The organism is Terracoccus sp. 273MFTsu3.1 (assembly GCF_000383675.1).
Classification (GTDB): Bacteria; Actinomycetota; Actinomycetes; order Actinomycetales; family Dermatophilaceae; genus Terrabacter.
This window is the reverse complement of record NZ_KB911825.1, coordinates 57547-115217: the sequence shown is the minus strand read 5'-3', so window position 1 is coordinate 115217 and position 57671 is coordinate 57547. Positions and strand designations below refer to the sequence as shown.

49 protein-coding genes (2 of these 49 only partly in view) are annotated in these 57671 nt (G+C 70.4%); 25 read left to right on the top strand and 24 right to left on the bottom strand.

What is annotated here, in order from left to right:
* Positions 1 to 1539: the 5' portion of a hydantoinase/oxoprolinase family protein gene (locus H283_RS0117395; protein ID WP_020144807.1), read on the bottom strand. The gene continues 597 nt to the left of window position 1, outside the view; only the first 1539 of its 2136 coding nucleotides appear in the window; the start codon lies at positions 1537 to 1539; the stop codon falls past the left edge of the window.
* A gap of 187 nt (positions 1540 to 1726) precedes the next feature.
* Here H283_RS0117395 and H283_RS0117390 point away from each other — a divergent pair, with 187 nt between their 5' ends.
* The 4 genes from H283_RS0117390 to H283_RS25595 all read left to right on the top strand — a co-directional run bounded on the left by H283_RS0117390 (position 1727) and on the right by H283_RS25595 (position 5121).
* Positions 1727 to 2167, top strand: a complete 441-nt coding sequence (locus H283_RS0117390) for a YciI family protein (protein ID WP_020144806.1) — start codon at positions 1727 to 1729, stop codon at positions 2165 to 2167.
* Positions 2164 to 3384, top strand: a complete 1221-nt coding sequence (locus H283_RS0117385) for an RNA polymerase sigma factor (RefSeq protein WP_043650051.1) — start codon at positions 2164 to 2166, stop codon at positions 3382 to 3384. The genes H283_RS0117390 and H283_RS0117385 overlap by 4 nt, the downstream gene beginning before the upstream one ends.
* A gap of 146 nt (positions 3385 to 3530) precedes the next feature.
* Positions 3531 to 4550, top strand: a complete 1020-nt coding sequence (locus H283_RS26850) for a hypothetical protein (RefSeq protein WP_020144804.1) — start codon at positions 3531 to 3533, stop codon at positions 4548 to 4550.
* A 13-nt stretch (positions 4551 to 4563) separates the two neighbouring features.
* The gene (locus tag H283_RS25595) at positions 4564 to 5121 is read left to right on the top strand and encodes an RDD family protein (RefSeq protein ID WP_020144803.1); all 558 of its coding nucleotides are present in this window, start codon (positions 4564 to 4566) and stop codon (positions 5119 to 5121) included.
* 59 nt (positions 5122 to 5180) lie between these two features.
* Here H283_RS25595 and H283_RS25590 read toward each other — a convergent pair whose 3' ends face one another.
* From H283_RS25590 to H283_RS0117340, 7 genes are all read right to left on the bottom strand, one after another.
* Positions 5181 to 6104 (bottom strand): carbon-nitrogen hydrolase family protein, encoded by a 924-nt coding sequence (locus tag H283_RS25590; protein WP_020144802.1) that lies wholly within the window; start codon positions 6102 to 6104, stop codon positions 5181 to 5183.
* A gap of 2 nt (positions 6105 to 6106) precedes the next feature.
* Positions 6107 to 6766, bottom strand: coding sequence for a carbon monoxide dehydrogenase subunit G (locus H283_RS0117365; protein ID WP_020144801.1), 660 nt, complete (start codon positions 6764 to 6766; stop codon positions 6107 to 6109).
* The gene (gene cutA, locus H283_RS0117360) at positions 6763 to 9213 is read right to left on the bottom strand and encodes an aerobic carbon-monoxide dehydrogenase large subunit (protein WP_020144800.1); all 2451 of its coding nucleotides are present in this window, start codon (positions 9211 to 9213) and stop codon (positions 6763 to 6765) included. Before cutA ends, H283_RS0117365 begins: the two co-directional genes overlap by 4 nt.
* Complete coding sequence (locus tag H283_RS0117355) at positions 9210 to 9752, bottom strand: (2Fe-2S)-binding protein (RefSeq protein ID WP_020144799.1); 543 nt, start codon at positions 9750 to 9752, stop codon at positions 9210 to 9212. The genes cutA and H283_RS0117355 overlap by 4 nt, the downstream gene beginning before the upstream one ends.
* Positions 9745 to 10716 (bottom strand): xanthine dehydrogenase family protein subunit M, encoded by a 972-nt coding sequence (locus H283_RS0117350; protein ID WP_020144798.1) that lies wholly within the window; start codon positions 10714 to 10716, stop codon positions 9745 to 9747. Before H283_RS0117350 ends, H283_RS0117355 begins: the two co-directional genes overlap by 8 nt.
* A 178-nt stretch (positions 10717 to 10894) precedes the next feature.
* Positions 10895 to 12379 carry a uracil-xanthine permease family protein gene (locus H283_RS25585; protein WP_081633925.1) on the bottom strand — a complete coding sequence of 495 codons (1485 nt, stop codon included), beginning with the start codon at positions 12377 to 12379 and terminating at the stop codon, positions 10895 to 10897.
* 255 nt (positions 12380 to 12634) lie between these two features.
* Complete coding sequence (locus tag H283_RS0117340) at positions 12635 to 14359, bottom strand: helix-turn-helix domain-containing protein (protein ID WP_231372316.1); 1725 nt, start codon at positions 14357 to 14359, stop codon at positions 12635 to 12637.
* Positions 14360 to 14483: 124 nt separating this feature from the next.
* Here H283_RS0117340 and H283_RS0117335 point away from each other — a divergent pair, with 124 nt between their 5' ends.
* The 9 genes from H283_RS0117335 (at position 14484) to H283_RS0117295 (ending at position 27364) form a co-directional block, all read left to right on the top strand.
* Entirely contained in the window at positions 14484 to 15437 is a 954-nt protein-coding gene (locus H283_RS0117335) for a DUF2877 domain-containing protein (protein ID WP_020144795.1), read from the top strand.
* Positions 15430 to 18408 (top strand): DUF1116 domain-containing protein, encoded by a 2979-nt coding sequence (locus H283_RS0117330; protein ID WP_020144794.1) that lies wholly within the window; start codon positions 15430 to 15432, stop codon positions 18406 to 18408. The genes H283_RS0117335 and H283_RS0117330 overlap by 8 nt, the downstream gene beginning before the upstream one ends.
* A 139-nt stretch (positions 18409 to 18547) precedes the next feature.
* Complete coding sequence (locus H283_RS0117325) at positions 18548 to 20446, top strand: ABC transporter ATP-binding protein (protein WP_020144793.1); 1899 nt, start codon at positions 18548 to 18550, stop codon at positions 20444 to 20446.
* On the top strand, positions 20443 to 22500 hold the full coding sequence (locus H283_RS0117320; protein ID WP_020144792.1) for an ABC transporter ATP-binding protein: 2058 nt from the start codon (positions 20443 to 20445) through the stop codon (positions 22498 to 22500). The genes H283_RS0117325 and H283_RS0117320 overlap by 4 nt, the downstream gene beginning before the upstream one ends.
* A 96-nt stretch (positions 22501 to 22596) precedes the next feature.
* Complete coding sequence (locus H283_RS0117315) at positions 22597 to 23856, top strand: NAD(P)/FAD-dependent oxidoreductase (RefSeq protein WP_020144791.1); 1260 nt, start codon at positions 22597 to 22599, stop codon at positions 23854 to 23856.
* Positions 23857 to 23990: 134 nt separating this feature from the next.
* On the top strand, positions 23991 to 25193 hold the full coding sequence (locus H283_RS0117310) for a glycosyltransferase family 4 protein (protein ID WP_020144790.1): 1203 nt from the start codon (positions 23991 to 23993) through the stop codon (positions 25191 to 25193).
* Positions 25194 to 25236: 43 nt separating this feature from the next.
* A complete protein-coding gene (locus tag H283_RS0117305) occupies positions 25237 to 26091 on the top strand; it encodes a bifunctional methylenetetrahydrofolate dehydrogenase/methenyltetrahydrofolate cyclohydrolase (RefSeq protein ID WP_028785690.1) in 855 nt (284 codons plus the stop codon).
* A 9-nt stretch (positions 26092 to 26100) separates the two neighbouring features.
* On the top strand, positions 26101 to 26421 hold the full coding sequence (locus tag H283_RS0117300; RefSeq protein WP_020144788.1) for a DUF3017 domain-containing protein: 321 nt from the start codon (positions 26101 to 26103) through the stop codon (positions 26419 to 26421).
* Positions 26422 to 26431: 10 nt separating this feature from the next.
* Positions 26432 to 27364, top strand: coding sequence for a glycosyltransferase (locus H283_RS0117295; protein ID WP_196806015.1), 933 nt, complete (start codon positions 26432 to 26434; stop codon positions 27362 to 27364).
* 74 nt (positions 27365 to 27438) lie between these two features.
* On the opposite strand, the gene H283_RS0117290 is transcribed toward H283_RS0117295, so the two are convergent.
* The 4 genes from H283_RS0117290 to aqpZ form a co-directional block, all read right to left on the bottom strand.
* Positions 27439 to 28428 carry a malate dehydrogenase gene (locus H283_RS0117290; RefSeq protein WP_020144786.1) on the bottom strand — a complete coding sequence of 330 codons (990 nt, stop codon included), beginning with the start codon at positions 28426 to 28428 and terminating at the stop codon, positions 27439 to 27441.
* Positions 28429 to 28582: 154 nt separating this feature from the next.
* A complete protein-coding gene (locus H283_RS0117285) occupies positions 28583 to 29425 on the bottom strand; it encodes a hypothetical protein (RefSeq protein WP_020144785.1) in 843 nt (280 codons plus the stop codon).
* On the bottom strand, positions 29422 to 30072 hold the full coding sequence (locus H283_RS0117280; protein ID WP_043649987.1) for a SatD family protein: 651 nt from the start codon (positions 30070 to 30072) through the stop codon (positions 29422 to 29424). The genes H283_RS0117285 and H283_RS0117280 overlap by 4 nt, the downstream gene beginning before the upstream one ends.
* Positions 30073 to 30093: 21 nt before the next feature.
* Entirely contained in the window at positions 30094 to 30936 is an 843-nt protein-coding gene (gene aqpZ / locus H283_RS0117275) for an aquaporin Z (RefSeq protein ID WP_020144783.1), read from the bottom strand.
* A 396-nt stretch (positions 30937 to 31332) separates the two neighbouring features.
* Here aqpZ and H283_RS0117270 point away from each other — a divergent pair, with 396 nt between their 5' ends.
* From H283_RS0117270 to H283_RS25580, 4 genes are read left to right on the top strand one after another with little or no spacing between them, the layout of a single operon-like run.
* Positions 31333 to 33081 (top strand): nucleoside-diphosphate sugar epimerase/dehydratase, encoded by a 1749-nt coding sequence (locus H283_RS0117270; RefSeq protein WP_156023303.1) that lies wholly within the window; start codon positions 31333 to 31335, stop codon positions 33079 to 33081.
* A complete protein-coding gene (locus H283_RS0117265) occupies positions 33078 to 34211 on the top strand; it encodes a DegT/DnrJ/EryC1/StrS aminotransferase family protein (protein ID WP_020144781.1) in 1134 nt (377 codons plus the stop codon). Before H283_RS0117270 ends, H283_RS0117265 begins: the two co-directional genes overlap by 4 nt.
* 2 nt (positions 34212 to 34213) lie before the next feature.
* Positions 34214 to 34837, top strand: a complete 624-nt coding sequence (locus H283_RS0117260) for a sugar transferase (RefSeq protein ID WP_043649985.1) — start codon at positions 34214 to 34216, stop codon at positions 34835 to 34837.
* A 58-nt stretch (positions 34838 to 34895) separates the two neighbouring features.
* The gene (locus tag H283_RS25580) at positions 34896 to 36308 is read left to right on the top strand and encodes a lipopolysaccharide biosynthesis protein (protein ID WP_020144779.1); all 1413 of its coding nucleotides are present in this window, start codon (positions 34896 to 34898) and stop codon (positions 36306 to 36308) included.
* On the opposite strand, the gene H283_RS27315 is transcribed toward H283_RS25580, so the two are convergent.
* From H283_RS27315 to rfbB, 9 genes are all read right to left on the bottom strand, one after another.
* A complete protein-coding gene (locus H283_RS27315; protein WP_081633921.1) occupies positions 36305 to 38419 on the bottom strand; it encodes a glycosyltransferase in 2115 nt (704 codons plus the stop codon). The two genes, H283_RS25580 and H283_RS27315, sit on opposite strands and share 4 nt — an antisense overlap.
* Positions 38416 to 39747 (bottom strand): O-antigen ligase family protein, encoded by a 1332-nt coding sequence (locus H283_RS27840; RefSeq protein ID WP_156023281.1) that lies wholly within the window; start codon positions 39745 to 39747, stop codon positions 38416 to 38418. Before H283_RS27840 ends, H283_RS27315 begins: the two co-directional genes overlap by 4 nt.
* A 3-nt stretch (positions 39748 to 39750) precedes the next feature.
* Entirely contained in the window at positions 39751 to 40881 is a 1131-nt protein-coding gene (locus H283_RS27310) for a glycosyltransferase family 4 protein (RefSeq protein WP_196806014.1), read from the bottom strand.
* A 37-nt stretch (positions 40882 to 40918) separates the two neighbouring features.
* Positions 40919 to 41923: a Gfo/Idh/MocA family protein gene (locus tag H283_RS25575; RefSeq protein WP_043650037.1), complete on the bottom strand. Its 1005-nt coding sequence runs from the start codon at positions 41921 to 41923 to the stop codon at positions 40919 to 40921.
* A complete protein-coding gene (locus tag H283_RS0117235) occupies positions 41923 to 43008 on the bottom strand; it encodes a DegT/DnrJ/EryC1/StrS aminotransferase family protein (protein ID WP_020144775.1) in 1086 nt (361 codons plus the stop codon). The genes H283_RS25575 and H283_RS0117235 overlap by 1 nt, the downstream gene beginning before the upstream one ends.
* 23 nt (positions 43009 to 43031) lie before the next feature.
* Positions 43032 to 44321 (bottom strand): nucleotide sugar dehydrogenase, encoded by a 1290-nt coding sequence (locus H283_RS0117230; protein WP_020144774.1) that lies wholly within the window; start codon positions 44319 to 44321, stop codon positions 43032 to 43034.
* Positions 44322 to 44352: 31 nt separating this feature from the next.
* Positions 44353 to 44940: an acyltransferase gene (locus tag H283_RS0117225; protein ID WP_020144773.1), complete on the bottom strand. Its 588-nt coding sequence runs from the start codon at positions 44938 to 44940 to the stop codon at positions 44353 to 44355.
* A gap of 66 nt (positions 44941 to 45006) precedes the next feature.
* Positions 45007 to 45861: a dTDP-4-dehydrorhamnose reductase gene (rfbD, locus tag H283_RS0117220; RefSeq protein ID WP_020144772.1), complete on the bottom strand. Its 855-nt coding sequence runs from the start codon at positions 45859 to 45861 to the stop codon at positions 45007 to 45009.
* Positions 45858 to 46871: a dTDP-glucose 4,6-dehydratase gene (gene rfbB, locus H283_RS0117215; RefSeq protein WP_020144771.1), complete on the bottom strand. Its 1014-nt coding sequence runs from the start codon at positions 46869 to 46871 to the stop codon at positions 45858 to 45860. The genes rfbD and rfbB overlap by 4 nt, the downstream gene beginning before the upstream one ends.
* Positions 46872 to 46945: 74 nt before the next feature.
* Between rfbB and H283_RS0117210 the strand changes: the two genes are divergently transcribed.
* Complete coding sequence (locus H283_RS0117210) at positions 46946 to 48289, top strand: UDP-glucose/GDP-mannose dehydrogenase family protein (protein ID WP_028785689.1); 1344 nt, start codon at positions 46946 to 46948, stop codon at positions 48287 to 48289.
* 139 nt (positions 48290 to 48428) lie between these two features.
* The gene (locus H283_RS26845) at positions 48429 to 49040 is read left to right on the top strand and encodes a hypothetical protein (RefSeq protein ID WP_081633919.1); all 612 of its coding nucleotides are present in this window, start codon (positions 48429 to 48431) and stop codon (positions 49038 to 49040) included.
* A 76-nt stretch (positions 49041 to 49116) separates the two neighbouring features.
* On the opposite strand, the gene H283_RS0117200 is transcribed toward H283_RS26845, so the two are convergent.
* Positions 49117 to 50745 carry a polysaccharide biosynthesis tyrosine autokinase gene (locus H283_RS0117200; RefSeq protein WP_020144768.1) on the bottom strand — a complete coding sequence of 543 codons (1629 nt, stop codon included), beginning with the start codon at positions 50743 to 50745 and terminating at the stop codon, positions 49117 to 49119.
* A gap of 150 nt (positions 50746 to 50895) precedes the next feature.
* Between H283_RS0117200 and H283_RS0117195 the strand changes: the two genes are divergently transcribed.
* The 5 genes from H283_RS0117195 (at position 50896) to H283_RS0117175 (ending at position 54996) form a co-directional block, all read left to right on the top strand.
* Complete coding sequence (locus H283_RS0117195) at positions 50896 to 51819, top strand: hypothetical protein (RefSeq protein WP_156023279.1); 924 nt, start codon at positions 50896 to 50898, stop codon at positions 51817 to 51819.
* A 46-nt stretch (positions 51820 to 51865) separates the two neighbouring features.
* Positions 51866 to 52744 carry a glucose-1-phosphate thymidylyltransferase RfbA gene (gene rfbA / locus H283_RS0117190; RefSeq protein ID WP_020144766.1) on the top strand — a complete coding sequence of 293 codons (879 nt, stop codon included), beginning with the start codon at positions 51866 to 51868 and terminating at the stop codon, positions 52742 to 52744.
* Positions 52745 to 52757: 13 nt separating this feature from the next.
* Complete coding sequence (locus tag H283_RS0117185; protein WP_020144765.1) at positions 52758 to 53363, top strand: dTDP-4-dehydrorhamnose 3,5-epimerase family protein; 606 nt, start codon at positions 52758 to 52760, stop codon at positions 53361 to 53363.
* The gene (locus H283_RS25565) at positions 53360 to 53953 is read left to right on the top strand and encodes a hypothetical protein (RefSeq protein WP_081633918.1); all 594 of its coding nucleotides are present in this window, start codon (positions 53360 to 53362) and stop codon (positions 53951 to 53953) included. The genes H283_RS0117185 and H283_RS25565 overlap by 4 nt, the downstream gene beginning before the upstream one ends.
* A gap of 107 nt (positions 53954 to 54060) precedes the next feature.
* The gene (locus H283_RS0117175) at positions 54061 to 54996 is read left to right on the top strand and encodes a hypothetical protein (protein ID WP_020144763.1); all 936 of its coding nucleotides are present in this window, start codon (positions 54061 to 54063) and stop codon (positions 54994 to 54996) included.
* A 39-nt stretch (positions 54997 to 55035) separates the two neighbouring features.
* On the opposite strand, the gene H283_RS0117170 is transcribed toward H283_RS0117175, so the two are convergent.
* Positions 55036 to 56139, bottom strand: coding sequence for an LCP family protein (locus tag H283_RS0117170; protein WP_020144762.1), 1104 nt, complete (start codon positions 56137 to 56139; stop codon positions 55036 to 55038).
* Positions 56140 to 56192: 53 nt separating this feature from the next.
* Between H283_RS0117170 and H283_RS0117165 the strand changes: the two genes are divergently transcribed.
* The gene (locus H283_RS0117165) at positions 56193 to 56786 is read left to right on the top strand and encodes a hypothetical protein (protein ID WP_081633917.1); all 594 of its coding nucleotides are present in this window, start codon (positions 56193 to 56195) and stop codon (positions 56784 to 56786) included.
* Here the strand turns inward: H283_RS0117165 and H283_RS0117160 are convergent.
* A protein-coding gene (locus H283_RS0117160; protein ID WP_020144760.1) for an acyltransferase crosses the window boundary here: on the bottom strand, positions 56779 to 57671 show its 3' portion. The gene runs 364 nt beyond the window's last position; 893 of the gene's 1257 nt are visible here — the last part of the coding sequence; its start codon lies off the right edge, out of view; it ends in the stop codon at positions 56779 to 56781. The genes H283_RS0117165 and H283_RS0117160 overlap by 8 nt on opposite strands.

Genomic DNA, 57671 nt, shown 5'->3' with positions numbered 1-57671 from the left:
GAGCGCGTGGTGGCGCGCCACGGACGTCTGGACGTAGTCGTTCTTGACGTCGACGGTGAGCAGGCCGAAGGCGGAGACGTTGCCGGGGTTCTGCGGCACGACGACGCCGGCGAGGCCGAGGATGTCGACGAGCCGGCATGCGAGCAGCGAGCCCGATCCGCCGAACGTGGCGAGCATGAAGTCGCGCACGTCGAGGCCCCGCTTGACCGAGACCTGGCGCAGGGCATTGGCCTGGTTCCACGCGGAGATCTCGAGGATCCCGGTCGCGCAGCGCTCGAAGTCGAGCCCGAGGCGGTCCGCGAGCGCGGCGACGCCCGTGCGGGCCGCCTCGACGTCGAGGGGGATCTCGCCGCCGAGCAGGTGCGGGGGGATGCGTCCGAGCGTCACGTGGGCGTCGGTGATCGTCGGCTCGGTGCCCCCCTTGGCGTAGCAGAGGGGACCGGGGTCGGCGCCCGCGGACTGAGGGCCGACCTTGAGCGAGCCCTCGGGGGAGATCCACGCGATGGAGCCACCGCCCGCCCCGACGGTGACGACGTCGATCATCGGGATCTTGCTCGGGTAGGCGCCGACGGTACCCTCGGTCGTCAGGGTCGGCTCGCCCGCGAGGACGACGGACACGTCGGTCGACGTGCCGCCGCCGTCGCACGTCAGGACCTTGTCGAAGCCGGCACGGCCGGCGATGAGGCCGGCACCGAGCGCTCCCGCGGCCGGGCCCGAGAGGACCGTCGTGATCGGCTGGTGCACGACCTCGTCGGCCGAGAGCACGCCGCCGTTGGACTTCATGATGTAGAAGGGCAGCTTCTCGGTGCTGCCGACGAACTCGTCGAGCCGGTGGTGGATGTTCGCGACGTAGCGGGACACGTTGGGCTTGACCGCGGCGTCGACGAGGGTCGTCATGGATCGTTCGTACTCGCGGTACTCGCGCAGCACCTCCGAGCTGATCGAGACGACGGCGTCCGGGTGCTCGCGACGGAGCACCTCACGCATCGCGAGCTCGTGGCTGTCGTCGGCGTAGGAGTGCAGGAAGCAGACGCCGATCGTCGTGATGCCACGGTCCTTGAACCAGCGGGCGACCGTGACGGCGCGCTCCTCGTCGAACGGGCGGATCTCGTTGCCCTCGAAGTCGAACCGGCCGCCGACCGTCTTGACGTGGTCGGCCGGCACGATGCGGGCGGGCTTGACCCAGAAGTAGGAGTTGCCGTAGCCGTCGGGGACCGCCTGGCGGGCGATCTCGAGGATGAACTCGTAGCCCTCCGTCGTGATGAAGCCGAGCGCCTCGACCTTGCCCTCGAGGAGCTTGTTCGTCGCGACGGTCGTGCCGTGCGAGACGGCGCTGATGTCGTCACCGCTCGCGTCCATGAGGTCGAGGACCTTGCGGACGCCGGCGAGGAAGCCGTCGGCGGGGTTGCTCGGCGTCGAGGGCGTCTTCGTCGTGACGAGCTCGCCCGAGTCCTCGTCGAGCGCGACGACGTCGGTGAACGTGCCACCGGTGTCGATGCCGATGCGGATCCGGCGGCGTGCGGAGGTGCCTGCTGTCATGGTGAGGATTCAACCGGCGGGACGCCTCCCGGGGCGTTGGCACATGCTGCCAACACGTGCCGCGTTCCGTGCCAACCCTCGCCAGAACCGGCCGACCGGCCGCGCCGATGTCGAGGGCGAGCCCTCCGCTCCGTCCCCCGGGTGAGCGTGCCACGCTGGCACGACACGACGAAGGAGCGAGTGAGACATGGCGAAGTACCTCATCGGCGTGGACTTCCAGGCCGGCGACGACCCGGCCCCGATGTCCGACTGGACCCCGGAGGAGGTCCAGGCCCACCTCGACTACTACGAGAGGCTCGTCGGCGAGCTCGAGGCCAACGGCGAGCTGGTCTCGTCCACGATCCTCACGGGCCCCGACCTCGCCAAGATCGTCCGGTCCGACGGTGCCGCGCCGGTCGTCACCGACGGACCGTTCCAGGAGTTCAAGGAGTGGCTCGCCGGCTTCCAGGTCGTCGAGGTCGACTCGGAGGAGCGCGCCCTCGAGATCGCCTCGCTCATGTCAGCCGTACCGGGCCGCGGCGGCGTGCCCACCCGGCAGCCGATCCACGTGCGCCAGGTCATGGAGCAGGCACCCGCGAACACCGACGAGATGGACGCCTTCCTGCGCACCGCGGGCGGCACCCGCTGACCTCGGCACCCGCCGTCGACGACCTGCTGCGCACGCTCGCGCCGCAGGTCGTCGGCATCGTCAGCCGCCGTTTCGGCGACTTCGACTCCGCCGAGGACGCCGTCCAGGAGGCCCTGCTCGTGGCAGCCCGGCGCTGGCCCGTCGACGGGCTTCCCGACGAGCCGCGGGCGTGGCTCGTCACGACCGCCTCGCGGCGACTCGTCGACCTGTGGCGCAGTGACGCGGCCCGGCGCGAGCGCGAGGCACGCGTCATCGCCTGGGAGGTCCCGGCACGCGACCCCCTCGACCACGACGACAGCCTCACGGTCCTCTTCCTCTGCTGCCACCCGTCACTGACCCCGGCCTCGGCGATCGCCCTGACGCTGCGCGCCGTCGGCGGTCTGACGACCGCGGAGATCGCCCAGGCCTTCCTCGTGCCGGAGGCGACGATGGCGCAGCGGATCAGCCGCGCCAAGGCGACGATCCGTGCCTCCGGCGCAGACTTTCGTATGCCGTCCGGTGCCGACCGCGAGGAGCGTGCCCGCTCCGTGCTCCACGTGCTCTACCTCGTCTTCAACGAGGGCTATGCGAGCACGCACGGTGACACGGTGCAGCGGACCTCGCTGTCCCGCGAGGCGATCCGCCTGACCCGGATGCTCGTCGAGGGGTCTCCCGACCACCCCGAGGCCCTGGGCCTGCTCTCGCTCATGCTGCTGCTCGAGGCGCGCGCTCCGGCGCGCAGCGACGCCTCGGGTGCGCTCGTGCCGTTGCCCGACCAGGACCGCTCGAGGTGGGACGTCTCGCTCGTGGCCGAGGGGCTCGACCTGCTCGGCCGGGCCATGGCGCTCGGGGCCGTGGGGGAGTACCAGCTGCAGGCCGCCATCGCCGCGGTCCACGATCGGGCGCCCACCGCCTCGGCCACCGACTGGGACGAGATCCTCTCGCTCTACGGGCTGCTCGAGCAGGTCACCGGCAACCCGGTGGTCACGCTCAACCGGGCCGTGGCGGTGGCCATGGCGCGGGGCCCGGAGGCTGCCCTCGAGCTCGTCGACGAGGTCGAGGACCGGCTCGGCACGACGCACCGCTGGCTCGGGGTGCGCGGACAGCTGCTCGAGATGGCGGGCGACGCAGCCGGGGCGGCCGACCTCCTCGACCGGGCTGCCGCGACCGCGACGAACGAGGCGGAGCGTCGGCACCTCGCCGCCCGCGCCGCTCGACTGCGCTCACCCGACCCCTGAGCGACCGGGGCCGGGGACCGTGCCGACGGGCCTTCACTCGTCGGGGGTGATGCCTCGGGCGTGCGTGCGGACGCATGCTGGACACGGAAACGAGTCAGCGGCGCCGGCCGCGTGGGTCACGGCGCACCGAGGCGTGAGGACGAGGCATGGACGAGACCACGGCAGCCGGGACGGACGAGACCGTCGCGCGCTACGAGCCTCTGTCGGCCTCGGACCTCGCCGAGCTGGTGCTCGGTCTGGCCGCGGTCGGGGTCGAGACCGCCGGCCGCGTCGTCGAGCGGATCCGCCCACCGACGCTGGTCACGGCCGTCGTGACGGCTCCGCTGAGGGCGGCCGTGACCGACCTGGGCTCGCGGCTTCGACGGGCGGACTGGTCGCAGGAGCTGCTCCGTCGTGGGCACTCGCGACGGGGCGAGCTCGGTCGACGCGTCGAGGTGACGGCCCAACGGGTGGCCGCGGCCGTCGTCGAGGCCGTGCTCGACGTCGTGGACCTCACCGACATCGTCGTCGACCACGTCGACCTCGATGCGGTCGTCGGCACGGTGGACCTCGACCGCGCCGTCGCCCGGGTCGACATCGACGCGATCGTCGCCCGGGTCGACATCGACGCGATCGTCTCCCGGGTCGACGTCGACGCCATCGTCGAGCGGCTCGACATCGACGGGATCGTCGCCCGGGTGGACCTCGACCGGGCGGTGTCCAGGGTCGACATCGGGGCGGTCATCGAGCGGCTCGACATCGACGGGATCGTCGCCCGGGTGGACCTCGACCGTGCCGTCTCGGGGGTCGACATCGACGCGATCGTCGGCCGGGTCGACATCGACGCCATCGCCGCCCGCATCGACCTCGACGCGATCCTGGACCGGGTCGACGTCAACGCCGTCGCGCAGCGGCTGGACCTCGACGCCGTCGTCGGCAGGCTCGACCTCATCGGCCTCGCCGAGTACGTCGTCGAGGAGATCGACCTGCCCGGCATCATCCAGAGCTCGTCCGGTGCCATGGCGTCCGAGGGGATGCGTGAGGTGCGCTGGCAGGGCGTCGGCGCCGACGAGCGCGTCGCGCACGTCGTCGACCGGATGCTCCGGCGTCGTCCGCGCACACCCGGCCCTGCCCTCCCGGCCACCGAGATCGCGCCCGGTCCTGTGATCCCGGGGTCGGCCGGATGAGCGGCGGGGCGTCATGACGTCACCGTCGCGGCCCGGCCGGGACCCGGTCTCCCGGATCGTCCTGCCCGGCCCGGCGCGCTCGGTCCAGGGCCATCGAGCGGGCATCGTCACGCGGGTGGCCGCCGGGGCCGTCGACCTCGTCGTCGCGCTCCTCGGCGTCGCCCTCATGTATGCCGCGTGGTCGGGAACGATCTTCCTGCTCGGTCCGCAGTCCTTCCACTTCCCGGATCCCGGCGGCCTGCGGCTGCTCCTGCTCGTGCTCGGGCTGCTCACGGCATACCTCACGGTGGCGTGGGCCACGACGGGCCGCACCTTCGGCAACCGCCTGCTCGGCCTACGGGTCGTCGACGACGGCGGGCGCACGATCGGCCTCACGCGGGCGTTCCTGCGCGCCGCCGCGTGCGTCATGTTCCCGATCGTGCTCTTCTGGGTCGTCGTCAGCCGGGAGAATCGCTCGCTGCCCGACCTGCTGCTCCGCACCTCCGTCGTCTACGACTGGACGTCGAAGGGGGGTCGCGGCGACGAGCCGACGTCGACGCCGCGGGCGATCGTGCTCCCGCCGGAGGACTGAGCCTTCGACGGCAGCGAACGGCGGTCGTCGGGCGGTGGCCGCCGGCCCGACGCCGGAGGTCAGCCGGCGTCGCCGCGGTGGATCGGGGCGTGCGGGAACGACGTCTCGGCGGCACCCTCGAGCTCGGCCCGGTGGTTGCGGATGAGGTCGAGGTTGCGGTCGCGCAGGTGGTCGAAGGACTGCCCGACGTTGGACCCCGGGGTGAGCGACGCGAGCGCGTCGGCCGGGTCGAGCCGCGCCGAGACCCAGCCCGGGTGCGTCGCGGCCTTGGCCACGACGTGGCCGATCGGCGTCACGATGTGCGAGTTGCCGAAGTAGAGCACGCCGGCGGGGTCGGCACCGACGGCGTTGGCCCCGATGACGTAGACGTGGTTGTCGTAGGCACGCGCGCGCGACGTGAGGTCCCAGATGTCGGCCGAGCGCAGCAGCGCCGACGGCCGGCAGATGACCTCGGCCCCCTGCACCGCCTGGATGCGCGAGAGCTCCGGGTAGTCGCCGTCGAAGCAGATGATCATGCCGATGCGGCCGAGCTCGGTGTCGCACACCGTCACGGTGTCGCCCGGGGTGACCCAGCCGCCGCCGCTGACGATCTCGGAGCAGAACGGGTGCGTCTTGCGGTAGATCCCGAGCACGTCACCCGACGGGCCGACGAGCACCGACGAGTTGTAGACGACGCCGCGTTCCGGTCCCCGCTCGTAGGTGCCGACGCAGACGTGCACGCCGAGCTCGCGGGCCACGTCCCGGATCGGCTCGACCATCGGTCCGGGCAGCTCGGTGACGAGGTCCCAGAGCTCCTCCTTGGAGCAGCCCGGGGTGAACCCGGTCGTCGCGGTCTCGGGGAGCACGACGAGCTCGGCCCCGGTGGCTGCGACACACCTCCGTGTCATGTCGACGCACGTGTCGAGGTTGGTGCGGATCGTCTCGGCGCTGAGCGGGGCCGGGACGGGGGCCACCTGGACGGCCGCGGCGGTGAAGGCGCGCATCGTCAGCTCCTCCGACCGATCGCCCAGCCGACGAGGACACCGACGAGCGCGACGGCACCGCCGGTGACGACGCCGAGGGCGTACTCGCGCCCGGCGAACGACCCCGTGGCAGCCGGCCGACCGGCATACGACACTGGCGTGCCGGGCGCAGCAGCACCGGCAGGTGTGCCGGGTGCTGCGGACGGTGTGAGGGCCGTGGGGGCGCTGGGGGTGGCCGGGCGGACGCCCGAGATGTCGGCGTCGACGGCCGAGAAGAACTGTCCCGCCATCTTCTTCGTGACACCGGCGAGCATGCGCTGGCCGACGCCGCCGATGACACCACCCACGGAGGCGTCCGCGTCGTAAGTCAGGTCGGTGCCACCGGCGCTCGACGGTGCGAGCCGCACGACGACGTCGGCGTCGACGGTGCCCGGGGCTCCCGCCCCCGAGGCCTTCATCGTGAAGGAGCCGGGGTGCTGCGGGTCGCGCAGCGACACCTCGCCGTCGTAGGTGCCCTTGATGGCGGCAACACCCGCGGTCACGGTCATGGCGTAGTGGTCGGGGCCGAGCTCGGTGAGGCGCTCGCAGCCCGGCAGGCAGCGCGCGAGCACGGCCGGGTCGTGGAAGGCGTCCCACACCTGCTGCGGGTCGGCCGCGAGGGTGGCGGATCCGGTGATCTTCATGCGGTCGGCTCCTTCGATGACGTGCTCGGCGTGCTGGTCGTTCGGCTCGTGCGGTGCAGGGACGGGATCTCGCCGTCCGCGTGGCGGCGGCGCAGCTCCCAGAGGTCGTAGGGCGAGATCGGCATCCGGGTGATCGGGAAGCCCTCGGCGTCCTCGATGGCCGACGCGATGACGGCCGACACGGGGATGCAGCCCGCCTCGCCGGCGCCCTTGATGCCCAAGGGGTTCAGCGGCGACGGGGTCTCGAGGTGGTCGGCCTCGATGGTCGGCACCTCGGACGCGTAGGGCATGAGGAAGTCCATGAAGCTCGCGTTGAGCAGCTGGCCCGACTCGTCGTAGGCCATCCGCTCGTAGAGTGCGCCTCCGACGCCCTGCGCGACGCCGCCGTGGACCTGGCCCTCGACGATCATCGGGTTGATCATCGTGCCGCAGTCGTGGATGACGCAGTAGCGCAGGATCTTGATCTCGGCCGTGACGGGATCGGTCTCGACGATCGCCGCGTGCATGCCGTTGGCGAACGTCGCCTGGGTGGGGGAGTAGAAGTCCTTGCCCTCGAGGCCCGGCTCCTCGTCGTCGGCCACGGGGGGCTTGTCGGGGTCGAAGGTGCCGGCGAACTGCGTCGCAGCCTTGGCCGCCTCGTCGAAGGCGTAGCGGAGCGGGTTGGAGAGCACCGACACCGTGCCGAGGCTCATCGACGTCGCCGGAGCACCCTTGACCCGCACCGTGCCCTCGACGATCTCGAGGTCCTCTGGTGACACCTCGAGGGCGTCGGCGGCGATGCGCAGCGCCTTGGCCCGCACGTTGCGGGCGGCGAGGGCGATGGCGCTGCCGCTCATGACCGCGGCGCGCGACGCGAAGGTGCCCACGGCATACGCCATCTTGCGGGTGTCGCCGGTGGTGACGAAGACGTCCTCCATCCGGACGCCGAGCTCCTGCGCGACGATCTGGGCGAAGACGGTCTCGTGGCCCTGGCCCTGCGACGTCAGGCCCGTCGAGACGTTGACGCGGCCGCTCGTCTCGATCTGGATGTGACCGCCCTCGTAGGGGCCGACCCCGGTGCCCTCGACGTAGCAGCCGATGCCGAGCCCGACCTTGCGGCCCTCGGCCTCGGCCTGGCGCCGGTAGTCGGCGAAGTCGTCCCAGCCGACGAGGTCCTTGAGCTTGGCGAGGCTCGCCGGGAAGTCGCCCGAGTCGTACTTGAGGGGGCGGCCGTCCTGGAAGAGCAGGCCGTGGTCCCACGGCATCTCGGACGGGAGGATGAAGTTGCGCGAGCGCACCTCGGCGCGGTCGAGGCCGAGCTCGTCGGCGATGGCATCCATGGTGCGCTCCATCGCGAAGCACCCCTGCGGGCGCCCGGCGCCCCGGTAGGGCGTCACGAGAACGGTGTTCGTGTAGAGCGACCAGAACTCGCAGCGGTAGGTCCCCGGCTTGTAGGGGCCGAGAAGCTGGGTCGAGGTGATGATCGGGACGATGATGCCGTAGGGCGTGTAGGCGCCGTTGTCGTGCCAGAGCTTGACGTCGAGCGCGAGCAGGTGGCCCTCGTCGTCGAAGCCGACGGTGACCCGCTGGAGCTGGCCGCGCTCGTGCGCCGCGCTGATGAAGTGCTCGCGCCGGTCCTCGGCCCACTTGACCGGGCGACCGAGGAGGATCGCGGCCCACGGGACGAGGACCTCCTCGGGCCACGGGTGGACGATCTTGACGCCGAAGCCGCCGCCCACGTCGGGGGCGATGCACTCGACCTTCGCGAGGGGCAGGTCGAGCTTGGCGGCGACAGCGGCACGCACGCCGGTCGAGGTCTGGGTCGAGGAGTACATCCGCAGCTCGCCGCGGTCGCGGTCCCAGCGGGCGTAGACGCCCTTGCCCTCCATGGGCATGCAGGCGCTGCGCTCGATGTCGAGGTCGAGCGTCAGGGTGTGCGGGGCGGAGGCCATCGCGGCGTCGACGTCGCCGACCTCCTGGAGCATGTGGGCCGCGACGTTGTCGGGCACGTCGTCGTGCACGAGCAGCTCGCCGGAGCGGGCGGCCTCGATGCCGACGACGACGGGCAGCTGGTCGTAGGTGATCCGGATGCGCTGGCAGGCGTCCTCGGCGACGTAGCGGTCGGTCGCGACGACCATGACGATCGGCTCGCCGACGTGGTTGACCTCGTCCTTGGCCAGGGCGTAGCCGGTGCGGCCGTGGGTCAGCGTCGGGTGCGGGATGAGCAAGGGCAACGGCTCGCCGACCCGGCCGGGGAGGTCCTCGTGGACGTAGATGCCGACGACGCCCTCGACCTCGATGGCCTCGGAGGCGTCGATGTCGACGATGCGGGCGTGGGCGTGCGGGCTGCGGACGAACGCCGCGGCGAGGGCGTCGTGCCCGAGGTCGTCGAGGTAGCGCCCGCCGCCCGTGACGAGGCGAGGGTCCTCCTTGCGCCTGATCGGCGCACCGAACATCTGGGTCGTCACGCGTGCTCCTCCGCCCGCTCGGCCTTGATCTCGGCGGCGCGCAGGACGCTCTTGACGATGTTCTGGTAGCCGGTGCAGCGGCAGAGGTTGCCCGAGATCGCCTCTCGTGCCTGCTCGCTCGTCGGTGACGAGTTCTCCTCGAGGTAGGCCGTCACGGTCGTGAGGAAGCCCGGGGTGCAGAAACCGCACTGGAGACCGTGGCACTCGGCGAAGGCCTGCTGGACCGGGTTCATCGACTCGCCGGTCGGGACGGTGCGGGCGTCGGGCGCCGAGCAGAGCCCCTCGACGGTGGTGATCGCGTGGTCCTGCGCCGTGACGGCGAACATGAGGCACGAGCGCATCGGCTGCCCGTCGACGAGGACGGTGCAGGCCCCGCACACGCCGTGCTCGCAGCCGACGTGGGTTCCGGTCAGCTCGAGGTCGTGGCGCACGAAGTCCGAGAGCAGCCGGCGGGCGGGCACGGCGGCCGAGTGGCGTACGCCGTTCACGGAGACCGTCACGTCGTGGAGCGTCTCGGTGGCGGGGGTCGTGTCAGTCATGGCTGGCTCCTTGTCCACCGAACGCAGTGCTCGATGTCGAACTCAGTGTTGTCACAGCACTTCCGCGATCGAACGCCGCGTTCGGTGCGGGGGTCGTGGCACGGTCGGCCGCCTGGGGGAGGACCCGGCGGGTCAGCTCGGTGACGAGCATGCGGCGGTAGTCGGCGCTCGCGTGGATGTCGCCCTCGGGGTCGACGTGCCCGCGCACCGCCTCGGCGGCGGTGTCGAGCGCGGCGTCCCACTCGCCCGAGCCCGGCTCGACCCCGTCGAGGACCGGTCCGAGGTCGAGGACCGAGGGCACGTCGGTGACGGAGACGAACGAGGCCCGAGCGCCGGAGACGACGCCGTCGGCGACCGTCAGGGCTACCCCGACGCCGGCCATGGCGTAGTCGCCGTGACGTCGGGCCGCCTCGGTGAAGGCCGTGCCGGTGCCGGCCGGGAAGCGGCCGAAGCGCACCGCGACGGCGAGCTCCTCGGCCGCGAGCGACGTCTCGAGGGCGCCGAGGAAGAAGTCGGACCACGCGATCTCGCGCGTCCCGGACGGGCCTGCCACCTCGACGACCCCGTCGGTCAGGGCGAGGATCGCGGGCATCTCGCCGGCCGCGTCGGCGTGGGCGATGGAGCCGACCGTCGTGCCGCGGTTGCGGATGGCCGGGTGGGCGACGTTGACGAGCGCCTGGCGCAGGAGGGGGAGGGCGGCATACGCACTCTCGGAGCGCTCGAGACCGGCGTGCCGCACGAGGGCGCCGACGCGAACGGCCTCGGCGGTCACCTCGACGGTGTCGAGGCCGGCGACGCGGTTGATGTCGACGAGGTGCGCCGGCGACGCCAGCCGCATGTTGAGGATCGGGATGAGACTCTGGCCGCCCGCGAGGACCTTGCCGTCGTGCCCGACCTCGGTGAGGACGGAGACGGCCTGCTCGACGGTGAGCGGTGCGTGGTGCTCGAAGGGGGCGGGCTTCACCGAACTGATCCTGCCTTCCGACCCCCGGTGGGGACTAGTGATGGTTGTGCATCGCTGCCCGTGGGCTTTTGGCAACTTCTGCCCTGAACGGGCCGTGGGCCCCCGATCCGAGATCGGGAGCCCACGGGCCGGTGCTTCGTGGTGGTGCGTGGTGGTGCGTCGGCGCGAGCCGGGGGGCTCAGTGACGCCGGTCGGGACCGTTCGGCGCGTCCTGGTAGAGGTCGTCGACGCCGTCGGCGTCGCCGTAGTCACCCTCGCGCTCGCCGAGCGAGATCATCGTGCCTCCTGCGGCGTCGGCGCGTTCACGCAGGTCGGCCGGCGCCACGGCGCGGGCGACGTGGTAGGCGACGACCGCGACGATGGTGCCGAGGGCGATGCCGCCGAGCGTGAAGTCGGACGTGAAGACGAGCGACACGTTGCCGATGCCGATGACGATGCCGGCCGCGACCGGGACGAGGTTGATCGGGTTGCCGAAGTCGACCCCGTTCTCCTTCCAGATCTTCGCGCCGAGCAGGCCGATCATGCCGTAGAGCACGACCGTGATGCCGCCGAGGACGCCGCCGGGGACCGACGCGACGAGCGCCCCGAACTTCGGCGAGAGGCCGAAGACGATGGCGACGATCGCGGCCACGTAGTAGGCGGCCGTCGAGTAGACGCGGGTGGCCGCCATGACGCCGATGTTCTCGGCGTACGTCGTCGTCGGCGAGCCACCGACGGAGCTCGCGATGACCGTGCCGATGCCGTCCGCGGCGATGGCGCGACCCATGTAGGGGTCGAGGTCGGTCTTCGTCATCTCGGCGACGGCCTTGACGTGGCCGGTGTTCTCCGCGATGAGCGCGATGACGGCCGGGAGCACGAGGAGGATCGCGGCGACCGAGAAGGACGGCGCGTGGATGCCGACGAGCTCCTTGCCGTCGGCGCCGGTCGTCGTCGACGGCGGCAGGCCGAACCACGGCTGGCTGGCGAGGTTGTCGAAGTTCGTGCGGAAGTGAGTCGTGACCTTGCCGGCGCCCGCGTCGTAGGACGTGATCTGGCCGAACACCTTGTCGAAGAGCCACGAGATGACGTAGCCGAAGATCAGGGCGAGGAAGACCGCGATGCGCGACACGAACCCCTTGAAGGCGACCGCGCAGATGATGGTGAACGCCATGACGAGCAGGGCGACCCACTGGTCCTGCGGCCAGTAGATGTTGGCGACGACCGGCGCCAGGTTGAAGCCGATGAGCATGACGACCGCACCGGTCACGACGGGCGGCAGCACCTTGTGCAGCACCGACGAGCCGAGGAAGTGGATCGCCACACCCACGAGCGCGAGCACGACGCCCGCGACGAGGATGGCGCCCGTGACCTCGGCGGACGTGCCGCCCTGCGCCCGGATGGCCGCCACGGCACCGACGAAGCTCGCCGACGTGCCGAGGTAGCTCGGGACCTTTCCGTTGACGATCAGCAGGAAGCAGATCGTCGCGATACCGCTCATCATGATCGCGAGCTGGGCGTTGAGACCCATGATCAGGGGGAAGACGAACGTCGCACCGAACATCGCGACGACGTGCTGCGCACCGAGACCGATCGTCTTGCCCCACGACAGTCGCTCGTCTGGAGCGACGACGTCGTCGGGGCCCATCGTCTTGCCGTCCCCGTGCAGTTTCCAGCCCAAAGCCATTCCGACTCCTATGGTTGCCACATGCGGTGATGTGGGTCACGTCCCACTCCGGGATGGGCGAAAACTACTCCCACCGCAGGGCATTGCGTTCGTCAAACGTTGATACACGCCGAGGGTGCCCCTCTGGCACGTCATGACGTATGCCGTCACCCCCGGTCCCGGCGGTCCGCCGCCTCCCGCCGTGGAGGGTCACGCCCGGGCCACGGTGCGATGTACCTCGAACCGCGCGACACGGCATACGCCAGGGGTGGCCGGTCAGATGCCGCGCATCTGGTGGATCTTGAGCGCGAGGGCGAGGGTGAGGCGCAGGTCGGGGTCGGTCGTGAACGGGCCGAGGATCTTCTCGAGCTTGCCGATGCGGTAGCGCAGCGTGTTGTAGTGGAAGAAGAGCAGGCGCGCCGTCTCGGCGACGTTCATGTTGGTGTCGATGAGGATGCTCAGGGTCTGGCGCAGGCCGGCGTACTCCGGTGAGTCGTCGGTGGCCAGCTCGCGCAGCGACTCGGCGACGAAGCGGCGGAGGTCGGCGCCGTCGGGGATGAGCGCGAGCAGGCGGTAGATGCCGAGGCCGTCGACGTGGGTCGTGGCGCCGTCACCGTGCATCTGGCGTCCGACGGTGACCGCCGAGAGCGCCTCGTCGTATGCCTGGGGCAGCCCGGCAACCGAGGTGATGGCCCGCGAGACCCCGGCCGAGAAGCTGCGCCGGCCGCCGCCGCCGTCGCCCCGCACGACCCGGACGTACTCGCCGACGATGCGCATGACCTGGTCGGTCTCGGCGCCGGAGGGGACACCGATGAGGGCGACCACCTCGCGGCTGAATCCCATGACGGGAGAACGGGAGTCGCGCACCGCCACGGCGTGGGTCCAGGCGCGGGCGAAGCGCTGCTGGAGGAAGCGCACCTCGTCGGCGTCACGCGTCGAGCGGTCGTCGTCCTCGTCGGTCTCGGCCACGACGACGACCATGGGCCGGTCGATGTCCCAGCCGAGCGAGCTGGCGTGGGCGACGGCGTCGACGGGGGAGCCGGCGCGGCCGGCGAGGGCGTCGCGGAGGAACTCGGCGCGGTACTTGCTCTCGACCGCCGAGACGGCCTGGTCCTTGGTGATGGCCAGCGCGGCGACCGTCGCGGCCCGCTCGAGCAGGCGCACGTCGTCGACCGTCAGGTGGCGGTGGCTGCAGAACGCCATGAGCACGCCGTGGTCGAGGTGGCCGGCGACGATGCGCACGGCAGAGCGGTTGGCGGTCGGGCCGTCGGGTCGGGGGCCCATCGGCTCGGCCTCGGTGAGCAGCCGCCCCGTGCGGTCGAAGCACTCGAGGGACAGCGCGTGGTCGAGCTCGCGCTGCGAACCGGCGCGGGCGATGACGCGGCCGTCGGTCGTCGTCACCATGACGGCGCCGTCGAGGAAGCCGACCACCTGCTCACACAGGTCGTCGAGGGAGCCGCCGGCGAGGACGATCTGCACGAGGGCACGGTCGGCGTCCTCGAGGCGGCGCAGGATCGCGGTCTGGTGCTCGAGCATCGCGCTCAGCACGTCGGTCGTGAAGGTCGCGATGTGGTCGAGCGGGACGTCGATGAGCGGCAGGCCCGTCGCGTCGGCCGCCTTGACGAGGGCGGCGAGCGGCTTGCCCGACAGCCCGGAGACGACGAGCCCTGCTGCTCCGGCCGTGTCGAGCGCGGCGGCGGTGTCGGCGAGCGACGCGGTGTCACCGTCCTCCTCCGCGAGAGCGGCCGCGTCGGCGAGCACGAGCCGGTGGGTCAGCCGGGCGGGAGCGTCGTCGCGCAGCGCGGAGCGGAGCGGCGTCGTGCTGTCGACGCTGACGTCGAGGCGTGCCGGATCGGCGCGGACGACCCCGTGCGCCGTCGCGGCGAGACCGGCGATGAGCCGGAGCGAGATGCCGGAGACCTCGGGCTCGGGCTCGCCGGAGCGCCCGGCGGCTGGCAAGTCACCCTCGGGCAGGGCCGGATCGTTGGCAACTTTCACCATGAGCGCACCCTACCCACCGTCGATAGCGTCACGTCAGCGGTCCGCGGCAGGTGGGGCGCCACGGAGCCGGTCCGGGCTGGACGGCACCGACGGAAGCGGTCTGACGGCGGAGGTGCGCGCGGGCATGGACGACGGTCTCGACCTGACGCTGCTGCCGGCCGCCGTGTCGCCTCTCGTGGCGGGCGAGGTGGCCGGCGCCCCACGGCGCTGCCGGGTGCTCGCCGCCTTCCCGACATGCCTCTACCTCGATCTCGGCGCCCACGAGCGGGTCCTCGCCGTGCTCGCCTCCGACGCCGTCGCACTGCCCATCGGCGTCCGTCTCGCCCTGCCGTCGACTGAGGTCCGCTGGGGCGTCGAGCCCGGCGGCCACGTCGTCGTGGGGGAGGGGCGGGTGCGTCTGCCGCGCGCCGACGTCGTCGCGGCCCGGCTGCTCCGGCCGGCGCGAGTGCGTCCCGCGCCGCGCGGCTCCGCCGGTGACGGCGGCCTCCCCGAGCCCGGAGTCCTCGGCGACCTCGCCCACGACCTCACCGCGGCAGCCCTCGCCGGTGGTTCGACCGACCCGGGGGTCCGCGGACTCGTCGGCGTCGGGCGCGGCCTGACCCCGAGCGGCGACGACGCGCTCTGCGGCGTCCTGCTCACCCTGGCCGCGGTCGACGCTCCGCAGGCCCGGCGCGCGCTGTCGGCCGTGCGCACCGCCGTCCGCACGGTGCTGCCGTGGACGACGAGCCTGTCGGCCGCGCTCCTCGTCGCCGCGGGGGCGGGGTATGCCGTCCCCGACGTCGCGCGCCTCGTGACCCGCCTGGTCTCCGGCGGCGGGTCGACCAACAGGTCGGCCGGCGCCACACCGGGCCCGAGCCGGACTGTTGCGCCGTCGGGCCTGTTGGTTGACCCATCGGCGGGAAGCGACGTCAGTGACCTCGTCGACCGGGTGCTCGCCATCGGGCACACCTCCGGCCGCGACCTCCTGTCGGGCGTCAGCGGTGCGCTGCGCGCCGTCGACGCGCTCGAGTCCGTCCCCCGCCCCGACCCGCGACACGCCCCACGACCCGAATCCCAGGAAGGACTCCACCGTGGCTGACCACGTCGAGCTGAGAACCGGCTCCTACCTCGACTCCGTGACCCTCATGCAGGTCTCGCGCACCGTCGCCGCCGCCCCCGGCGTCGAGGCTGCGCAGGTCGCGATGGCGACCGAGCTCAACCTCGAGGTGATCCGTGGCATGGGCTTCGACGTGCCCGACTCGGCGCCCAACGACCTCCTCGTCGCCATCCGCGGTGACGAGGCCGGCATCGCTGCCGGACAGGCTGCGCTGGAGTCTGCGCTCACCGAGAGCCGTTCTGCCGCAGGCTCGTCCACCGGCTTCGGCGAGGCGCCGACGGCTCGCACGCTCGGCGGTGCGATCCGCCTCTCGGGCGCCGACCTCGCGCTCGTCTCGGTGCCGGGGGAGCACGCCGTCACCGAGGCGCTCGACGCCGTCCGCGCCGGGGTGTCGGTCATGGTCTTCTCCGACAACGTCCCGGTCGAGGACGAGGTGCGCCTCAAGGACGCCGCTGCCGACGCCGACGTCCTCGTCATGGGGCCCGACTGCGGCACGGCCGTCGTCGGTGGCGTCGCCCTCGGGTTCGCCAACGTCGTGCGGCCGGGCTCCGTCGGCCTCGTCGCGGCGTCCGGCACGGGTGCCCAGCAGGTCATGTGCCTGCTGGACGCCGCTGGCGTCGGCATCAGCCACTGCCTCGGTGTGGGGGGCCGCGACCTGTCGTCCGCCGTCGCGGCTCGCTCGACGAAACGGGCCCTCGCCGCGCTCGCCGCCGATCCGGAGACCACGTCGGTCGTCGTCGTCTCCAAGCCGCCCGCCCCCGAGGTGCTCGCCGACCTGGAGGCGTATGCCGCCGGGCTGGGCAAGCCGGTCCACTGGGCCACGCTCGGGGCCGGGCGGCCGGACCTCACCGCCGCCGTCGAGTCGGTGCTGACCTCCGTGGGCTCGGACGTGCCGGTCTGGCCGACGTGGGAGGCAGCGGGCCCATCCGCACCCACGTCCTCCGGATCGCTGCGTGGTCTCTTCTGCGGTGGCACCCTCGCCGACGAGGCGATGCTCGTCGCAGGCCCGGTGCTCGGCGACATCCGCTCCAACATCCCGCTGCGGGCCGAGCTCGCGCTGGGCGCGGACCTGCGCGACCCGGGCCACGTCGTCATCGACTTCGGCGACGACACGATGACCCGCGGGCGCGCCCACCCGATGATCGACCCGTCACTGCGCCTCGACCGCATCGCCGTCGAGGCCGCCGACCCGACGTGCGGCGTGCTCCTCCTCGACCTCGTGCTCGGCCACGGCGCGCACGCGGACCCCGCCCCGGAGCTCGTTGCCGCCGTCCGCGCCGCCCGCGAGACCGCCGCCGCGACCGGCCGTGACCTGCGCGTCGTCGTCTCGGTCACCGGCACCACCTCCGACCCGCAGGGGCTCGACCGGTCGGCGAAGGCCCTCGCGGACGCCGGCGCCGACGTCCTGCTCTCCAACGCCGCAGCCACGCGCCGCGCCCTGCAGCTGCTCGGCCACGACGTGACGGCACCGGAGAGCGCGAGGCGCGACACGGCATACGCCCCCGTGGCCGGGACGGTGACCGACGTCGGTGCCGAGCCGCTCCACGGACTGCTCGCCGCGGACGTCACCGTCGCGGCCGCCGGGGTCTCGCTCTTCTCGGACGCCCTTCGGGCGCAGGCGGTGTCGGTGACGGAGGCCTCGTGGCAGCCGCCGATGGCAGGCACGGCGGCCGAGCTCGGTCGCGTCCTGGCCGACCCCCGCCGCGACGCCGCCAACGCCGAGGCGCTGCGTCGGATGACTGCGGCAGGTGCCGACCTCGTCGACGTCCGCCCGGCCCGCGAGGTGCTCGGGCTCGAACGCGGCACCTTCCTGCATGCTGGGCCGCCCATCGAGTTCGCCCGAGCCTCAGGGCCGCTCAAGGGTGCGCTCATCGGCGCGATGCTCTTCGAGGGGCTCGCCGACACGGCCGAGGAGGCCGAGGCGATGCTCGAGAAGGGCGACGGCGTCACGCTCGAGCCGTGCCACCACCGCGACGCGGTCGGCCCGATGGCCGGCGTCATCAGCCCGTCGATGTGGGTCTACGAGCTGCGCGACGAGGTGCACGACAACACGTCGTGGTGCTCGCTCAACGAGGGGCTCGGCAAGGTCCTGCGCTACGGCGCCTACGGCCCCGAGGTCATCGACCGGCTGCGGTGGATGAACTCCGTGCTCGGCCCGATCCTCCAGCAGGCCGTGCGCGCCCGCATCGAGCAGCAGGGCCCGATCGACGTCAAGGCGATCATCGCCCAGATGCTCCAGATGGGCGACGAGGGCCACAACCGCAACCGCGCCGGGTCCCTCATGCTCCTGCGCGAGCTGCTCCCGACGATGATCACGGCCGACGCGTCGTCGACCGACATCGCGGAGGCGGTGCGCTTCTCCGGCGCCAACGAGCACTTCTTCCTCAACCTCGGTATGCCGGCCTGCAAGCTGAGCACCCTTGCAGCCCATGGCATCCCGGGATCCTCGGTCGTGACGACGATGGCCCGTAACGGCACCGACTTCGGCATCCGCGTCTCGGGCACGGGTGACGCGTGGTTCACCGGCCCGGCCAACACGCCCGAGGGCCTCTTCCTCGGGTCCTACGGCCCGGACGACGCGAACCCCGACATCGGCGACTCCGCGATCACCGAGACGGCGGGCATCGGCGGCTTCGCGATGGCGGCCGCGCCGGCGATCGTGAAGTTCGTCGGCGGCGACGTGCCGTTCGCGCTGCGGGCCACCCAGACGATGTACGAGATCACCGTCGGCGAGCACACGGCCTACCAGGTGCCGATCCTCGAGTTCCGCGGCACGCCGACCGGCATCGACGTGGCCGCCGTCGCGCGGACCGGCATCCTGCCCCAGATCAACACCGGCATGGCCGGCCGCGTCGCGGGCACGGGCCAGGTCGGAGCGGGTCTCGTGACGCCGCCCGAGCAGTGCTTCACGCAGGCCCTGACCGCTCTCGCTGCGGCCGCGGGCGAGCGCTGACGGAGCGGCCTCCTCAGCCCGGGTCGCGCGGTCGTCGTCGGCCGCGCGGCCCGATCCCTCTCCCCGGTTCCGACACGCATCTGCCGGGGGAGAAAAGAAGTGGGGCGCTGTCGGCGGCGCGACCTAGGGTGGACAGGCCATGCGAGACTTTCCGCCCCCGATACGGGCCTACACCGACCGAGGCGCCGAGACGCCCGACACCCGCTCGCCGCGGGCCTTCCTCTGGTGGATGGTGCGGCAGAACGGCGGTCTGTTCTGGGCCGGCCTGCTCGTCGCCCTCATCTGGATGGTGCCGCAGACGGTCGGGCCGTGGATCGTGGGTCGGGCCATCGACACCGGCATCGTCGCGGGCGACCCCGCGGCCACCATGCAGTGGGTCCTCGTGCTGGCCGCCGTCACCGTCTTCGGCGCGTGCAGCGGCATCCTCTTCCACACCGTCATCGTCCGCGAGTGGCTCATCGCCCTCTACGGCACGACGAAGCTCGTCACGCGCAAGGCGCTCCAGCTCGGCCACGTCCTGACCCGGCGCACGCCGACCGGCGAGGTGCTGTCAGTCTCGGGCAGCGACGGCGACCAGTTCGGCGCCCTCATGGAGGTCAGCACGCGGGCCATCTCGCAGCTCGCCGCCTACCTCGTCGTCGCCGCCATCGTGCTCAGCACGTCGGTGCGCATGGGCGTCCTCGTGCTCGTCTCGGCGCCGCTGCTCGTCGTCCTCGGCACGCCGCTGCTGCGGCCGATGCAGCGCTGGCAGGGCGTCGAGCGCTCCCGCAACTCCGAGCTGACGTCCATGGCGACCGACATCGTCGGCGGCCTGCGGATCCTGCGCGGCATCGGCGGTGAGGCGACCTTCGGCGGCAACTACGCCGGGCAGTCCCAGCGCGTGCGCCAGTCGGGTGTCTCGGCCGGTCGCTGGCTCGCCGCCGTCGAGTCCGTCGGCGTCCTGCTCTCCGGTGGCTTCGTCGTCGCCCTGATGTGGCTCGGCACGCGCGAGGTCGCCCAGGGCCGGCTCACGGTTGGCCAGCTCGTCAGCTTCCTCGGCTACGGACTCTTCCTCGTCCAGCCGATGCGCACCTTCGTCGAGTTCGCCCAGAAGTGGACCCGCTCGGTGGTCTCCGCACGCAAGGCCGTCGCCGTCCTGTCGCAGCGCCCGCCGTGGGTTCACCCCGACGAGCCGGCCGACCTCGACACGAGCGCCGAGATCGTCGACGGCGAGTCCGGCGCGACCATCCGACCCGGCATCCTGACGATGGTCGTCTCGGCCGTGCCCGACGACTCCGCGGCCCTCGCCGACCGGCTCGGCCGCTACCTGCCGAGCGACGAGGGTGCGCTCGTCAGCGACGAGATCCCCGAGGAGCTCAAGGGCCGCGCCGCCAAGCGGGAGCGCTCGGCGCGCGCCGAGGCCCGCGAGGCCCAGGCCCACCGCGACGAGGAGCGGGCCCGTCAGCCGTGGGGCGTCACGGTCGGTGGCGTCGACCTCTCCCGCGTCGAGCTCGACGAGGTACGCCGTCGCGTCCTCGTGAGCGACACCTCACCGCAGGTGTTCGCGGGGACCCTGCGCTCGGCCGTCGACCCGCTCGGCCGGCTGACGCGGGAGCAGGCCGAGCGAGCGCTGCACACCGCAGCCGCCGACGACGTCTTCGACGCCCTCCCGGGCGGGTGGCAGGGCGAGCTCGAGGAGCGCGGTCGCGGGCTCTCCGGCGGCCAGCGCCAGCGGCTCGTGCTGATGCGCGCCCTCGCCGCCGATCCCGACGTCCTCGTGCTCGTCGAGCCCACGTCGGCCGTCGACGCCCACACCGAGGCCCGCATCGCCTCCCGTCTCGGGGAGCACCGGGCCGGCCGCACGACGGTCGTCATGACCGCCTCGCCGCTGCTGCTCCACCACGCCGACGAGGTCATCCTCCTCGAGGGTGGGGTCGCCACCGCCCAGGGACGGCACGCCGACCTGCTCGCCGAGTCGCCGGCATACCGCTCGGTCGTCGTCCGCGGCGGCGACGCCGACCCGTCCGTCCTCTCCCACCTCGCCGAGGAGTCCCGATGAGCCGCGCCGACAGCACGGTCGCGACGACCGGGGCCCCGGACGCCGCGGGTGCCCCAGGGGTGACCGGCATCGCTGACACCACGGACGTCGCGGACGCCACGTGGGTCTCGCCGCTGCCCGACGTGCTCGCCGCCGAGTCCGCCCGCACGTGGGACTCCGCCGTCCACGCCCCCGCCGTGCCCGACGAGCTGCGCCCGCCGCAGTCCGCGTCGGTCGGGGAGCGCCTCAGCGCGCTGCACCGGCGCCACCTGCTGCGCGAGCGGCGGGCCCAGGAGTTCGTCGCCGACACGATGAACGCCCGCACCGGCCTGCCCATCGCCGACAACGCGCGCGTCGTGCGCTTCATCGGCGGGCTGCTCTCGCAGGAGCGGCTGCTCGTCGTCTCCGTCGTCCTCGCCAACGCGCTCGCCGCCACGGCGGGCCTGCTCGTGCCGCGGCTGCTCGGTGAGCTCGTCGACTCGACGGTCGCCGACGTCGAGGCGGGCCGGGTCGACGCCGCCCTGGCCGGGGCCAACTCCGCGGCGCTCGTCGTCGCGGGGCTCGTCGTCGTGCAGAGCGCGTTCACGTTCGCGGCCAAGATGTCCTCGACCGTGCTCGGCCAGAGCGTCCTCGCGACGGCGCGCGAGTACATCGTGCACGCGATCCTTCGGCTGCCGCTCTCGCGCGTCGAGAGTGCGAGCTCCGGCGACCTCGTCACGCGAGTCACGCGCGACGTCGGCACGATGAGCGAGAGCGTGCGCTGGGCGCTGCCCGAGGCCATCATCGCGAGCATCACCGTCGTGCTGACCCTCGTCGCCATGGTGAGCAACTCGCCGCTGCTGTCGCTGCCGTCGATCGTCCTCATGTCGCTCGCGCTCTTCCAGGTGCGCCGCTACCTCGGGCGCGCGCCGAAGGGCTATCTCACCGAGGGCGGCACCTACTCGCGCATCAACACGACGCTCACCGAGACGGTCGAGGGCGCCCGCACCGTCGAGGCCCTGGGCCTGACGCATCACCGGCTGCGTCGCGGCGACGAGGACATCGAGGTGTCCGGGCAGGCAGAGCGCTACACGATGACGCTGCGCAACCTGCTCTTCGCCGTCATGGACATCGCCTTCAGCCTGCCGCGGGTGCTCGTGCTGCTCCTCGGCGCCATCGGCTACGCCCAGGGCTGGGCCACCCTCGGTCAGATCACCACGGCGATCCTCTACACCGAGGCGCTGTGGGGGCCGTTCGACATGCTCGTGCACACCGTCGACCGGGTCCAGGTCGGCATCGCGTCGACGACCCGACTGCTCGGCATCGCGACCGTTCCGCCCGACCGTGAGGCGGGCGCCGACCGGCCCACCGGGCCCGAGCTCGTCGGCACCGACCTGCGCTACGCCTACCGCGCCGGTCACGACGTGCTGCACGGCATCGACCTCGACCTCAGCACGGGGGAGCGCCTCGCCATCGTCGGTCCGAGCGGCTCCGGCAAGTCGACGCTGGGTCGCCTGCTGTCTGGCATCCACGGGCCCCGCACCGGTTCGGTGACGGTCGGCGGCGTCGAGCTGACGTCGCTCCCGCTCGACCAGCTGCGCACCGAGGTCGCCCTCGTCACCCAGGAGCACCACGTCTTCATCGGGTCGGTTCGCGACAACGTCGTGCTGGCGCGCGAGGGCTCGACCGACGACGAGGTCCGCGAGGCCCTGCGTGCCGTCGACGCCCTCGACTGGGTCGAGCGCCTGCCGGAGGGCCTCGACACGAAGCTCGGCTCGGGGCACCAGGCGCTGACTCCCGGCCGGGCCCAGCAGATCGCTCTGGCCCGACTCATCCTCGCCGACCCCCACACCATCGTGCTCGACGAGGCCACCTCGCTCATCGACCCCCGCACGGCCCGACACCTCGAGGGCTCGATGAACGCGCTGCTCACCGGGCGCACCGTCGTCGCGATCGCGCACCGCCTCCACACGGCGCACGACGCCGACCGCATCGCGGTCGTCATCGACGGGCGGGTCGCCGAGCTCGGCAGCCACGACGAGCTCGTCGAGCAGGAGGGGGAGTACGCCGCCCTCTGGCGCGCCTGGACCTCCTGACCTCGTCGTTGCAACCCCCTCGAGTGGGACGACGCGCCCACTCGAGGGGGGAGCGTGGGTCTCGACGGGCACCGGCTCGCATGTGAAGGTGTGGACATGACCACTGACACGACCGGACAGCAGGGGCGCACGGCATACGTCATCGTCGGCGGAGGGCTCGCCGCGGCGAAGGCCATCGAGGGGATCCGCGAGAGCGACACGGACGGTGCCATCGTGCTCGTGACGGAGGAGGACCGGCTGCCCTACGAGCGGCCGCCGCTGTCGAAGGCCGTGCTCAAGGGCGAGGACGAGATGGAGACGGCCTTCACCCACGACCGCGACTGGTACACCGAGCAGGGTGTCGAGCTGCGGCTCGGCACCGCCGCCACGTCCCTCGACGCCGAGCAGCACCGGCTGACACTGGCCGACGGCGACGTGCTCTCCTACGACCGGCTCCTCATCGCGACGGGATCGTCGGCACGCGCGCTCGACGTGCCCGGCGCGGACCTCGTCGGCGTGCTCTACCTCCGTGAGATGCAGGAGTCCGAGGCCCTCAAGGCGCGCTTCACCGACGGGGCCCGGATCGTCATCGTGGGCGCCGGGTGGATCGGCCTCGAGGTCGCCGCGGCGGCCCGCGACGCCGGCTGCAGCGTCACCGTCATCGAGCCCCAGGCCGCGCCCCTGCTCGCCGTCATGGGCGAGCAGGTCGGCGGCTGGTTCGCGCAGCTGCACCGGGGGCACGGGGTCGAGTTCCGGTTCGGCGACGGCGTCGAGCGCATCGAGGGCGAGACCTCGGTGACCGGGGTCGTGACGACGTCCGGCGACACCCTCCCGGCCGATGCCGTCGTCGTCGGCGTCGGCATCACCCCGAACACGGGGCTCGCCGAGGGCGCCGGCATCGACACCGCCAACGGCATCACGACCGACGAGGCGCTGCGCACCTCGGCCGAGGGCGTGTGGGCCGCCGGTGACGTCGCGAGCTGGCGCTCGACGGCGCTCGACGCGTTCGTCCGCGTCGAGCACTGGGCCAACGCCCACGACGGCGGGCTCGCGGCAGGCCGGTCGATGGCCGGCCAGGACGTCACCTACGACCCGATCCCGTTCTTCTTCTCCGACCAGTACGACATCGGCCTCGAGTACGCCGGCTACGTCCCGCGCGGGGCCGACGCCGAGGTGCTGCTCCGCGGCGAGCCGTCGAGCAACGAGTTCATGGCGTTCTGGGTCGTGCCCGAGGGGGACGGCGTGCGCGTGCTCGCGGGCATGCACGTCAACGTCTGGGACACCATCGACGACGTCAAGCGGCTCGTGCGCGACCGCACCGTCGTGGACCGTGACCGCCTCGCCGACCCGGAGGTCCCCCTCGCCCACCTGACCTGACCTCATCCGGTGAGGCGGACGTCGCGGCGCGTCCTGTCCGTTGTGCTCACCCGCGCCTCGTGCATCTCGTACGCTCGGTCCCGTGGCGCCGTGCCACGCGTTCTCGGGGCCCGCGCGATGCAGGAATGAGGACGATGGACCCGTCGAGGCAGCACGCGCACGCGTCCTCCTCGACCGTGCCGCTCGTCACCCCGGTGGCCCAGCTCGCCTACGTCTTCTCGGAGTACTCGACGGCGACGGGCAACGCCATGTCGACGAAGATCAACGCGCAGGCGCGCGCCCACGAGTCGCTCGGGGGCCGCACCTACGTCATCGTCAGCGACCGTCGCCGGCACGACTACGGTGACGGCACGCTCGTGCGCTACGCCTCGTCGCGCTCGACGCGGCGCGAGTGGTTCACCGACCTCGAGCGCCGTGTCGATGCCGTATGCGGTGCCACCCTCGGGCGCCGACCGCTCGTCGCGCGGTTCCACCGGGAGGCGCTCGACGCCGTTCCCGCCGATGCAGAGGCGCTCGTCGTCTACAACTACGCCGGCGCCGTGACCGACCGGCTCGTGCGCCGCTTCGGGGGCAAGGTGGTGCTGCACCTCGGCAACGACGTCTTCCGCTCGTGGCGCGCCTCGGAGATCCGTCGGGTCATCGCCCGGACCCACGTCACCGTGGCGGTCAGCGACCACCTCGTCGCGACCATCGTCGACCGGATCGGTCACCGACCCGAGAACCTGCACGTCCTGCGCAACGGCGTCGACTCCGAGACCTTCCGGCCCGTCCCGGCCGTCCCCGGTGCGCCAGTGACCATCCTTTCCGTCGGCAACGTCACGCCGCACAAGGGGGTCCACCACCTCATCGCCGCGGCGGAGGTGTTGGCCAGGCGCACCCGCGACTTCCGGGTCCACGTCGTCGGCTCGGCCGGGCTCCGTCCTGCCGACGGACTCTCCGCCTACGAGCGCGAGCTGCGGCGCGCTGCCGCGCCGCTCGGCGATCTCGTCCGGTTCACCCCGTTCGTCGACCGGCGCGCGCTGCCCGCCGTCTACGGTGCGGCCGACGTCTTCGCGATGCCCGTCGAATGGCAGGAGCCTGCCGGCCAGGTGGTCACCGAGGCGATGGCCTCGGGGCTGGCGGTGGTCTCGGCGCGCAGCGGCGGCATACCGGAGTACCTCGGGCCCGACGGCGTCTACGTCGACCCGCGCGACACCGTGCACTTCGCCGACGCGCTCCACGCGCTCGTCACGTCACCGACCGAGCGGGTCGCCCGCGGCCAGGCCCTGCGCACGCGGGCAGAGTCCATGACGTGGGAGCGCAACTTCGCCGAGCTGATGCACCTGCTGGCCGACTGAGCCGTGACCACGCTGCGTGGGCAGGGGTGGCAGGATGTCCACCGTGACGGCACAGATCCTCGACGGCAAGGCCACCCTCAAGGCGATCAAGGTCGAGCTGACCCAGCGGGTCGCTCGCCTCCGCGAGCAGGGGGTCGTGCCCGGCCTCGGCACGGTGCTCGTCGGCGACGACCCGGGCAGCCACTGGTACGTCAACGCCAAGCACAAGGACTGCGCCGAGATCGGCATCACGAGCCTGCGCCGTGACCTGCCGGCCACCGCCAGCCAGGCCGAGGTCGAGGCCGTCATCGACGAGCTCAACGCCGACCCCACCTGCACGGGCTTCCTGGTCCAGCAGCCGACCGGCCTCGACGAGATGGCCCTGCTCTCGCGCGTCGACCCGACCAAGGACGTCGACGGCCTGCACCCGATGAACCTCGGCTGGCTCGCACTCGGCAAGCCGGCCCCGCTCCCGTGCACGCCGATGGGATGCATCGAGCTGCTCCGTCGTCACGACGTGCCGATCGCCGGCGCCAAGGTCGTCGTCATCGGGCGCGGGCTCACCGTGGGCCGCCCGCTCGGCCTCATCCTGACCCGCAAGAGCGAGAACGCCACCGTGACGCTGTGCCACACCGGCACCAAGGACCTCGCCGCCGAGGTGCGCCAGGCCGACATCGTCATCGCCGCAGCCGGGGTGCCCGGCATCGTCACCAAGGCCATGGTCAAGCCCGGAGCCGCGGTGCTCGACGTCGGTGTCAGCCGCGTCGACGGCAAGATCGCCGGGGACGTCGCCCTCGACGTCGCCGAGGTCGCCGGGTGGGTCAGCCCCAACCCGGGCGGCGTCGGCCCGATGACCCGCGCCCTGCTGCTCACCAACATCGTCGAGGCGGCCGAGTCCTCGGTCGCGTCCGGCGCCTGAGCAGCCCCGATGCAGTGGCGGGGTAGCGGATTCGTCGTCCTCGGCTGGTGGTACCTCGTCGCCGGACTGGCCGCCGTCGGGGTCCTCGTCATCTCGTTCCTCGACGTGCGGTGGGGCGGACGCATCATGGCCGGTGCGTTCTTCCTCGGCGCGCTGATCCGGCTCGTGGCCCGACCCTCACGCAAGGCGGGTGGGCTCAACGTCCGTTCCCGCACCCTCGACGTCGTCATCCTGCTGACGCTGGGCATCGGGGTGCTCATCGCGTCGGCCACCGTCAACGTCCGTGCCGACGTGCCCGACCGCACCTCCGTCGGCCGCAGCACGCGCTGACCGCTCGACCGTGCCGACCTCTCCGCCCCACGCGTTCGAGCACTACCTGCTGACTCGCTTCAGCGCGGTCTTCTCAGCAGACGTCCCGGCGCAGGAGGAGTGGCTGCGCTACCGTCTCGGCTTCTTCGTCGACGCCTGCTGGTCCTCGGTGCGCAGCCAGCACGGCGCGGACTTCACCTGGCTCGTCCTCTTCGACGACCGCTGCAGCGACGACTTCCGCGGCGACGTCGAGGCCCTCGCCGAGGGCACGTTCACCCCGATCTGGAGCCACGAGCGTTGGGCGCCGTCGATCTTCGGGCGCGCGATCGCCGAGCGCAGTGCAGCCGGGGCCGCGCCGCCCTGGCTGCTGACGACCCGCCTCGACAGCGACGACGCCATCGCGCGCGACTTCATGGCGGCTGCGCAACACGAGTTCGCGCCGGTCGAGGGCCTCTTCGTCGACTTCCCGCGCGGCATCCAGATCGACCGGAGCGGCGCCACCTACCGCTACGACCAGCTCTCGAGCCCGTTCCTCACCCTCGTCGAGCGACGTCGCCTCGACTCGCCGCCGAGCACCGTGTATGCCGCCCAGCACGCTCGCGCGCGGCAGTGGGGTCCCGTGCGGGAGGTGAGTGCGCCGCCGATGTGGGTGCAGGTCATCCACGGCGGCAACCTGCTCAACCTGACCGCCGGCGCCCGTGTCTCGCCCCGCGTCGTCAACGAGCGCTTCGACCTCGAGCTCGTCTACGACCGCGAGGTTTCGACCCGGGACCTGTTGCGGCAGAAGGCAGTCCACCGGGCACGACTTGCTCGCCTCTGGGTGCGGCACCCGGGCGAGGTCACGAAGTGGGCCGAGGCGAAGTACTGGCGGCTGCGCGGGACGCACGTGCGGCCGCAGGGCATGTCGCCCTCGCTGACCGAGGCGCTCAAGGCGAGGGCCGCCCGGCTGGGCTGGCGTCGCTGAGCCGGGCACACGGCATACGCGAAGGGCGCCGCCCACCTCGTGGTGGACGGCGCCCGTCGACGTGAGCGGTCGGCTCAGATGAGGCCGAGACGCTTGACGGCGTCGCGCTCCTCGGCGAGCTCGGCGACGGACGCGTCGATCTTGCCCCGCGAGAAGTCGTCGATGTCGAGGCCCTGGACGATGCTCCACCGGCCGTCCTCGACCGTGACGGGGAACGAGGAGATCAGGCCCTCCTGCACGCCGTAGGAGCCGTCGGAGCGCACGGCCATCGACACCCAGTCGCCGTCGGGCGTGCCCTGCACCCAGGTGCGGGCGTGGTCGATCGTCGCGGAGGCTGCGGACGCGGCCGAGCTGGCGCCGCGGGCCTCGATGATCGCCGCGCCGCGCTTGGCGACGGTCGGGATGAACGTGCCGGCCAGCCAGTCCTGGTCGCCGACGGCCTCGGCGGCGTTACGGCCACCGACCTCGGCGTGGAAGAGGTCGGGGTACTGGGTCGCGGAGTGGTTGCCCCAGATCGTCATCTTCTTGATCTCGGTCACCGGCACGCCGAGCTTGGCGGCGAGCTGGCTGATCGCGCGGTTGTGGTCCAGGCGCGTCAGGGCCGAGAAGCGCTCGGTCGGGATGTCCGGGGCGTTGCTCATCGCGATGAGCGCGTTGGTGTTGGCCGGGTTGCCGGTCACCGTGATGCGGATGTCGTCGGCAGCGACCTCGTTGAGCGCCTTGCCCTGCGGCGCGAAGATGCCGCCGTTGGCCTCGAGGAGGTCACCGCGCTCCATGCCGGGACCGCGGGGGCGCGCGCCGACGAGGAGCGCGTGGTTGACGCCGTCGAAGACCTTCGTCGCGTCGTCGCCGATCTGGACGCCGGCGAGGGTCGGGAAGGCGCAGTCGTCGAGCTCCATGACGACACCCTCGAGCGCCTTGAGCGCGGGGGTGATCTCGAGCAGGCGCAGCTCCACCGGGGTGTCGGGCCCGAGCAGGGCACCGCTCGCGATGCGGAACAGGAGGCTGTAGCCGATCTGGCCGGCGGCGCCGGTGACGGCGACCTTGACGGGGGTAGTGCTCACAGGTAGGCCCTTCACATCGGTGTGGCGCTGGACGTTCCGACGCTATCAGTGGGTGCGTGCTCGCCCGGACGGGCGCCTGTGCTCAGCGCGGGCCCGCCGCACGCGTACGCAACGGGCGTGACGACGATCACGCGTGGGGGGCGCCGCGTGGGCCTCAGACGGTGAGGGCGAGCGAGCCGAGGGCGATGAGCCAGCTGACGAAGCTCCCCACGAGGAAGTACTCGGTGACGTCGTCGATGCCGGCGGGGCCGCCCGGGTAGGAGCCCGTCCCCGTGGGGTCGCCGCTCGCCGAGCGGGCGGCCGCCTGGATCTCGGGGAAACGGAGCAGTCCCTTGGCGGCGATGACGAGACCGGCGGCGCCGAACTCCCCGGCCACGCCGAGGCCCAGGATGACGAGGCGTTCCATGGGTCCGAGCAGGCGCCCCCCCTTGAGACGGTCGGCGGGCTGGCCGCTGGTCGGGGGAGCGGCACGTCCGGTGAGGGAGGCTGCGGCCGCGGCGGCCGCGTTGGCGTTGGTGACGTCGGACGGGCGCAGGGCGCCGATGGTGAGAAGGACGAGGCGCACGATGACGTTGGCCGTCGCGACGTTGAAGAGGACGAGCCCGGTGAGGAGCAGGACCCGCTCGGCAGGCAGCGGACCCGTGCCAGGGAGGTCGGCCCAGCCGAGCCACGTGGCGAGGGGGCCTCCTGCGGGAGATGCCGCCCCCGAGAAGGCGAGCACCCCGACGACGAGGACCGCGAAGACCGCCAGCGGTGCGAGTGCGCCCCGGCCTGTCATCTGGGTGCGACGTGAGAGCTCGGCCCAGGCGGCGCCGCCGACGGCGGCCAGCGCGAGGACGAGGACGTCGGCCCAGCCGTGCAGGCCCGCGACGAGGGCGAGAGCGAAGATGACGACCGGCGCAGCCACGTGCCCGACGACACGGCCCGGCCGCCACGCCGTCGAGCGGACGATGTCGCCCACGCCGAGACCGGCCAGGACGATCGCCAGCCACGTCACGGCAGCTCGCCGAGCGTCGTCATGGCCTCGAGGGCGACCCCGATGCCGTCACGGCGCACACGCTGGGAGACGGCGGACGGGCTGATGCCGACCTGGTCGGCGACGTCGTGCTGCGCGTGACCGTGCATGAGTCCTCCCAGGATCTCGCGTGAGGTGGTCGACATGGAGCCAACCATGAAGTCCAGACAGTCGAGCGCTGCCCGCACCGCCGCGACGGTGGCAGGCGGCTCGTCGGGGGCGACGTAGGCCGTGCGTGACGTCCGGGTCTGCGCGCGCTGTGCCCGGTCCTCCGCCAGAGTGATGGCCTCGCGAGCGGCCCAGTAGGCGGGCCCGTCGTGGATGCCGCGCACCGGGTCGAGGGTCGTGACGTCGCCGCGACCGAGCCCGAAGCGGACGTCCGCCCGGGGAAAGAGCTCGGTGCGGACGACGAAGCTGGCCCGCAGCGCCGCTCCCAGGGTGGGGTAGACGCCCTGGAACTCGTCACCGACGGTGATGACGGCAGGGTCGTCGATCGGCACCTCGGCGTTCGCCCGGGCGACGGCCGCCTCGAAGGCGTCGTGCAGGGCCTGGCGCTCGCGGTGGGTGCGGGACTCGACGATGTCGCCGATGAGCGCCACCGGTGAAGGTGTGACCTTCAGATCTGACATGTGAAGATCATATCTTCATATTCAGGAAATAGAGCGCTGGCCTTCATCGGAGTCGATGTCGAGGACGGGTCGACCCTCGTCGTCGACGGCGGCGTTCTCGACCATGTCGGTCGAGCCGCTGATGTCCATGTCGTCGCGGCGCTCGCCGGTGATCCAGGCGAAGGTGCTCCCGGCGATGAGACCGCCGACGATCGGCGCCACCCAGAACGCCCACAGCTGCCCCGGAGCACCGTTGCCGTTGAAGAAGGCGACGGCGGTCGAGCGGGCCGGGTTGATCGAGGCGTTGCTGATCGGGATGGCCACGAGGTGCGCGAGGAGCAGGCCGAAGCCGATCGCGAGTGGAGCGAAGCCCTTGGGGGCGTCGTCCTTCGTCGCGCCGAGGATGATGTAGACGAAGAAGGCCGTGACGAGGGCCTCGACGATGAGCACCCCGCCGAGCGCGAACCCCCCGGGGGAGTGGGCGCCGAAGCCGTTGGCGGCGAGGTTGCCGGTGACGGGGCGTCCCGTCGAGGAGAGCAGCCCGGCGAGGGCGCCGCCGGCCAGCAGGCCGCCGACGAGCTGGGCGCCGACGTAGCCCGGGACCTCACGCCACTCGAAGCGCTTCGCGACGGCGATGCCGATCGTGACCGCGGGGTTGAAGTGCGCTCCGGAGACGTGCCCCACGGCATACGCCATCGTCGTGACCGCCAGGCCGAAGGCGATGGCGACGCCGAGGTGCCCGATGCCGTAGTCGATGACCTGACCGTCGAGGGTCCGGGCGACGAACTTCGCGTCGAAGATGGCCGAGCCGCAGCCGATGAAGACGAGCCAGAAGGTCCCGAGCGCCTCGACGGCGAGGCGTGAACTCATCTTGGGGGTGTACATCGGGCTCCTCCAGCACAGACGTCGAGGCCGAACCGCGCCGGGAGGCTCCCGGTGCTCGCAGCGTAGTGGACCCCTTCCGCCCCTGAGGGGATGCGAACGCTGGCGTATGCCGTCCGCCGACGCGCGCGTCGACGTGTCCACGGAATGTGACATGTCCGGTGATATACCGATTGACGGCTATCATTCGGCTTACGCGTGGTTTGACCGAATTGGTGCAGAAAGTCGCCAGTCACGTCGGGTTCGGGACGATGTCGTCGGCCGTCGCAGAACCCGTGACGCGTACGTGAACCGGGGCACGTCAGGGATTGTGGTGAGTACAGCGTGACAGCACAGGTACGCAGGGCTCGATGGGTCCGCCTCGGCTGGGCTGCCGTCGACGCCTTGATCTGGGTCGTCATGCTCTTCGCCGCGCTGTGGATCCGCCTCGACTTCGGCATCGACGAGACCTACCTCAAGGGCACGGCCTACTTCGCGCTCGCCGCCATGGTCGGACAGCTCGCCGTCGGCTACCTCGTCGGGCCCTACTCGATCAGCCACGTCCTCGGCTCCTTCGAGGAGATCGTCGAGCTCATGACGACGACAGCGATCGTCGGCGCCATCCTCTTCCTGTGGTCGCTCATGGTGAGCCCTCCCGTCATCCCGCGCGGTGTGCCTCTGACTGCCGGAGCCCTCGCCATCGGGCTGATGTTCGCCCTCCGATTCGTCGTGCGGACCGTGCGGTCCCACCGGGCGATGCAGACCGCGGCCGAGCGTCGCGCCATCGTCCTCGGCGCCGGCGAGGCCGGGCGCCGACTGCTGCGCAGCATGAAGTACGACGGTGCCGGGCCCTTCGTGCCGGTCGCCCTGCTCGACGACGACCCCTCGAAGCACCGCCTGCGACTCGAGGGGCTGCGCGTGCGGGGCACGCGAGCCGACCTCGCCGCGGTCGCCGAGCGCTATGAGGCCGACACTCTCGTCCTCGCCCTGCCGAACGCCGAGGCGGCCACCCTGCGTGACCTGGCCTCCCGCGCCGCGGACGCCGGGCTCGACGTCGTCAGCCTGCCGCCGCTCAAGGACATCATCGGCGGACGCCCCACCCCGAACGACCTGCGCGACCTCGACGTCGCCGACCTGCTGGGGCGACGTCCGGTGCAGCTCGACACGACCGCCATCGCCGACCAGATCTCCGGGCGTCGCGTCCTCGTCACGGGCGCGGGTGGCTCCATCGGCTCGGAGCTCTGCCGCCAGATCGCGCGCTTCGGCCCGTCCCGGCTCTACATGCTCGACCGCGACGAGTCGGGACTGCAGGCGACCGAGATGAGCCTCTCCGGCCACGGGCTGCTCGACTCCGACGACCTCATCCTCGCCGACATCCGCGACCCCAAGGCGCTCGCCGAAGCCTTCGACCGGGCACGGCCCGAGGTCGTCTTCCATGCCGCGGCTCTCAAGCACCTGCCGCTGCTCGAGGCGCACCCGCTCGAGGCGTGGAAGAGCAACGTCATCGGGACCCTCAACGTCCTGACCGCTGCCGAGGCCGCCGGTGTCTCCACCTTCGTCAACATCTCGACCGACAAGGCCGCCAACCCGACCTGCGTGCTCGGCTACAGCAAGCGCCTCGCCGAGCGACTCACGGCCGACTTCGCCCGGCGGGCCAGCGGGCGTTACGTGTCGGTGCGCTTCGGCAACGTCCTCGGCTCGCGGGGGTCGGTCGTGCACGCGTTCACGGCCCAGATCGAGATGGGTGGTCCGATCACGGTCACCCACCCCGACGTCGTGCGCTACTTCATGCTCATCCCGGAGGCCTGCCAGCTCGTGCTCGAGGCGGCGTCGATCGGCGTCGACGGTGAGGTCATGGTGCTCGAGATGGGTGAGCAGGTGAAGATCCTCGAGGTCGCCAAGACCCTCATCCGGATGAGCGGGCGCCGCGACATCGACGTCGTCTTCACCGGTCTGAGGCCCGGCGAGAAGATGGGCGAGGAGCTCTTCTCGCCCAACGAGCGCCGGCGAGCGACGGGCCACCCGCTCGTGGACAGCGTGGACGTTCCCTCGATCCACCCCGAAGCCGTGCTCGACGTGACGTTCGCGGGTGCCGAGGACGGGCGTGATTGGATGAAGCGCGGCGCGCTGGTCAACGAGCACTTCTCAGCGGAAGCGACTCAGCGATGAGCCGCATCCACCTGTCCAAGGCTGAGGTCACCGAGCTCGAGGAGGCGTACGTCCTCGATGCCTTGAGGTCCGGTTGGATCGCGCCCCTCGGTCCGCACGTCGACGCCTTCGAGGCGGCTGTGGCCGACCGCGTCGGTGTGTCGGGTGCCCTCGCCCTGTCGTCCGGCACGGCGGCGCTCCACCTCGCACTCATCGATGCCGGAGCCGGCCCGGGGACGTACATCCCTGTGTCGAGCCTCACCTTCGCGGCGACCGTGAACGCGATCCTCTACACGGGTGCCGAACCCGTGCTTGTCGACTCTCAGGTGAGCGACGGGAACGTCGACGTGGACCTGATGGTCGAGGTCGTGGACACGCTTCGAGCCGAGGGTAAGGACGTGCCCGCGGTGGTACCTGTCGACCTCCTCGGCCGCTGTGTCGACTACACCCGCCTCCTCCCCGCGCTCGATGAGCGTGGAGTCGTGGTCGTCGAGGACGCCGCCGAAGCGCTAGGCGCATCCCATGCGGGTCGAGGCGCAGGTTCGTTCGGACGCTCGGCAGCCCTGTCGTTCAACGGCAACAAGATCATGACCACGTCCGGCGGCGGCATGTTGCTCAGTGACGACCTGGACCTGTTGGACCGCGCCCGTTACCTCTCGACCCAGGCCCGTCAGCCCGTGCCGTGGTACGAGCACGAGGACGTCGGCTACAACTACCGGATGTCGAACATCCTGGCTGCCCTCGGGCGAGGCCAGCTCGAGCGCCTCGATGGGATGATCGCCCGGCGACGAGAGATCCGTGACCGCTACGCCAAGGCGCTCGCACCGTACACCGACCTCCGTTTTCTCGGGCGGTCGGGTGCCGACAACGATGAGGCGGACAACTGCTGGCTGACGACGGTGATCATCGACCGCCCAGGGCCGGGAGTGGCCGACGAGGTCGTGTCTGTGATGAACCACGCTGACATCGAAGCCCGCCACGTCTGGAAGCCCATGCACCTGCAGCCCGTCTACGCTCCCTATCGGTCGTTTGTCACGGGCGGTTCTGACGAGCTTTTCCGTACCGGCGTGACCCTGCCGAGCGGAGCGAATCTCTGCGATGACGACGTGGATCGCGTGATCGCCGTCCTCGTGGCTCAGCTGGAGCGCTGACCTTGAGACGGCATACTGCCAAGCGCGCGTTCGACCTAGCGGTGTCGCTTCCCCTGTTCATCGTGAGTCTGCCCGTCCAGTGCGTGATCGCTTTCATCGTGGCCCGGCGTCTGGGAAGTCCGGTGATCTTCGCCCAGCCTCGACCTGGCCTCAAGGGCGTGCCCTTCACCCTCTACAAGTTCAGGACCATGGTGCCGGTCAACGAGGCACTGGGCCTGGTCGACGACTCCTCGCGGATGACCGACCTGGGACGCTGGCTTCGCTCGACGAGCCTCGACGAGCTCCCGACGCTCTGGAACGTGGTGCGCGGAGACATGTCACTCGTGGGACCGCGACCGCTTCTCGTGGCCTACCTTCCGCTGTACACGCCCGAAGAGGCGCGACGCCACGACGTGCGACCGGGGATCACGGGCCTCGCTCAGGTCTCGGGACGCAACGCGATCGGGTGGGACGACCGTCTGCGCCTCGACGTCGACTACGTCGAGCGCGCGTCCTTGACGCTTGATCTGCGGATCCTGTGGCGCACCCTCACATCCGTCACGAGACGCGAGGGAATCAGCGCGCCGGACCACGAGACGATGCCGCTGCTGACCCGGCCCCTTCCTGACGGCAGGTTCGACTCGTGACACGTGTATGCGGGATGCCGCGTGCGTGTGTCGTCCCATTACGCCTTCGGGACGATCTATGAGGAGCCGAACGCTATTGGGCTTCGCCGTGGGCCCGATTGCCACAGCCCTGATAAGCCTGGTGGCGGTACCGATAGTGGCTTGGGCCTTCGCTCCAGAGGATGTCGCGAGATACAACCTCTTGCAGATCTTCGTCTCCTTCTCAGTCCTGCTCGCGACTCTCGGCCTCGACCAGGGGTACGTCCGAAACTTCCACGAGACCAAGGACAGGGCCGTACTTCTCCGTAGCTGCGTCGTCCCCAGCGTCGTGCTCTTCGGCTCCGTGGCAGTCCCTGCTCTCTTCGCCTCCGGACCTCTGGCGGACCTGCTCCTCGGCAGCGATGACGCCCGTACGTTTGCGGTGGCACTCGCCTGTAGCGCCGCCGCGATCATCTCCAGGTTCCTCTCCCTCATTCTGCGGATGGAGGAAAGGGCGCTTGCCTTCTCCGCAAGCCAACTCATCCCGAAGGCTGTATTTCTTGGGTCGGTTGCGCTCGTGCTGATGCTTGCCGTCAGGCGCGATTTCCTCAGCCTGTCGACCGCGGTACTAGCTTCCTGGGTAGCAACCGCCGCGATCACTGGGTGGGCCACGAGAGGGCAGTGGATCCTCGCGGCCCGCGCGCGTGTCGACAGAGAGCTTGTTCGGGCGCTGATCCGCTACAGCTTCCCTCTCATCTTCGCTGGCTTGGCGTACTGGGCGCTAACGGCGACGAGCGCGGTGGCGCTGAGGTACCTCTCAACGCTGGCCGAGCTCGGGGTGTATTCGGTGGCTCTGACGTTTGCAGGAGCAGCCGTCGTCGTGCAGACGATCTTTTCCGTCGTGTGGGCACCTATTGTTTACAGATGGGTGGCGGAGGGCACTGATTTGGGCAGGGTCGACACCGTCATGTATCAGGTACTGGCTGTGGTGACTGCGCTCTTGGTCGTCGTCGGCTCCCTCTCCTGGTTGACCGACGTGTTGCTGCCAGCAGCGTATGACGACGTCAAGTACCTCGTACTAGGCAGCATCCTGCAACCACTCCTCTACACTCTGTCCGAAGCATCGGGCATCGGCATCAACATCACCCGGCGGACGGTGTGGTCTGTGTGGTGCACACTCGCAGGTCTCGCCTGTAGCGTGACCCTGAACCTCGTGTTGACGCCTCATTTCGGCGCCAGAGGAGCCGTGGTGGCGAACACCGTCGCTTACTTCGTCTACTTCGTGACGAGGACCGAAGCGTCAGTACATACGTGGCGGACTTTCAATCGCAGACGGCTATACACAATCACCTCGCTGTCCGTGGTGGGCGCTTTGGCAACGGTGGCGTGGGGGGCAACCTCCGGCCTGTGGTACGCGGTCGCGTGGGCTGCCCTTGCCCCGGTGGTCATCTGGGCCTTTCGCGGCGAGTGGCTGGCGCTGAGGGCCTTAAGGAAGAGCTCGGTGCCGGCCTAGGCCTCTTCCAGCTCCGTGGCGTGATGGAGACTTGAACGCGATACGACTGACGTGAGCACCTCGGCGGTGTCAGCGGCTCGGCTGCGCCACGAGTGCTCGTCGACGGCGCTCTCGCGACCGTGCCGTCCCATCTCCGCGGCTCGCGCGGGATCGTTGGCGATCTGACGTACTGCCTCCGCCAAGCTCATGGCGCTTCCCGGCTCAACGAGGATGCCACAGTCCGCGCTAGATATGGTTTCGGCCATCCCGGGGAGGTCGGAGGCGATGACTGGGACGCCGCACGCCATCGACTCGAACAGCTTCAGGGGTGCCAAACCGCTGGTCGTGTGGTCGCGTGTGCTGTTCTGCCCTCGATCCTGAGCTGATGAAGCCATGGGCAGTAGCGAGACCAGAGACGCCGCCACGAGACCCGGTATCTCGGCATAAGGCTGCCGGCCGAGGTAGATGATGTGGCTCCCGTCTGACTTGCGCTCGACGAGGTCGCGCAACTGGCCGTCACCTACGACCACCAGCGAGACATCCTCGGGCCAGAGCTGGGATGACGCCGCCTCGAGAGCAATATCTATTCCCTGCCACGGCGCCAACGCGCCGAAGAAGACGACGTAACGATCGGGGAGGTCTTCGCGTCGTGGGGCATGGGGCGTAAAGAGCTCAACGTCAGCACCGTTAGAGACGAGGTGCCCCCGCTCAACGCCTGCGTCTAGCCGCAGCCAGCGAACGAGCTGGGGAGTGACCGTGATCACTGCGTCAGCAGATCGCATCTGTGATCGGTTGGCCCGCTCAACCAATGGTCGGATTCGCCGCAGTCCCGGCCAGGCGACCAAAGCATCTTCGTGCGGTCCATTCACCTCTTGGACCACGGGCACTCGAAGTACTTTGGCGAGCAGCGCAGCGGGCCACGCAGCGAAGTGCGAACGGATGTAAAAGGCGTCACCGCGCCTAACGCTGGTGATGGCCCGGCCTTGGATCAAACCGAACTGAACCAGTCGGCTGGCGGCGGATGGGGACCCCTGACCGTACTTCGGCTTGAGAAGACGTACTGACCAGCCAGCGGCGGCAAGGCCCTTCACTATCTCGTGCACGTGGGCGTGGGCGGCTTGGCCTTCGGTCGTCGCCTGGAGGGTTATGTAGCTGAGGCGGGGGGGCCGCGGCAGTCCGCTGATCTCCGCGAGGTGCTGCCCGAGCAGTTCGAACCTCCGCGTGGGGTCGAAGGTGCGGCTCGCCCATCGGGCGTTTTCTGCGCTTGGGTTTAGTCTTCCCGCTTTCCATTCGCAGGACAGCTCCTTGAGTGCCTGAGTGACGGACTCCGGCGTGGGCTCGACCTTCATCGTATGGTCGAGTTCCTGAGAGTAGAGGACTGGGCGCCCGAACAAGAGCCCCTCGACTGCGGTGCCGCCAATCGAATCGTGGCGCACAATCCTCAGCACGCACGACGAACTGGCATAGGCCTCAGCTGGGTCTCGGACCCAACCGCGGAAATGCACATTCTCGGGAGGGTCTTCAGCCCAGATTCCTTCCCCGCCCATGACCTCAAAGCAAATCCCTGGGAGTCTGCGTGCCGCCTCGAGAACGACTGGACCTCCGTAGAACTCTGCGCGGCCATCGGGGATATACGTGAGCACGGTGAACTGTTCGGGGAACGGGGGTGGATCGGTGGGCGCCTGGACGGTGCGCCAAGGAAATCCCACGACGGAGGCAGCGATGCCCGCCTTGGCCAGCTCGCCGTGGAGTGGCTCAGAGCCAGCGAGGTGGTGGTCCACGGCCAGCGCGGGGGACCGCCAACCCGCGGCCGGTGCGCCGTGGGAGAGATCGTCGGTGAAGTTCAGGACGTCCGTCCCGATCCAGTAGCAGACCGAGATCGCTCGACGCCCAAAGATTCGTAACGCGCCGTCAAAAGCTCGGCCCCGCCAGGTGCGGGCTCCCGGGCGGAATCCGACCCGGACCACCACGTCTGCTGCCCGAATTCGCCTAAGCGCCTCCCAGTTGAGTGCGGACCGTGCCGAGTCGAGCGGTACCTCTTGCACGGGGAAGCCTGTGTCTCGGAGGCCCTCGGCAAGTTTGCGAACCCAGTTCCCCTGACCGATCAGCACGTAATTGAGGTGAGAGGTCATGAGTACGTTCCCATTCTGATGTGATGCTCTGACCGCACGCTGGGCTCCGGAGGATGGTCGTTCATCTCATCGGAAACCTCCGTCAAACCTCCTCGGAGCGAGGCTTGGACGGTAAGAATCGCGCAGACCCATGCGAGCGAGCTAGCCGCCGGACTGTCCATCGGGCTGGCGGTGTAGGAGAAGATCGCGAAGGTGACTGCCACGATCATCAGCTTCCATGCCTGTTGTATACGGCCGCGGAGAATCAGGAAGGGGGCGGTCAGTAGCAAAATGTAGGCGCAGACAAGCAGCAGTCCTCCCTGCAGGTAGTAGCTGACGAACTGATTGTCGATCGAGCCGCCGAACTTCAACTGGGGCGGCCCCAGCGTTCCGAAGACATAGTCTTGCACGAACTCGTTCGCGCGCTCCCATCCCACGTATCGTCCGCTGAGGTTTGCATCCTCGCCTGAACCCGAGCCTATAAGTGCACCCAGGCCTGTATTGAAACGGCTCACGGCTCCTGCTTCGACGAGCCGGGAGAGTCCACCAAAGAGCGTGATGATGGCTGTAGTGAGCGCAGCGAGTGAAAGCCCAATCAGTCCCGACTTGGCGGTCTGAGGTTTCAGCAGACTCGCGACGAGAATCGTGATCAGCAATAGTGCCAACGCAAGCCAGGCCGTCCTCGACTGGGATGCGAAAACACCTATGGCGCCAAAGGCGATCGCGAGCGCGCGACGGCGTGGTTGCAGGTAGAGCGCACCAAAAATCACTGCCAGAACACTCCACAGTCCGAATTCGTTGGGGTTCACGAATAGGCCGGTGCTTCGCGAGGAAATCAGGTATGCCTCGCTGTACGCGCTCTGTGTCTGTGCGTCCCAACTGGTGGCCCAACCCCAGAGCGCTGAAGGCATGACTCCCACTCGCGCCAGCAACTGCCCGATGCCATAGAGGCCGTGCCCCACGATAGCGACGAGGATCGGAACGCGAATGTCAACGTCCCAGCGTGCTGCTGCCGTGCCTAGTACGAGAATCGATGTCGGGACGAGCACAACGATGATGCTGTAGAGCGCGCGTGGTTCATAGTCGCCAACAAGTACGCCTACGAAAGGCAAAACCGTGAGCAACGTGAAGAGTGGACCGGCGGTGGACAGGAAGAGACCTTTGGCTTGAGGTCCGTCGACGCGAATGTGGAGAATCAACCACAGACCTGCTGCCGATGCGAGAAATGCTATCTCGGGCAAGCTCACCGCGCCGCGCCCGCCTGTCGTAGCGTCTATGGTCAAACGCTGACCTAGGAGCAAGTAGACGGTCAGGACGGCAGCAGTGAGACGAGTCCAGAGCACGCGCATCGCCTACGCCTCCTCTTCCGCTAGCACGGCGATTGGTTTGTCGAGGAGAGACCGGACCACAGCTTCGGGTGTGAAGTCTCGGGTGACCCACGCCCTGGCGGCGCAACCGTAGCTGGCTGCCGTTTGCGGTTCAGAAATTAGCCTCGACATGGCATGCGCTAGAGCTTGTGGGTCTCGAGCCGGTACGAGCAGTCCTGTTACGCCGGGAAGCACGCTGTCGACAGACCCAGTAGCGTCTGTGGTGACAGTGGGGATGCCCATGGCACTCGCCTCGAGCACCACGTTGGGGAATCCTTCGCGCAACGTTGGCAAGACGTGGACTGACATCAGTGAGAAGTATGGACGCACGTCGTCGACAGAACCGACGGACGACACCTGCAGACCGGAATCCTTCAGCATTTTCAAGTAGTCACTCGAGTCTGGTTCGTCCTGTGGGCCGACGATTAGGAGTTGAATGCCGCGCCCCAGGTGCGCCAAGAGCTTCGCTGCCGCCACTAATGTCTCAATGCCTTTATCGTGAGTCAGCCGCCCGACAAAACCCACTACAGGCACTGAAAGATCCAGGCCCAGCCGCTGAGCGAGATCAGCATCTGCTCGTCGGGGTGAGAAGTGAGTGCAGTCAACCCCGTGACTGCTGCCAGGCACGGTCTGCCGCAACTTGGCCACGGGTACGAGCCGCAACTCCTCGTAGCGCTTTGCGAGAGAGCGCGAGTTGGCCACGACCTCCGTGGAAGCAGCTGTGGTTACACGCTCGATGGCGACCAAGAGCCGCCGCCGGCCCCCGTGAGCCCCTTCCAGCCGCAAGCCCACGGCAGAGTAGAGACGCCGAGGTACGCGTGTCACCCGAGCCGCAATCAGGCTCAGGAGGCTGGCCTTTGGTGTTGCTGCGACGACGAGTTCAGGCCTCTCGCGTAGACACAAGAGCAACCAACTCACCAGTCCACGGAGATCGGCCACTGGAGATATGTCGCGCGTCATCGAGAGTTCGCGCGTCCTAACCCCTAGGTCGCGACGCATGTTCGCAAGTCCTTGACCCGGGGACGAGACGACACAGACATCGAAGCCGTCATTCTGTAGCTGCCTGACGAGCTCTCGATGAAACTTGTCTGCGGAAAGGGCGATGGTCGTGGTCACCAGTGCGCGCGGAGGCCTCATAGCGGTCAAGGCCTCATCAGAGCGCCGAGTGGTTCACGAGCGAGATGTTCGAACCCAACTGTGCCGACTCGATGCATGCCTCCGCCACGCGAACGGTGTCGACTCCCTGCCGCATGCTGACGATGTCAGCGTCTTTACCAAGAACCGCATCTCGGAACTGCTCGTGCTCGACCCGCAGAGGTTCCGGCTTGGCGATCGCGAAGCGAATCATGTCTCCCTCTGAGACGCCGCGGAACTGAGCGATGTCGTCGCGGACGACTCGAACGGAGCCGTTGGCGTAGAAGGTCAGGTCCGCGGTGAGCGTGTCCGCCACGAACGCGCCGAGTTCGCCGGTGATGGTAGTCACCCTCTCCTTGAGAGGTGAGAGCCAGTTGACGAGATGGTTGGTAACGGTTCCGTCGGTCAGCAGGCCTGTAGCTGCCACGAGGTCTTCGTGATCTCGCCCGCTTCGGTGAGCCGTATTGGCACTGATTCGTACGAACTCCTGCTGCGTGACCCAGGCAGTGAGGTCGATGTCGTGGGTGGCGAGGTCTTTGACCACTCCCACGTCGGAGATCCTGGCAGGAAAGGGTCCCTGACGACGGGTCGTGACCTGATAGATGCGGCCGAGCTCACCGGCCGCGATGCGGGCTCTCGCGGACTGGAGGGCCGGGTTGTATCGCTCGATGTGGCCCACGGCCCCGACCAACCCCGCGGATTCGAAGGCGTCGGCAAGTCTTTGTGCGGCGCTCACGTCCGGCGCAAGGGGCTTCTCAATCAGTGCGTGGACCCCTGCCGAGGCGAGGGCCAACCCGATTTCTTCGTGGTAGATCGTTGGGACGGCAACGACGCAGTAGTCCACGCCTGTGCGGATGATGTCATCTACGCCTCCAAGGACCTCCCGACCATTTGCTGCGTCGTGAGTGTCGCCCGACGGGTCCGCCACCCCCACAAGTTCCACCCCGTCGAGCGAGGCGAGCACCCTTGCGTGATGACGGCCCATCATCCCTAAACCGATCAGGCCTGCACGTAGGACGGGCATCACACGCCTGCCTTGACGAGGGAGTTGACGGCGTTGACGATTCGCTCGAGGTCTTGCTCGTGCAGGGATGGGTGGACGGGCAATGAGAGGCACTCGGCCGCAGCCCTCTCCGTTTCCGGGAGGTCGACATTGACGTCAAAGGGGCGGAGACGGTGGTTAGGGACTGGATAGAACATCCCGGAGCCCACGTTGTGCTCCGCCTTGAGAGCCGCTGCGAAGCCGTTTCGGTCCTCCCGGACGCGGACCGTGTATTGATGAAAGACATGCACAGCCCCGTCCGCCACGGTCGGAGTCTGGACTCCCTCGAGGTGTGCGGACAGGAAGGCAGCGTTGCGTCGCCGAGTTTCGTTCCACGCGTCGACCTTGGTCAGCTGGACGCGTCCGATCGCGGCGTGAATGTCAGTCATGCGGTTGTTCAAGCCCACAACTTCGTTGTGGTACTGCTTCTCCATGCCTTGGTTCCGATACAGCCGGACGAGCCGCTCGATGTCTGGGTCGGCCACCGAGACCATGCCTCCCTCGCCGGAGGTCATGTTCTTCGTCGGATAGAGAGAAAACATGGCGAAGGATCCGAACGCTCCCACCGGGGTCCCGTTCAGTGAGGCGCCGTGAGCTTGCGCGGCATCCTCAAAAACCTGGATGCCGTAGCGGTTTGCAAGCTCGACAAGACCGTCCATCTTGGCCGGGTGACCGTAGAGATGGACGGGCATGATTCCGACCGTCCTCTCCGTAATAGCTGCCTCCACTGCCGTGGGGGACAGGCAGAAATCGTCTGGATCGATGTCGGCGAACACGGGGGTCGCCCCGGTGAGTGCCACAGAATTCGCGGTCGCTGCGAAGGTGAACGACGGAACGATCACCTCATCTCCGGGACCGACGCCGCATGAGAGAAGACCCAGATGTTGCCCAGAGGTGCCTGAGTTGACTGCGACACAAGCTCGCCCCAGCGAGAAGTGCTCAGCGAACTCCTGCTCGAAGGCCGCGACCTCCGGGCCTTGCGCGATCATGCCGGACTGCAGGACACGGTCCACGGCAGCCCTCTCATCGTCGCCGATGATCGGTTTCGCGGGTGGGATGAAATCCATGGTTGTTGTCCTATCCGTTCGTGTCAGCCGCGGCCGATGGTCAGGACCCGAGCATCGGGAAAGGCATCGGCGTCCAGCACACTGCGCCCGTCGACGATGACGGTGGCGCCGGGCAGGTCTGCTGCGGTCAATCCGCGGTACTCGCCGTGGTCTGTCTGCAGGACCGCGAGGTCCACCTGACTCCCGAGATCGTGCGGCGTGAAACCCAGCGTTCTCAGCTCATCGTGGGTGTACATCGGGTCGTGCACAGTCACTTCGGCGCCTTCGGCGCGAAGGGCCTCGACGGTGCCGAACACCCCGGAGAAGGCCGTTTCCTTGACGCCTCCGCGGTAGCTTGCCCCCAGGACCACGGCCTGGGCCCCAGCGAGATCGCCGAACGCGCCGCGAGCCATTCCGACGGCGAAGGCTGGCATGGCGGCGTTGGCCTCGCGGGCTGCGCGGACGACGGTCGCATCCTCGTCGTTCCAGAGGTAGAGGCGCGGGTAGACGGGGATGCAGTGCCCGCCAACGGCGATGCCCGGGCGGTGGATGTGGCTGTACGGCTGGGAGTTCGAGGCCTCGATCACCTGGTACACGTCGATCCCGGCACGCTGAGCAAACACGGCGAACTGGTTCGCGAGGCCGATGTTGACGTCGCGGTAGGTCGTCTCGGCCAGCTTGGCCATCTCTGCGGCCTCGGCGGAGCCGAGGTCCCACACGCCGTTGCCGCGCCCAAGGTCTGGGCGCTCGTCAAACTCCAGCACGGCCTCGTAGAAGGCGGAGGCCGCCTTCGCTCCCTCGGGGCTGAGGCCTCCGATCAGCTTCGGGTACTTGCGCAGGTCGGCAAAGACGCGGCCCGTCAGCACCCGCTCGGGTGAGAAGACGAGGTGAAAGTCGACGCCCTCGGACAGGCCCGAGCCCTCCTCGAGCATCGGCTTCCATCGGCTGCGAGTGGTTCCGACCGGAAGTGTCGTCTCGTAGGCGACGAGAGTTCCGGGTCGAAGGCCAGCAGCGATGTCACGAGTGGCTGAGTCCATCCAGCCGAAGTCCGGCACTCCGTCCTCGTCGACGAAGAGCGGAACGACGACGACGACGGCGTCGCTCTGGCTCACAGCTGCAGCAGTGTCCGTGGTGGCGCTGAGCCGGCCGGCGTCGACGACCTCTGACAGCTTCTCGGCGAGATGCTCTTCGCCAGGGAACGGCTCCGTCCCGGCATTGACCAGCCCAACCACGGACGCGTTGACGTCAGCGCCGACTACCTCGTGGCCCATCGATGCGAACTGAACCGCCAAGGGCAGGCCGATCTTGCCAAGTCCGACGGTGGTGATCTTCACGTGGGCAGTCCTCTGGAGGTCGAGTGCGTGTTCAGGGATTGGTCGGGGTGAGGACGCCGTCGTCTTCGGCGAACGTGTCTCCGGTTTCGGGGCACCGCCACACGTCGCCATGCTGCTCGAGCGGCACTCCTGCTGGTCCGACCCATCGCAGGCGGCGGGCGGGGACGCCGGCCACAAGCGCAAAGTCCGGCACGTCCTTGGTAACCACGGCACCCGCGGCGACCATGGCCCAGCGGCCGATCGTCACGGGCGCGACGCAGACGGCTCGAGCGCCGATGGACGCGCCTGAACGCACGGTGACGCCGACCGCCTCCCAGTCGTCACCGGACTTCAGCTGGCCGCGAGGGTCAACGGCGCGAGGAAAGTGGTCGTTGGTGAAGACGACGGCGGGCCCGATGAAGACGCCGTTCTCCACTGCGGCGGGCTCGTAGACCAAGGCGTAGTTCTGCACCTTGCAGTTGTCGCCCATGGTGACGCCGACACCGATGTAGGCCCCGCGCCCGATGACGCAGTTCGCGCCGATCTCGGCGCCTTCTCGCACCTGGGCGAGGTGCCAGACCTTCGTGCCTTCACCGACGGTGGCGTCGTCAGCGACCTCGGCACTGTCGTGTACGAACATCGGGAAACCTCGTCAACTTCGGAAGTGGCACCGTGAGTCTACGGGCACACCACCACGAACCTGACATTACGCACGGAAGGAGGCAATGCCCTCGTGCCAGTCGCGGAGGGGCGCGATGCCCACGCGCTCGAGGCTCTCGTGCGAGAGGACGCTCCACGCAGGACGCGGAGCGGGCCGCGGGAAGGCGTCCGACGTCGTCGGGAGCACCCGCTCGGGGTCGAGCCCGCTCAGCTCGAAGACGGCCCGCGCCAGCCCGAACCACGTCGTCTGCCCGCTCGCCGTGCCGTGGTGGATGCCGTATGCCGTGTCACCCGCGACCAGACGTACGACGAGGTCGGCGAGGTCGACCGTCCACGTCGGCTGGCCCTCCTGGTCGTCGACGACCGACACGGTCTCCCGCTCGCCGGCGAGGCGCAGCATCGTCGAGACGAAGTTCGGGCCGCCCGCACCGTAGAGCCACGCCGTGCGCACGACCCACGACTCGGGGCACAGGGCGCGCACGGCCCACTCGCCGGCGGCCTTGGTGCGGCCGTAGGCCGAGCGCGGCGCGACGGGGTGGTCGACGGCATACGGCTCGGTGGCGGTGCCGTCGAAGACGTAGTCCGTGGAGACGTGGACGAGTCGTGCGCCGGCGCGCGAGCACGCGCGCGCCACGTTGGCGGCCCCGACGGCGTTGACCGCGAACGCGGCCGCCTCGTCGGTCTCGGCGGCGTCGACGGCGGTGTAGGCGGCTGCGTTGACGACGAGGTCGTGCCCGTCCACCGCGGCCACGCACTGCCAGGCGTCGGTCACGTCGAGGTCGCCGCGGCCGAGCCCCGTGACGACCCATCCGGCCGCGCGCAGCGCCGGCACGAGGTCGTGACCGAGCATCCCGTTCGCGCCGGTGACGAGGACGCGCCCCGCGCCCGCCTGCGCGCTCATCGTCCGAGCCTGGCGTAGGTGCGCTCGGACTCGACCTTGGCGGCCTCCCACCACTCGCGGTGGGCGGCGTACCACTCGATCGTCGCCTCGAGGCCGGCGCGCACGTCGCCGTAGCGCGGCGTCCAGTCCGTCTCGAGGCGCAGCTTGGTCGCGTCGATGGCGTAGCGCAGGTCGTGGCCGGGGCGGTCGTCGACGTGCTCGAACCAGTCGTCGGGCTTGCCGAGCAGCTCGAGGATCATCCCGACGATCTCGAGGTTGTTGCGCTCGCCGTCGGCGCCGATGAGGTAGGTCTCGCCGAGGCGGCCCTGCTCGAGGATCGCGATGACGGCGTCGTTGTGGTCGTCGACGTGGATCCAGTCGCGCACGTTGAGCCCCGACCCGTAGACCTTGGGGCGAACGCCGTCGAGGACGTTCGTGACCTGGCGGGGGATGAACTTCTCGACGTGCTGGCGCGGGCCGTAGTTGTTCGAGCAGTTCGACACGGTCGCCCGGATTCCGAAGGACCGGATCCACGCCCGGACGAGCAGGTCGGCGCCGGCCTTGGTGGCCGAGTAGGGGGACGAGGGGTTGACCGGCGTCTTCTCGGTGAACCGCTCGTGGTCGTCGAGCTTGAGGTCGCCGTAGACCTCGTCGGTCGAGATGTGGTGCAGGCGCTTGTCGTGCCGGCGGATCGCCTCGAGGAGGGTGAAGGTGCCGACGACGTTGGACTCGACGAACGGCCACGGCGAGTCGAGGCTGTTGTCGTTGTGCGACTCGGCGGCGAAGTGGACGACGACGTCGTGGTCGGCGACGAGCCGGTCGACGAGCGGTGCGTCGGCGACGGAGCCCTCGACGAGCTCGACGGAGCCGTCGCCGCCCAGGTCGGCGAGGACCGCTGCGAGCGAACGGCGGTTGGCGGCATACGTCATCGAGTCGATGACCGTCAGGCCCCAGTCGGGCCGCACCTCGCGGGCGCGCAGGACGAAGTTCGATCCGATGAAGCCGGCTCCGCCGGTCACGAGCACGCGCATGGGGCCGAGGGTAACGAAGTGCCGGCAACCTGACGGCCACGAGCCGTTCCCCCGCGCTCGATATGCTGCCCGGCGTGAAGATCTCGGTCATCGGATGCGGTTATCTCGGAGCGGTGCATGCCGCGTGCATGGCCGACTTCGGCCACGACGTCGTCGGCCTCGACATCGACGAGCGCAAGGTGGCCAAGCTCGCCGCCGGAGTGCCGTCGTTCCACGAGCCCGGCCTCGAGCCGCTCCTGCAGCAGGGCGTGGCGGACGGTTCGCTGCGGTTCACGACCGACAAGACCGCCCTCGCCGGCGCCCGCGTGCACTTCATCGCAGTGGGCACCCCGCAGCGCGGCGGCAGCTACGCCGCGGACATGAGCTACGTGTGGACCGCTGTCGAGGACATCATCGCCAACGCGAGCCCGTCGCCCGACGGGCCGATCGTCGTCGTGGGCAAGTCGACCGTCCCGGTCGGGACGGCCCAGGCCGTGGCCGACCGCCTCGACGAGGCCGGCGTGGATGCCGTCGTCGTCTGGAACCCGGAGTTCCTCCGCGAGGGGTATGCCGTCCAGGACACCCAGCGCCCCGACCGCGTCGTCTATGGCCTGCCCGACGACCGCGACCGCGGCGAGATCGGCCGCGCCGTCGTCGACGAGGTCTACGCCCCGATCATCGAGGCGGGGATCCCGCGGCTGCTCGTCAACTACCCGACGGCCGAGCTCGTCAAGGTCGCGGCCAACTCCTTCCTCGCCACGAAGATCTCCTTCATCAACTCCATGGCCGAGCTGTGCGACGCGTCCGGTGCGGACGTCTCGCGTCTCGCAGAGGCGATCGGCCACGACGACCGGATCGGCTCGAAGTTCCTCCAGGCCGGCATCGGCTTCGGCGGTGGCTGCCTGCCCAAGGACATCCGCGCCTTCATGGCCCGCGCCGGTGAGCTCGGCGTCGACCAGTCGCTGACCTTCCTGCGCGAGGTCGACTCGATCAACATGCGCCGGCGCGACCACGCTGTCGACCTCGCGTCCGAGATGGCCGGCGGCCGCCTCGTCGGCGTCAAGGTGGCGGTGCTCGGCCTGACCTTCAAGCCCGACAGCGACGACGTGCGCGACTCGCCCGCACTCGACATCGCCGGTCGCCTCTGGGGGCGCGGCGCCAACGTCGTGGCGACCGACCCCGCGGGCGCCGACGCCGTGCGCCTCGCGCGGCCCGACCTGCAGATCGTCGACTCGGCAGAGGAGGCCCTCACCGGGGCCGACCTCGTCATGCTGCTCACGGCGTGGAAGGACTACGTCGAGCTCGACCCGGCCCACGCCAAGTCGCTCGTCGCGACCCCGCGGATCATCGACGGGCGCAACGTGCTCGACCCGCGCGCCTGGACCGACGCCGGCTGGGACTACCGGGGGATGGGACGCAGGTCCAGCTCGATCTGGTGACCCGTGGCGAGCTCGGCCACGGCGGCACGCTGCACGCTCGCTGAGACATAACCCCCAAAAGGCCGATTCCTGCACGTACGCCACAGGAGTCGCGCTTACGATCGAGACTCACCCGATCACGCCGAGAGAACTTGGGGGCATGATGCTCGGGGAAACCCCTCCTCAGACCCGCGGCATCCTTTTCGTCTGCACCGGCAACATCTGCCGGTCGCCCTATGCCGAGAGGCGACTGCGCCAGCTGTTGCCCGACACCGGGGTCCCGATATCGAGTGCCGGCACCGGCGCCATGGTCGGGTCCGGCATCGAGTCCGAGACGAGCGAGCAGCTGAGGCGCCTCGGCGCCGACGTCACCGCCTTCGCGGCGCGCTCCGTGACGCCGCAGCTCCTCGACGGGTCGCAGCTGGTGCTGACCATGACGCGCGCCCACCGGGGCGAGGTGGCGCGCCTGCACCCGTCCGCGATGCGCCGGATCTTCGCCCTCGGCGACTTCGCCGACCTGTGCCGCTCGTCGCACACGTGGCGGCCGATCGTCCCCACTCACCCGTGGCTGCCGCAGGTCGTCACCGAGGCCTCCGCCGCCCGCGGCACCGTCGCGCCGCAGGAGGCCGTCGACGTCGACGTCGTCGACCCCTACGGACGCTCGACCAGGACGCACACCGAGGCGTTCGACCGCATCGAGGAGTTCCTCGCCGTCGTCGTGGCCGCGCTCGGCAGCGTCGCCGGCTCCTCGCGCGCACAGACCCTGGGCTGACGCGAGACAGAAGACCCCGTGACCGTCACGTCACGGGGTCTTCTCGCTGCTCAGCCGAGGGCGGTGAACGCCCGGCTCACCGGTAGATCGAGTCGCCCGCCGGGTAGCCGGGCTGGTGCTCGGCGTGCGGGGCCCGGGAGGGCGCCGACGGCGCCGTCGGCGCCGGGGGAGTGGCGGGAGCCGCCGGGCCGGTGGCCACCGGGGCCACCCCGTTGACGGCCGCACCGGACTCGGCGACGCCGCGGACGCCGGTCGTCGACGGTCGCGGGGTGACGGGTCCGAGGTCCGCGTCGGAGGCGATCGGGCGGCGCTGGATCTTGACCGAGCGCCCCTTGGCGCGCTGGCGCTCGCTCTCGGGGCGGTAGTCGTACTCATAGGTGCCGTAGCCGCCGCCGCTCTCCTTGGCCTTGACCCGGTTGATGATGAGGCCGAGCACGGAGCCGTTGACGGCCTCGAGCGAGTCGAGCGCCCGGCGCACGTGCTCGCGCTGGGCCACGCCCGCGCCGACGACGACGATGGCACCGTCGACGATCGTGCTGAGGACGGCGGCGTCGGTGACCGGCAGCAGGGGCGGGGCGTCGATGAGGACGTAGTCGAAGCGCTCGCTGAGGTCCTCGACGAGCTGCTCCATGTTGGCCGACCCGAGGAGCTCGCTCGGGTTGGGCGGAATCGGGCCGGCGCCGAGCAGGCGCAGGCCCGTGCGACCGAAGGGCTGGAGCACGTCGTCGACCTCGACGCGCCCGACGAGCACGTCGGTCAGGCCGACGGATCCCTCGAAGCCGAGGTAGTCGAGCAGTCGCGGCCGGCGCAGGTCGCCCTCGATGACGACGACCTTGAGCCCGGTCTCGGCGAGGCTGAGCGCGAGGTTGGCGGTCGTCGTCGACTTGCCCTCGCCAGGCAGCGAGGAGGTGACGACGATCGACTTCGGCGGGTTGGCGACGTCGATGAACTGGAGGTTGGTGCGGAGCGACCGGAAGGCCTCGGCGCGCTGCGAGCGCGGGTCGACCTGGACGATGAGCGGGTGGGCCGACGCGTCCGTGTCGAACGCGATGCCGCCGAGGATGGTGCGGTCGGTGACCGCCTCGAGGTCGCGCTGGGACTTCACCGACTTGTCGAGGACGTCGCGCAGCAGGGCGACGCCGAAGCCGAGCAGCAGGCCGAGGACGAGACCGAGGGCGAGGTTGCGGGTCGGCTTCGGGCTCACCGGCGTGGAGTCGACGGCGGCCTCCTTGACGACCGTCACCTTGACCGGGCTCTCCTGCCCCTGCTTGCGCTCGATCTCCTGGATCGTCTGGGGGAAGACGTCTCCGACGGCCGCGGCGATGCGCTGAGCGCTGGCCGGCGACCCGCTCGTCACGCTGACGTCGATGATGACGGTGTCGAGCGGGATCGTCGACGTCACCTGCGAGGCGAGGCGATCGGCCGTCGTGTCGAGCCCGACCTTCTTGATGACGGGGTCGAGCACCTTCGGTGACTCGAGCAGCTGCGAGTAGGACTTGACGCGCGCCTGCGTGAACGTGTTGCCCTGCGCGAGCGAGGAGGTCGTGTCGTCGCCCGACGTCGACACGAAGAACTGGGTCGTCGCGGCATACGTGCGTGGCGTCAGCGCCGTGTAGGCGGCCGCCAGACCGAGGGTCACGAGAGCCACCGCTGCGATGATCATCCACCGCTTCCTGATGACGTTCAGGTAGTCCTGCAGCTCCACAGTCGTCGTCTCTCCTCGTCGGTCGCGCCCTGGTGTCACGACTCAGTCGGACATTTCCGACACATCACTCCCGCGCATCCTAGTGCCGCCTGTCCGAGATGCACGGATTCGGTCCAGTGGGTCCGTAGAGTGAAGGTCGTGATTCGGTGGATGTCGGACAATTCGGTGGGTCGGCTGGCGCTCGTGGGCCTGCTGGCCCTCGTCGTCGTGGACCTCGTCCTCGTCGCCCTCGCCTTCCGGCCCGACGCCGCGGGGGCGTCCGCGCAGCCCCCGGCGGCGGTGTCCACGCCGTCCACCTCGGCGCCGACCACCACCACCGCCCCGGCCGCCGGCGCGACGCCCGTCAGCCAGGTCATCGCGGCCGTCGACGGCCGGCGCGCCTGGCGGGGGACGCTCGGCACGTGCCGCGACGGCGGCGCGAGCCTGACGGTCACCGCTGACGGCGGACGCACGTGGACCCCACGAGCTGCCCCGGTGCAGGCCCTGGGGCGCGTCCAGCCCGTCGACGCCGACCGTGGCTTCGTCATCGGCGCCAAGGGCGCCGGGTGCTCTGTGGGCGAGTACGCCACCGACGACGACGCCACGACGTGGCGGGGACCGCGGGCGGTCGAGGGCGGCTGGTCACGCCTCCCGGGTGGGGACCCGAAAGTCGTCATCACGCCCAGGCGTCCCGACGCGCGCCCCTGCGGCACCACGACCGTCGTCGACCTCGCCCGGGTCAGTGCCACGCGGGCCGTCGTCCTCTGCGCCGACGGCCGCCTCGTCCGCTCCGGCGACGGCGGAGGCTCGTGGACCCGGATGGCGACCGTCGAGGGCGCGCTCGCCGTCGGCGCCCGGGTGGACGGCAGCGCGCCGGCCGTCTACGTCGCCCGCGCCACGGACGACTGCGCCGGGGTCGAGGTCGCCAAGCTCTCCGGCGGCGCGGCCTCGAAGGTCGCCTGCGTCAAGACCTCGCTCGGTGGCGCCGAGGGCACGGTCTCCATCAGCGTCGTCGACGAGGGCGGTTGGCTGGCCGTCGCGGACGCGACCTGGCGCTCCGACGCGAGCCTCGAGACGTGGCGCGCCGTCGCGTGACGCACCCGTCCACGACGACGTCGCACACGGCATACGCTGGCCGACCATGAAGGGGATCATCCTCGCGGGGGGCACGGGCAGCCGGCTGCACCCGATCACCCGCGGCATCAGCAAGCAGCTGATGCCCGTCTACGACAAGCCGATGGTCTACTACCCGCTCTCGACGCTCATGATGGCCGGCATCCGCGAGGTCCTCGTCATCACGACCCCGGTCGACGTCGAGCAGTTCCGGCGCCTCCTCGGCGACGGGTCCCAGTGGGGCATGACGATCACGTATGCCGTCCAGCCGCGTCCCGAGGGCCTGGCCCAGGCCTTCGTGCTCGGTGCCGACTTCATCGGCGACGACCGGGTGGCGCTCGTCCTCGGCGACAACATCTTCTTCGGCCCGGGGCTCGGCACCCGCCTCGCCGACAACGCCGACGTCGAGGGCGGCCACGTCTTCGCCTACCGGGTCGCCGACCCGACGGCCTACGGCGTCGTCGAGTTCGACCCCGACGGCCACGTCATCTCCATCGAGGAGAAGCCCGAGCACCCGAAGTCGAGCTATGCCGTCCCGGGTCTCTACTTCTACGACAACGACGTCGTCGCCATCGCCCGCGACCTGACACCCAGCGCGCGCGGCGAGCTCGAGATCACCGCCGTCAACGACGAGTACCTCCGTCGCGGCACGCTGTCGGTCAGCGTCCTGCCCCGCGGCACGGCGTGGTTCGACACCGGCACGTTCGAGGGACTCATCGAGGCCAGCCAGTACGTCCACGTCGTCGAGGCGCGGCAGGGCCAGAAGATCGGCTGCGTCGAGGAGATCGCCTGGCGCAACGGGTGGCTCGACGACGACGGCATGCGACGGCACGCCGACGACCAGGCCAAGAGCGGTTACGGTCTCTACCTGCACGCCCTCCTCGCCGAGGGCAAGGACACCCCGTGAAGGCAAGGACCTGATGGACATCCGCCCGCTCCGCATCGACGGAGCCTTCGAGATCACGCCGCGCCAGTTCCCCGACGACCGTGGGGTCTTCGCCGAGGGCTTCCGCGTCGACCGTCTGGCCGAGGCCATCGGCCACGAGATGCAGGTCAGGCAGACCAACATCTCCGTCTCGTCGGCAGGAGCGCTCCGCGGCATCCACTTCGCCGACGTGCCGCCCTCGCAGGCCAAGTACGTCACGGCCACGAGCGGGGTCTTCGTCGACTTCGTCGTCGACGTCCGGGTCGGGTCGCCGACCTTCGGGCAGTGGGACTCCGTCGTGCTCGACACCGTCGACCGCCGCGCGGTCTACCTCGCGGAAGGGCTCGGCCACGCCCTCGCCTGCGTCGAGGACGGCACCGCCGTCTACCTCTGCTCCGAGGTGTTCACCCCCTCGATCGAGCGCGGCATCAACCCGCTCGACCCGACCGTGGGGCTCGAGCTGCCCGACGGCTTCGTCCCGGTGCTCTCGCCCAAGGATGCCGCCGCCTCGACCCTGGCCGCTGCCGCCGATGCCGGACTGCTGCCCACGCTCGAGGCCTGCCTCGCCCACACCGCCTCGCTCGTCGGGGCGCGCCGATGAGGCCCGTGGGTCGGGTCCTCGTCATCTGCACGGGCAACGTGTGCCGCTCGCCCTACCTCGAGCGTCGTCTGCGTCAGCTCCTCGCCGGGCAGGACGTCCACGTCGAGAGCGCCGGCACGCGCGCCCTCGTCGGCGCCGACATCGAGCCCGGGTCGGTCGCCGCGCTCGAGGCCGTGGGATCCGACACGGCCGGCTTCGCCTCGCGCCAGCTCACCCCGTCCCTGCTCGCCGCCGCCGACATCGTCGTCACCGCGACGCAGAAGCACCGGGCCGACGCCGTCGCCCTGCACCCGCGGGCGCTGCGCAAGACCTTCACCCTGGGCGAGCTCGCAGACCTCGTCCGCGACGCCGACCTCGCCGGAGCGGCGGCCGGTCCCGAGGTGGCGGCCGCCGAGCACGACACGCCGTGGGCGGCGATCGTCGCCGAGGTCGCCCGCGGTCGTCGAGGCCTCCACCCGGCACGCACCGCGGCCGAATCGGACATACCCGACCCATACGGGCGCGGTTCTGCGGCATATGACCTGATGTCGACCGAGATCGAGGCGCAGCTGCCCGTCGTCGTCGCGGCCCTCACGCCGCCCGGCCACTGACCCGAGCGCCGATCCGAACGCGGACTGCCGCGTACGACAGGCGGATTCGCCCCTAGCATGGCCCCCGGGGGAAGGGCCATCAGGCGTGTCGAGGGGGATCCGGAGCAATGAACAACCGAGTGGCGACGGCAGGTCTCGTCGCCTTTCTGGCGGTCGACGTCGCGCTCGTCGCGTTCGCGCTGCGGTCGGGCCACAACGCGTCACAGGCGCTGCCCCCCGTCTCGGCGACGCGGACCGCGGCACTGTCCACGAGCCCGCCCACGACGGCCGTGACCGGCCCGACCGAGGGCGTCTCGCCGGCGTCGGTCAAGGCCGTCCCCGTCACCCGGCTCGTCTCGGCGCTCGACGCCGTGACGGCCTGGCGAGCCACGACCGGCGCCTGCGACGCGGGTGGCGCGACCGTCGAGGTCACCGCTGACGGAGGTCAGACGTGGACGAGGCTGCGATCGCCTGCCCGGGCCGTCGCGCGCGTGCAGCCGCTCGACGAGACCCGCGCCTTCGTCATCGGCGCCGGCCCGGCCTGCACCCTCGCGCAGTACGCCTCGCGTGACGCGGGTCGGACGTGGCTGACCCCGACCGCCGTCAGCGGGGGATGGGCCCGCCGTCTCGACGAGCCCACCCGGGTGCTCGCGCCCAAGGAGGCCGCGGCGACGCCGTGCGGCGACGCCGTCGTCGTCGACCTCTCACGCACGTCCGCGGCGCAGGCGCAGGCGCTGTGCGCCGACGGGTCGGTCGTCGTCACGGACGACGGGGGGACGACGTGGACCGGCTCGGGTGACGCGCCGGGCGCCGTCGCCCTGAGCAACCTGCTCGTCGACACCACCCTGAAGACGTATGCCGTCCGCATCGTCGGAGCGTGCAAGGGGGTCCAGCTCGTCGAGGTCGTCAAGGGCCGCACCGCTGCCGTCGTCGCGTGCGTGCCGGTCGCGACCCCCGAGCGGGGGAGCGTGGGCCTGTCGGTGACCGACCGTGCCGGCTGGATCGTCTCGGGCAACCAGACGTGGCTCTCGCAGGGCGACCTGACCTCGTGGAAGCGGGTCTGACCGCCGCCGACGTGGTCGGCGAGCGGGCTCCGTGCTCGGCTACTTGTAGGCGTTGAGCTCGTCGTTGCGGATGGCGTCACCGAGGTCGGCCATCTTGATCTCGTCGACGATGTCGATCGACGCACCGGCCGGGCTCGTGCCGAAGCCGGTGAAGGGCGCCGTGATGAACCGGATGTCGCCCCCGCGCAGGTCGCGCAGCGCCAGGGCCTCGGAGCGCATCGTGCCGACGTCGAGCTTCTGGTCGACGGTGAGGTTGGACGTGGCCGCCTCGGTGAAGTCCTTGAGCTTGATCGGGTTGGTCAGCACGTCCTTGCTCAGGGTCTTGAGCATGAGCGCCTTGATGAAGGCGAGCTGGCGCCGGCCGCGGGAGATGTCGCCCTCGCTCAGCTGCTTGCGCTCGCGCACGAAGGCCAGGGCCATCGCGCCGTCCATGTGCTGCACGCCCTGGGTGAAGACGTAGGGCGGCTGGTTGCTCGACTCCTCGACGTTGACGTCGACGCCGCCCACGGCGTCGGTCATCGACTTGAACCCCTCGAACCCGACGAGCGCGACGTGGTCGATGCGGACGCCGAGCATGTCCTGCATCGTCTTGACGAGGAGCGGAGGCCCGCCGAACGCGTACGCCGCGTTGAGCTTGTTCTTGCCCTTGCCCGGGATCGAGACGTAGAGGTCGCGGGGGAAGTGGATCAGGGTGACGGCCGAGTGGTCGGCCGGCACGTGCACGAGCACCATGACGTCGGAGCGGCCACCGACGCGCCCCGGACCGGCGTCGCTGCCCACGACGAGGTAGTTCGTGCCGTTGCCCACCGGCTGCACGACGACGTTGCCGTTCTTGTCGGTCGGCTGGCTGCCCGCCGAACCGTCGTCGGGCAGGAGCAGCTCCTGCTTCACGTTGTTGGTGACGATGTGGTTGAGCCACGCGAGGTAGCCGCCCACCGCGAGCACGGGCACGAGCAGCAGCACGAGCGCGGCCACGAGCACCTTGCGGTTGCGCCGCTTCTCCCTGCGGCCGGAACCGCCGTCGGCGGGCGAGCCACCGTCCCAGTCGTCGTCGGACCCACCCGAGCCCCCGGAGGAGCCGTCGCCGGCAGCGACCTGCTCGGACTCGAACAGGTCGGTGTCGCGTTCGCGGGTGCTGTCCACGGCGCAAGTGTAGGTGTCAGGAGTCGATCCCACTGCTGCTTACACTGTCGGCCATGCCCGAAGCCCGAGGAGAGAGCCGACGTGTGAGCGCCGACCTCCCGGTGGCCGTCGGGGCTGCTCTGGCCTTCGTCGCCTACGTGTGGGTGCTCGTGCACGCGACGGTGCCGCTCGTCACCGTCTTCGGCTTCGCCTCCGACGGCCACCCCAAGCTGTATGCGGCCTTCCTGGCCGGCCTCGTCGGCCTGCCCGGTCTGCTCCTGACGCTGCCCCGCGCGTTCACGCCGCCCTCGTCGGCCGTGCAGCCGTCGGTCCGCAGCCGCCGTCAGGCCTCGGCCCTGAGGCGCTCGTACCTGCGCACCGACGTGCTCGGACTCGCGGCCCTGCTCCTTGCCCAGGTGCCCCTGCCGGCGCCGTGGGGTCCCACGGGCAAGGCGGCGACGATCGCCAACATCACGAAGTCCCCCGAGATCGTCGAGCTGAGTGCGACGTTCGCCAACTACTCGCTCGCCGTCTTCGCCGTCGGCATCCTCGGCGCCGTCGTCGCCAAGGTCTACGGCCATGCGGCGGCGTTGCGGGTCCTGGCCATCATCCTCGTCGTCGGTGCGCCCGTCGTGGCCTGGCTCCTCGTGGTGCGCACCGTCAGCTGACCGGTTCGGACGAGGTGGCCCCGGAGTCCGCCGGTCTCGTGGGCGGGGCCTCCCTGACGACGCTGCGCATGCTGCCGCGCACGAGGAAGGGCTTCTCGACGAGGTGGTAGAAGACCGACGCGAGGAGGACCGTCGCCGTGCCGGCGACCGCGAGCGCCACCACCGTCGTCGGGACGATGCCCCATTCGGCCGGCCGCGCCAGGTCCGACGCGAGGAGCAGCACGGGCTGGTGCAGGAGGTAGAAGCTGTAGGAGATGACCCCGAGCGCCGTGAGCCAGCGCAGCGGCCCCGCCTCGAAGACGCGGCCCGGCACGCGGGCGAGCACGACGAGCAGGCAGAGGGCGACGACGCCGAAGCCGAGGGCGCTCACGGGAGCCCAGCCCGCGGCATACCCCGTCAGTCCGACGGCGAGCGCGACGGGCAGGGCGAGGCACGCGCGTGGCGTGTGTCGCGGGCGCGGCGAGCGGACGAGCGTCGCGGCCCACATGCCGAGGGCGAACTGGAACCACCGGGCGGGAAAGAGCTTGTCGGTCTGCGGGAGCACGCCACCCGGATGGGGCTGCCCGGCCCACCAGAGGCCGAAGGCGGCCCACACGAGGGCCACGGTGAGCGTCGTCCCCATGACGCCGCGCAGGCCCCACCGGCGGTGGATGAGGAGCAGCAGCGGGAAGCCGAGATAGAGGGTCGCCTCGAGCGAGATGGACCACAGCGAGCCGTTGACGGCCGCGAGGGTGTCGCCGAAGAGGGGGAACGTCAGGGTCAGGTGGGTCACGGCGTCGACGGGTGTCAGGTCACGGCTCACGAGCCGTTCGCGCAGGACCGGCACGAGCTCGAGCGCCATGACGAGGACGACGGCGGCGTAGTAGGCGGGCAGCAGCCGGTAGG

Excerpts from the sequence above, each read along its gene's own strand:
- H283_RS0117390 (WP_020144806.1), top strand. The coding sequence starts at position 1,727 with ATGGCGAAGTACCTCATCGGCGTGGACTTCCAGGCCGGCGACGACCCG.
- H283_RS26850 (WP_020144804.1), top strand. The coding sequence starts at position 3,531 with ATGGACGAGACCACGGCAGCCGGGACGGACGAGACCGTCGCGCGCTAC.
- H283_RS25595 (WP_020144803.1), top strand. The coding sequence starts at position 4,564 with ATGACGTCACCGTCGCGGCCCGGCCGGGACCCGGTCTCCCGGATCGTC.
- H283_RS25590 (WP_020144802.1), bottom strand. The coding sequence starts at position 6,104 with ATGCGCGCCTTCACCGCCGCGGCCGTCCAGGTGGCCCCCGTCCCGGCC.
- H283_RS0117365 (WP_020144801.1), bottom strand. The coding sequence starts at position 6,766 with ATGAAGATCACCGGATCCGCCACCCTCGCGGCCGACCCGCAGCAGGTG.
- H283_RS0117355 (WP_020144799.1), bottom strand. The coding sequence starts at position 9,752 with ATGACTGACACGACCCCCGCCACCGAGACGCTCCACGACGTGACGGTC.
- H283_RS25585 (WP_081633925.1), bottom strand. The coding sequence starts at position 12,379 with ATGGCTTTGGGCTGGAAACTGCACGGGGACGGCAAGACGATGGGCCCC.
- H283_RS0117340 (WP_231372316.1), bottom strand. The coding sequence starts at position 14,359 with ATGGTGAAAGTTGCCAACGATCCGGCCCTGCCCGAGGGTGACTTGCCA.
- H283_RS0117335 (WP_020144795.1), top strand. The coding sequence starts at position 14,484 with ATGGACGACGGTCTCGACCTGACGCTGCTGCCGGCCGCCGTGTCGCCT.
- H283_RS0117325 (WP_020144793.1), top strand. The coding sequence starts at position 18,548 with ATGCGAGACTTTCCGCCCCCGATACGGGCCTACACCGACCGAGGCGCC.
- H283_RS0117320 (WP_020144792.1), top strand. The coding sequence starts at position 20,443 with ATGAGCCGCGCCGACAGCACGGTCGCGACGACCGGGGCCCCGGACGCC.
- H283_RS0117315 (WP_020144791.1), top strand. The coding sequence starts at position 22,597 with ATGACCACTGACACGACCGGACAGCAGGGGCGCACGGCATACGTCATC.
- H283_RS0117310 (WP_020144790.1), top strand. The coding sequence starts at position 23,991 with ATGGACCCGTCGAGGCAGCACGCGCACGCGTCCTCCTCGACCGTGCCG.
- H283_RS0117300 (WP_020144788.1), top strand. The coding sequence starts at position 26,101 with ATGCAGTGGCGGGGTAGCGGATTCGTCGTCCTCGGCTGGTGGTACCTC.
- H283_RS0117280 (WP_043649987.1), bottom strand. The coding sequence starts at position 30,072 with ATGTCAGATCTGAAGGTCACACCTTCACCGGTGGCGCTCATCGGCGAC.
- aqpZ (WP_020144783.1), bottom strand. The coding sequence starts at position 30,936 with ATGTACACCCCCAAGATGAGTTCACGCCTCGCCGTCGAGGCGCTCGGG.
- H283_RS0117270 (WP_156023303.1), top strand. The coding sequence starts at position 31,333 with ATGCTCTTCGCCGCGCTGTGGATCCGCCTCGACTTCGGCATCGACGAG.
- H283_RS0117265 (WP_020144781.1), top strand. The coding sequence starts at position 33,078 with ATGAGCCGCATCCACCTGTCCAAGGCTGAGGTCACCGAGCTCGAGGAG.
- H283_RS25580 (WP_020144779.1), top strand. The coding sequence starts at position 34,896 with ATGAGGAGCCGAACGCTATTGGGCTTCGCCGTGGGCCCGATTGCCACA.
- H283_RS27315 (WP_081633921.1), bottom strand. The coding sequence starts at position 38,419 with ATGACCTCTCACCTCAATTACGTGCTGATCGGTCAGGGGAACTGGGTT.
- H283_RS27840 (WP_156023281.1), bottom strand. The coding sequence starts at position 39,747 with ATGCGCGTGCTCTGGACTCGTCTCACTGCTGCCGTCCTGACCGTCTAC.
- H283_RS25575 (WP_043650037.1), bottom strand. The coding sequence starts at position 41,923 with ATGCCCGTCCTACGTGCAGGCCTGATCGGTTTAGGGATGATGGGCCGT.
- H283_RS0117235 (WP_020144775.1), bottom strand. The coding sequence starts at position 43,008 with ATGGATTTCATCCCACCCGCGAAACCGATCATCGGCGACGATGAGAGG.
- H283_RS0117225 (WP_020144773.1), bottom strand. The coding sequence starts at position 44,940 with ATGTTCGTACACGACAGTGCCGAGGTCGCTGACGACGCCACCGTCGGT.
- rfbD (WP_020144772.1), bottom strand. The coding sequence starts at position 45,861 with ATGAGCGCGCAGGCGGGCGCGGGGCGCGTCCTCGTCACCGGCGCGAAC.
- rfbB (WP_020144771.1), bottom strand. The coding sequence starts at position 46,871 with ATGCGCGTGCTCGTGACCGGCGGAGCCGGCTTCATCGGATCGAACTTC.
- H283_RS26845 (WP_081633919.1), top strand. The coding sequence starts at position 48,429 with ATGATGCTCGGGGAAACCCCTCCTCAGACCCGCGGCATCCTTTTCGTC.
- H283_RS0117195 (WP_156023279.1), top strand. The coding sequence starts at position 50,896 with ATGTCGGACAATTCGGTGGGTCGGCTGGCGCTCGTGGGCCTGCTGGCC.
- rfbA (WP_020144766.1), top strand. The coding sequence starts at position 51,866 with ATGAAGGGGATCATCCTCGCGGGGGGCACGGGCAGCCGGCTGCACCCG.
- H283_RS0117185 (WP_020144765.1), top strand. The coding sequence starts at position 52,758 with ATGGACATCCGCCCGCTCCGCATCGACGGAGCCTTCGAGATCACGCCG.
- H283_RS25565 (WP_081633918.1), top strand. The coding sequence starts at position 53,360 with ATGAGGCCCGTGGGTCGGGTCCTCGTCATCTGCACGGGCAACGTGTGC.
- H283_RS0117175 (WP_020144763.1), top strand. The coding sequence starts at position 54,061 with ATGAACAACCGAGTGGCGACGGCAGGTCTCGTCGCCTTTCTGGCGGTC.
- H283_RS0117165 (WP_081633917.1), top strand. The coding sequence starts at position 56,193 with ATGCCCGAAGCCCGAGGAGAGAGCCGACGTGTGAGCGCCGACCTCCCG.